General features: G+C 66.0%; 55 protein-coding genes, 3 tRNA genes and 1 pseudogene (2 of these 59 cut by a window edge). 40 read left to right on the forward strand and 19 right to left on the reverse strand.

Translation table 11 applies throughout. The annotated features are described in order from the left end of the window. Positions 1-205, forward strand: partial view of an anthranilate synthase component I gene (trpE, locus tag ESD82_RS13430; RefSeq protein ID WP_147428335.1) — the end only. It extends 1,298 nt beyond the left edge of the window; 205 of the gene's 1,503 nt are visible here — the last part of the coding sequence; the start codon falls outside the window, past its left edge; its stop codon occupies positions 203-205. A 155-nt stretch (positions 206-360) separates the two neighbouring features. On the opposite strand, the gene ESD82_RS13435 is transcribed toward trpE, so the two are convergent. From ESD82_RS13435 to fabI, 4 genes are all read right to left on the reverse strand, one after another. Next, positions 361-744 carry a hypothetical protein gene (locus ESD82_RS13435; protein ID WP_024844978.1) on the reverse strand — a complete coding sequence of 128 codons (384 nt, stop codon included), beginning with the start codon at positions 742-744 and terminating at the stop codon, positions 361-363. Between the two features lie 114 nt (positions 745-858). Then, complete coding sequence (gpt, locus tag ESD82_RS13440) at positions 859-1,356, reverse strand: xanthine phosphoribosyltransferase (RefSeq protein WP_024844979.1); 498 nt, start codon at positions 1,354-1,356, stop codon at positions 859-861. 9 nt (positions 1,357-1,365) lie between these two features. Continuing rightward, positions 1,366-1,968, reverse strand: a complete 603-nt coding sequence (locus ESD82_RS13445; protein WP_024844980.1) for a LysE family translocator — start codon at positions 1,966-1,968, stop codon at positions 1,366-1,368. 9 nt (positions 1,969-1,977) lie between these two features. Beyond that, the gene (gene fabI, locus ESD82_RS13450; protein WP_147428133.1) at positions 1,978-2,805 is read right to left on the reverse strand and encodes an enoyl-ACP reductase FabI; all 828 of its coding nucleotides are present in this window, start codon (positions 2,803-2,805) and stop codon (positions 1,978-1,980) included. Between the two features lie 83 nt (positions 2,806-2,888). Here fabI and pdxH point away from each other — a divergent pair, with 83 nt between their 5' ends. From pdxH to ESD82_RS13475, 5 genes are all read left to right on the forward strand, one after another. Next, the gene (pdxH, locus tag ESD82_RS13455; protein WP_147428132.1) at positions 2,889-3,551 is read left to right on the forward strand and encodes a pyridoxamine 5'-phosphate oxidase; all 663 of its coding nucleotides are present in this window, start codon (positions 2,889-2,891) and stop codon (positions 3,549-3,551) included. A 131-nt stretch (positions 3,552-3,682) separates the two neighbouring features. After that, complete coding sequence (locus ESD82_RS13460) at positions 3,683-4,276, forward strand: cold-shock protein (RefSeq protein WP_024844983.1); 594 nt, start codon at positions 3,683-3,685, stop codon at positions 4,274-4,276. Between the two features lie 86 nt (positions 4,277-4,362). After that, complete coding sequence (locus tag ESD82_RS13465) at positions 4,363-4,767, forward strand: DUF192 domain-containing protein (RefSeq protein ID WP_231486832.1); 405 nt, start codon at positions 4,363-4,365, stop codon at positions 4,765-4,767. A gap of 67 nt (positions 4,768-4,834) precedes the next feature. After that, a tRNA-Pro gene (locus tag ESD82_RS13470) sits at positions 4,835-4,911 on the forward strand. 249 nt (positions 4,912-5,160) lie between these two features. After that, on the forward strand, positions 5,161-5,361 hold the full coding sequence (locus ESD82_RS13475) for a hypothetical protein (RefSeq protein ID WP_143091260.1): 201 nt from the start codon (positions 5,161-5,163) through the stop codon (positions 5,359-5,361). Here the strand turns inward: ESD82_RS13475 and ESD82_RS13480 are convergent. Beyond that, a complete protein-coding gene (locus tag ESD82_RS13480; RefSeq protein WP_024844985.1) occupies positions 5,358-5,555 on the reverse strand; it encodes a hypothetical protein in 198 nt (65 codons plus the stop codon). The genes ESD82_RS13475 and ESD82_RS13480 overlap by 4 nt on opposite strands. 172 nt (positions 5,556-5,727) lie before the next feature. Here ESD82_RS13480 and ESD82_RS13485 point away from each other — a divergent pair, with 172 nt between their 5' ends. The 5 genes from ESD82_RS13485 (at position 5,728) to ESD82_RS13505 (ending at position 12,447) form a co-directional block, all read left to right on the forward strand. Then, positions 5,728-6,984 (forward strand): aspartate kinase, encoded by a 1,257-nt coding sequence (locus ESD82_RS13485; protein WP_024844986.1) that lies wholly within the window; start codon positions 5,728-5,730, stop codon positions 6,982-6,984. Between the two features lie 31 nt (positions 6,985-7,015). Continuing rightward, positions 7,016-9,259: a phosphoenolpyruvate--protein phosphotransferase gene (ptsP, locus tag ESD82_RS13490; RefSeq protein WP_024844987.1), complete on the forward strand. Its 2,244-nt coding sequence runs from the start codon at positions 7,016-7,018 to the stop codon at positions 9,257-9,259. Positions 9,260-9,963: 704 nt separating this feature from the next. Continuing rightward, entirely contained in the window at positions 9,964-11,790 is a 1,827-nt protein-coding gene (locus ESD82_RS13495; RefSeq protein ID WP_147428131.1) for an ABC-F family ATP-binding cassette domain-containing protein, read from the forward strand. 181 nt (positions 11,791-11,971) lie between these two features. Next, positions 11,972-12,178, forward strand: a complete 207-nt coding sequence (locus ESD82_RS13500) for a cold-shock protein (protein WP_024844989.1) — start codon at positions 11,972-11,974, stop codon at positions 12,176-12,178. A 65-nt stretch (positions 12,179-12,243) separates the two neighbouring features. Beyond that, positions 12,244-12,447: a hypothetical protein gene (locus ESD82_RS13505; protein ID WP_024844990.1), complete on the forward strand. Its 204-nt coding sequence runs from the start codon at positions 12,244-12,246 to the stop codon at positions 12,445-12,447. A 349-nt stretch (positions 12,448-12,796) separates the two neighbouring features. Here ESD82_RS13505 and ESD82_RS13510 read toward each other — a convergent pair whose 3' ends face one another. Both ESD82_RS13510 and ESD82_RS13515 read right to left on the reverse strand, forming a co-directional pair. Further along, positions 12,797-13,372 carry a retropepsin-like aspartic protease family protein gene (locus ESD82_RS13510; RefSeq protein WP_147428130.1) on the reverse strand — a complete coding sequence of 192 codons (576 nt, stop codon included), beginning with the start codon at positions 13,370-13,372 and terminating at the stop codon, positions 12,797-12,799. After that, positions 13,372-13,983: a MarC family protein gene (locus tag ESD82_RS13515; RefSeq protein WP_024844992.1), complete on the reverse strand. Its 612-nt coding sequence runs from the start codon at positions 13,981-13,983 to the stop codon at positions 13,372-13,374. The genes ESD82_RS13510 and ESD82_RS13515 overlap by 1 nt, the downstream gene beginning before the upstream one ends. Before the next feature lie 165 nt (positions 13,984-14,148). On the opposite strand from ESD82_RS13515, the gene ESD82_RS13520 reads away from it, so the two are divergent. The 9 genes from ESD82_RS13520 to ESD82_RS13560 all read left to right on the forward strand — a co-directional run bounded on the left by ESD82_RS13520 (position 14,149) and on the right by ESD82_RS13560 (position 23,452). Beyond that, entirely contained in the window at positions 14,149-14,427 is a 279-nt protein-coding gene (locus tag ESD82_RS13520; protein WP_024844993.1) for a twin-arginine translocase TatA/TatE family subunit, read from the forward strand. Positions 14,428-14,445: 18 nt separating this feature from the next. After that, positions 14,446-14,973: a Sec-independent protein translocase protein TatB gene (tatB, locus tag ESD82_RS13525; protein WP_147428129.1), complete on the forward strand. Its 528-nt coding sequence runs from the start codon at positions 14,446-14,448 to the stop codon at positions 14,971-14,973. Then, entirely contained in the window at positions 14,974-15,816 is an 843-nt protein-coding gene (gene tatC, locus ESD82_RS13530) for a twin-arginine translocase subunit TatC (protein WP_024844995.1), read from the forward strand. Beyond that, positions 15,809-16,651 carry an ATP-binding protein gene (locus tag ESD82_RS13535; RefSeq protein ID WP_147428128.1) on the forward strand — a complete coding sequence of 281 codons (843 nt, stop codon included), beginning with the start codon at positions 15,809-15,811 and terminating at the stop codon, positions 16,649-16,651. The genes tatC and ESD82_RS13535 overlap by 8 nt, the downstream gene beginning before the upstream one ends. A gap of 166 nt (positions 16,652-16,817) precedes the next feature. Beyond that, positions 16,818-16,894: transfer RNA gene (locus ESD82_RS13540), tRNA-Met, on the forward strand. A gap of 174 nt (positions 16,895-17,068) precedes the next feature. Next, a complete protein-coding gene (locus ESD82_RS13545) occupies positions 17,069-18,277 on the forward strand; it encodes a tyrosine-type recombinase/integrase (RefSeq protein WP_147428127.1) in 1,209 nt (402 codons plus the stop codon). 146 nt (positions 18,278-18,423) lie between these two features. Beyond that, the gene (locus ESD82_RS13550) at positions 18,424-20,901 is read left to right on the forward strand and encodes a phage/plasmid primase, P4 family (protein ID WP_167521762.1); all 2,478 of its coding nucleotides are present in this window, start codon (positions 18,424-18,426) and stop codon (positions 20,899-20,901) included. A gap of 264 nt (positions 20,902-21,165) precedes the next feature. After that, a complete protein-coding gene (locus tag ESD82_RS13555) occupies positions 21,166-21,702 on the forward strand; it encodes a hypothetical protein (protein WP_147428125.1) in 537 nt (178 codons plus the stop codon). Next, complete coding sequence (locus tag ESD82_RS13560; protein WP_167521763.1) at positions 21,689-23,452, forward strand: phage terminase large subunit family protein; 1,764 nt, start codon at positions 21,689-21,691, stop codon at positions 23,450-23,452. Before ESD82_RS13555 ends, ESD82_RS13560 begins: the two co-directional genes overlap by 14 nt. Here the strand turns inward: ESD82_RS13560 and ESD82_RS13565 are convergent. The 3 genes from ESD82_RS13565 to ESD82_RS13570 all read right to left on the reverse strand — a co-directional run bounded on the left by ESD82_RS13565 (position 23,449) and on the right by ESD82_RS13570 (position 24,215). Next, on the reverse strand, positions 23,449-23,634 hold the full coding sequence (locus ESD82_RS13565; protein ID WP_147428123.1) for a hypothetical protein: 186 nt from the start codon (positions 23,632-23,634) through the stop codon (positions 23,449-23,451). The two genes, ESD82_RS13560 and ESD82_RS13565, sit on opposite strands and share 4 nt — an antisense overlap. Beyond that, positions 23,631-23,807 (reverse strand): hypothetical protein, encoded by a 177-nt coding sequence (locus tag ESD82_RS21820; RefSeq protein WP_167521764.1) that lies wholly within the window; start codon positions 23,805-23,807, stop codon positions 23,631-23,633. The genes ESD82_RS13565 and ESD82_RS21820 overlap by 4 nt, the downstream gene beginning before the upstream one ends. Before the next feature lie 93 nt (positions 23,808-23,900). Then, positions 23,901-24,215: a hypothetical protein gene (locus ESD82_RS13570; RefSeq protein ID WP_147428122.1), complete on the reverse strand. Its 315-nt coding sequence runs from the start codon at positions 24,213-24,215 to the stop codon at positions 23,901-23,903. A gap of 192 nt (positions 24,216-24,407) precedes the next feature. On the opposite strand from ESD82_RS13570, the gene ESD82_RS13575 reads away from it, so the two are divergent. From ESD82_RS13575 to ESD82_RS13620, 10 genes are all read left to right on the forward strand, one after another. Then, positions 24,408-24,935, forward strand: coding sequence for a hypothetical protein (locus ESD82_RS13575; protein WP_147428121.1), 528 nt, complete (start codon positions 24,408-24,410; stop codon positions 24,933-24,935). Next, a complete protein-coding gene (locus ESD82_RS13580; protein WP_147428120.1) occupies positions 24,935-26,365 on the forward strand; it encodes a phage portal protein in 1,431 nt (476 codons plus the stop codon). Before ESD82_RS13575 ends, ESD82_RS13580 begins: the two co-directional genes overlap by 1 nt. Continuing rightward, positions 26,304-28,085, forward strand: a complete 1,782-nt coding sequence (locus ESD82_RS13585) for a prohead protease/major capsid protein fusion protein (protein ID WP_147428119.1) — start codon at positions 26,304-26,306, stop codon at positions 28,083-28,085. The genes ESD82_RS13580 and ESD82_RS13585 overlap by 62 nt, the downstream gene beginning before the upstream one ends. Beyond that, positions 28,085-28,300: a phage head-tail joining protein gene (locus tag ESD82_RS13590; protein ID WP_147428118.1), complete on the forward strand. Its 216-nt coding sequence runs from the start codon at positions 28,085-28,087 to the stop codon at positions 28,298-28,300. The genes ESD82_RS13585 and ESD82_RS13590 overlap by 1 nt, the downstream gene beginning before the upstream one ends. Positions 28,301-28,303: 3 nt before the next feature. After that, entirely contained in the window at positions 28,304-28,633 is a 330-nt protein-coding gene (locus ESD82_RS13595) for a DUF2190 family protein (protein WP_147428117.1), read from the forward strand. 440 nt (positions 28,634-29,073) lie between these two features. Beyond that, a complete protein-coding gene (locus ESD82_RS13600; RefSeq protein WP_147428116.1) occupies positions 29,074-30,903 on the forward strand; it encodes a sigma-54-dependent Fis family transcriptional regulator in 1,830 nt (609 codons plus the stop codon). A gap of 157 nt (positions 30,904-31,060) precedes the next feature. Further along, positions 31,061-33,208 carry a hydantoinase/oxoprolinase family protein gene (locus ESD82_RS13605; protein WP_147428333.1) on the forward strand — a complete coding sequence of 716 codons (2,148 nt, stop codon included), beginning with the start codon at positions 31,061-31,063 and terminating at the stop codon, positions 33,206-33,208. A gap of 20 nt (positions 33,209-33,228) precedes the next feature. Continuing rightward, positions 33,229-35,544, forward strand: a complete 2,316-nt coding sequence (locus tag ESD82_RS13610; protein WP_147428115.1) for a hydantoinase B/oxoprolinase family protein — start codon at positions 33,229-33,231, stop codon at positions 35,542-35,544. Positions 35,545-35,611: 67 nt separating this feature from the next. Continuing rightward, complete coding sequence (locus ESD82_RS13615) at positions 35,612-36,112, forward strand: acetone carboxylase subunit gamma (RefSeq protein WP_024845000.1); 501 nt, start codon at positions 35,612-35,614, stop codon at positions 36,110-36,112. Positions 36,113-36,273: 161 nt separating this feature from the next. After that, on the forward strand, positions 36,274-37,926 hold the full coding sequence (locus ESD82_RS13620; RefSeq protein WP_147428114.1) for an acyl-CoA dehydrogenase family protein: 1,653 nt from the start codon (positions 36,274-36,276) through the stop codon (positions 37,924-37,926). Here the strand turns inward: ESD82_RS13620 and ESD82_RS13625 are convergent. From ESD82_RS13625 to ESD82_RS13655, 7 genes are all read right to left on the reverse strand, one after another. Further along, the gene (locus tag ESD82_RS13625) at positions 37,911-38,840 is read right to left on the reverse strand and encodes a DNA/RNA non-specific endonuclease (protein ID WP_167521765.1); all 930 of its coding nucleotides are present in this window, start codon (positions 38,838-38,840) and stop codon (positions 37,911-37,913) included. The two genes, ESD82_RS13620 and ESD82_RS13625, sit on opposite strands and share 16 nt — an antisense overlap. Next, on the reverse strand, positions 38,840-39,100 hold the full coding sequence (locus tag ESD82_RS13630) for a hypothetical protein (RefSeq protein ID WP_024845003.1): 261 nt from the start codon (positions 39,098-39,100) through the stop codon (positions 38,840-38,842). Before ESD82_RS13630 ends, ESD82_RS13625 begins: the two co-directional genes overlap by 1 nt. 12 nt (positions 39,101-39,112) lie before the next feature. Further along, positions 39,113-40,660: a S8 family serine peptidase gene (locus ESD82_RS13635; protein ID WP_231493200.1), complete on the reverse strand. Its 1,548-nt coding sequence runs from the start codon at positions 40,658-40,660 to the stop codon at positions 39,113-39,115. A 314-nt stretch (positions 40,661-40,974) separates the two neighbouring features. Further along, positions 40,975-42,501 (reverse strand): xylulokinase, encoded by a 1,527-nt coding sequence (locus ESD82_RS13640; protein ID WP_147428112.1) that lies wholly within the window; start codon positions 42,499-42,501, stop codon positions 40,975-40,977. Positions 42,502-42,539: 38 nt separating this feature from the next. After that, positions 42,540-42,866 carry a cupin domain-containing protein gene (locus ESD82_RS21825; RefSeq protein ID WP_167521766.1) on the reverse strand — a complete coding sequence of 109 codons (327 nt, stop codon included), beginning with the start codon at positions 42,864-42,866 and terminating at the stop codon, positions 42,540-42,542. Between the two features lie 79 nt (positions 42,867-42,945). Continuing rightward, positions 42,946-43,902 (reverse strand): IS5 family transposase, encoded by a 957-nt coding sequence (locus tag ESD82_RS13650; RefSeq protein WP_147427392.1) that lies wholly within the window; start codon positions 43,900-43,902, stop codon positions 42,946-42,948. A gap of 167 nt (positions 43,903-44,069) precedes the next feature. Continuing rightward, the gene (locus ESD82_RS13655) at positions 44,070-44,558 is read right to left on the reverse strand and encodes a beta/alpha barrel domain-containing protein (RefSeq protein WP_147428110.1); all 489 of its coding nucleotides are present in this window, start codon (positions 44,556-44,558) and stop codon (positions 44,070-44,072) included. Between the two features lie 74 nt (positions 44,559-44,632). Here ESD82_RS13655 and ESD82_RS13660 point away from each other — a divergent pair. Beyond that, a pseudogene (locus ESD82_RS13660) lies at positions 44,633-45,393 on the forward strand (IS5 family transposase). Positions 45,394-45,416: 23 nt separating this feature from the next. Here the strand turns inward: ESD82_RS13660 and ESD82_RS13665 are convergent. Both ESD82_RS13665 and ESD82_RS13670 read right to left on the reverse strand, forming a co-directional pair. Next, a tRNA-Arg gene (locus ESD82_RS13665) sits at positions 45,417-45,493 on the reverse strand. 93 nt (positions 45,494-45,586) lie between these two features. After that, a complete protein-coding gene (locus ESD82_RS13670) occupies positions 45,587-47,017 on the reverse strand; it encodes an ATP-binding protein (protein ID WP_024845329.1) in 1,431 nt (476 codons plus the stop codon). Between the two features lie 239 nt (positions 47,018-47,256). Here ESD82_RS13670 and rpmH point away from each other — a divergent pair, with 239 nt between their 5' ends. From rpmH to argB, 9 genes are all read left to right on the forward strand, one after another. Next, entirely contained in the window at positions 47,257-47,394 is a 138-nt protein-coding gene (gene rpmH, locus ESD82_RS13675) for a 50S ribosomal protein L34 (protein ID WP_011747211.1), read from the forward strand. Between the two features lie 30 nt (positions 47,395-47,424). Beyond that, the gene (gene rnpA, locus ESD82_RS13680; protein WP_147428109.1) at positions 47,425-47,868 is read left to right on the forward strand and encodes a ribonuclease P protein component; all 444 of its coding nucleotides are present in this window, start codon (positions 47,425-47,427) and stop codon (positions 47,866-47,868) included. Beyond that, positions 47,865-48,107 carry a membrane protein insertion efficiency factor YidD gene (yidD, locus tag ESD82_RS13685; protein ID WP_024845327.1) on the forward strand — a complete coding sequence of 81 codons (243 nt, stop codon included), beginning with the start codon at positions 47,865-47,867 and terminating at the stop codon, positions 48,105-48,107. Before rnpA ends, yidD begins: the two co-directional genes overlap by 4 nt. A 63-nt stretch (positions 48,108-48,170) precedes the next feature. Then, positions 48,171-49,064, forward strand: a complete 894-nt coding sequence (gene ttcA / locus ESD82_RS13690; RefSeq protein ID WP_024845326.1) for a tRNA 2-thiocytidine(32) synthetase TtcA — start codon at positions 48,171-48,173, stop codon at positions 49,062-49,064. A 60-nt stretch (positions 49,065-49,124) separates the two neighbouring features. After that, positions 49,125-50,405, forward strand: a complete 1,281-nt coding sequence (locus ESD82_RS13695) for an EAL domain-containing protein (protein WP_147428108.1) — start codon at positions 49,125-49,127, stop codon at positions 50,403-50,405. A gap of 437 nt (positions 50,406-50,842) precedes the next feature. Continuing rightward, a complete protein-coding gene (gene yidC, locus ESD82_RS13700) occupies positions 50,843-52,762 on the forward strand; it encodes a membrane protein insertase YidC (protein ID WP_024845324.1) in 1,920 nt (639 codons plus the stop codon). Further along, the gene (locus ESD82_RS13705; RefSeq protein WP_024845323.1) at positions 52,759-53,517 is read left to right on the forward strand and encodes an MOSC domain-containing protein; all 759 of its coding nucleotides are present in this window, start codon (positions 52,759-52,761) and stop codon (positions 53,515-53,517) included. The genes yidC and ESD82_RS13705 overlap by 4 nt, the downstream gene beginning before the upstream one ends. Next, entirely contained in the window at positions 53,514-54,164 is a 651-nt protein-coding gene (gene yihA / locus ESD82_RS13710; RefSeq protein ID WP_024845322.1) for a ribosome biogenesis GTP-binding protein YihA/YsxC, read from the forward strand. The genes ESD82_RS13705 and yihA overlap by 4 nt, the downstream gene beginning before the upstream one ends. A gap of 61 nt (positions 54,165-54,225) precedes the next feature. Beyond that, positions 54,226-54,848, forward strand: partial view of an acetylglutamate kinase gene (gene argB / locus ESD82_RS13715; RefSeq protein WP_024845321.1) — the 5' portion only. 277 nt of this gene lie beyond the right edge of the window; only the first 623 of its 900 coding nucleotides appear in the window; it begins with the start codon at positions 54,226-54,228; the stop codon falls past the right edge of the window.

The raw sequence follows: 54,848 nt of genomic DNA on the forward strand, positions 1-54,848 counted from the left end.
CTATTTCGCCGCCAATGGCGAGATGGACATGTGCATCGCCCTGCGCACCGGGGTGATCAAGGACGGCACGCTTTACATCCAGGCCGGCGGCGGCGTGGTCTATGACAGTGACCCCGAGGCCGAGTTCATGGAGACGGTGAACAAGAGCCGCGCCCTGCGCCGCGCGGCCGAGGAAGCGGCGCGTTTCGTGCGCGGAAACGGATAGGAGAGGGCCGGGCCGGCCCCGGCGATTATGCGTAGCGCGCCCTGGGCCGGCCCGGCGATCCCCGGCCCGGCAAGGCGGCTAGCGGATTGGCGGGGGGCGGTGGTTCCGGCCGGGCAAGTTGCCAGCATCGCTGCGCCCGAATGCGGCAGCAGAAGTCAGTCCCGCCAAAAGGGAATGTCTCTGCGACAGTAATTTCCCACCGCCATCCCCAGCGGCAGCGAGCCGTCGCGCGGTCCCGAACCGAATTCGGACAACCCGGCCCCTTCGGCCTTGCGTGCGGGATCGAGCGTGAAGACGATCCCTTGGCCCGCCTTGCGCGGCTTGGGCGTGGCGCGCCAGATCCGGGCCTTGCCAGGCTGGCCCAGGGCGCGCTGCGCAAAATCGCCCGCGGCGCACCAATAATCGGTGTCCTCGCGCCGAGCCTGGTAGGCGACCGCGATCTCGGTCGGGCCGGCCTGGGTGACGGTCATGCCGTTGCGGGCCATGAAGGCGGCCGCCGGCATCGGCAGCAACAGCGCAACAATGAGGATCGGACGCATCACCGTTTTCCCTCGCAGGACAGGGGCCGCTTCCGGCCCGCCATCCGATGATGCGCCACGACGATCTGCGGGGCAATCCTGAAGCGCCGCGCGCCCGCGACATGCCGCGCGGGATCAATCCTCGCCGCGATAGGGCTGGACGTATTGCAGCGCCATGTCCCAGGGGAAGAATATCCAGGTGTCCTGGCTGACTTCGGTCACATAGGTCTCGACCATGGGCCGGCCCTTGGGCTTGGCATAGACGGTGGCGAAATGCGCCTTGGGATACATGGTGCGCACATGTTCCAGCGTGCGCCCCGAATCGACCAGGTCGTCGACCACCAGGATGCCGTCGCCGTCCTGCATCACCGCCGGGTCCGGAGCCTTCAGCACCGTGACCTCGCCGCGCTCCTGCCCGCCCTTGCCGCGATAGGACTTGACGGAAATCGTGTCGATCACCCGCACGTCAAGTTCGCGCGCGACGATCATCGCCGGTACCAGCCCGCCGCGGGTGATGGCCAGGATCGCGCGCCAGGGGCGATCCTCGAGCCGCCAGGCCAGGGCACGGGCGTCGCGGTGCAGCTGGTCCCAGCTGATATGGAATCCGCGTTCATGGGGCAGGCGATCGTTCATGCTGGCTCCTTAGTGGTTGACGATCAGAAGCAGGCCCAGCAGCGCGATGGCGATGCCGGCGGCCCGGTCGATCCAGAACTTTGCCGCAAAATAGCGCGCGCGCATGAGGGCTGTCGACATCAGAACGGCGACCAGCGCATACCAGAACAGCTCGGTCCCCAGGCAGATGCCATAGATCAGCGCCTGCCGCGCGATCCCCATCGGCTCGGGAAAGACCGACAGGATCAACGCGGCATAGAACAGCGCCGGCTTGGGATTGGAGAGGTTCAGCGCGATCCCGCCCCAGAACCCCTTGCTGGCGCCGCCGGCCGCCGGCGGCAGGGGCAGGGTCGAGGCGCGCCACAGCGTCCAGGCGAACCACAGCAGGTAGAAGCCGCCAAAGACCTTGAGCGCGACGAACAGCGCCGGGTGCAGCCGGAACAGCACCGCCAGCCCGGCCAGCGCGAACAGGCACCACAGCGAGGCGCCCGTGGCCAGTCCAAGCGCATAGGGCAGGGCGCGGGCGCGACCATGCAGGAAGGCGGTCTGCACCGTGGCGATGATCGCCGGCCCCGGCGTCAGGATCGCCAGCGTCAGCGCCGAGACAAGCGCGATGACCTGTTCGGCGCTCATCGCGGAGGATCAGTCCTTTTTCGTCGTGGCGATGTCGGGGGCGTCCACGGCCTTCATGCCGACGATGTGATAGCCGGAATCGACGTGATGGGTTTCGCCCGTCACGCCCGAGCCCAGGTCGGACAAGAGATAGACCGCCGACTTGCCGACATCGTCGATGGTGACGTTGCGGCGCAGCGGCGAGTTCAGCTCGTTCCATTTCAGGATATAGCGGAAATCACCGATGCCGCTGGCCGCCAGCGTCTTGATCGGCCCGGCCGAGATGGCGTTGACGCGGATGCCGTCCTTGCCGAAATCCTCGGCCAGGTAGCGCACCGACGCCTCCAGCGCGGCCTTGGCGACGCCCATGACGTTGTAATGCGGCATCACCCGCTCGGCGCCGTAATAGGTCAGGGTCAGCATCGAGCCGCCGTTCGGCATCATCGCGGCGGCGCGGCGCGCCACGGCGGTAAAGGAATAGACCGAGATGTCCATGGTCATCAGGAAATTGTCGCGCGTGGTGTCGGCATAGCGGCCGCGCAGCTGCTCCTTGTCGGAAAAGCCGATGGCATGGACGATGAAGTCCAGGCTGTCCCAGCGTTCCGCAATGGTCGCGAACAGCCCGTCGACCGAGGCCTCGTCGGCCACGTCGCATTCGGCCAGCAGGTCCGAGCCGATCTGCGCGGCCAGCGGCTCGACCCGGCGCTTGAGCGCCTCGCCCTGATAGGAAAAGGCCAGCTCGGCACCCTGTTCGGCCAGCGCCCTGGCGATGCCCCAGGCGATGGACTTGTCGTTCGCCAGGCCCATGATGAGGCCGCGGCGACCCTTCATCAGCCCATTCCCGCCGTCACTTGACATGATGCTGCCCCTCGCGCTTCTTCGGTTTGCAGCAGGATTAGGCGAACTGCATGGAGGCATCAAGTGTCGGTAAGCAGGCAGACATGAGCGACCGCAGCGGAATTTTCGCCGGCGACGACCCCTTTGCCATCGCCCGCAGCTGGCTGGCCGAGGCCGAAAGGACCGAGCCGAACGACCCCAGCGCCATGGCGCTGGCCACCGTCGATGCCGCGGGCATGCCCGACGTGCGCATGGTGCTTTTGAAGGGGATCGAGGGGGCGGGGGCCGAGGGCTCCTTCGTCTTCTATACCAATTACGAAAGCGCCAAGGGCAGCCAGATCGAGGCGACCGGGGTCGCGGCCTTCGTCATGCACTGGAAGTCGCTGCGCCGGCAACTGCGCGTACGCGGCCATGTCACCCGTGTCGAATCCGACCTGGCCGATGCCTATTACGCCTCGCGTCCCTTGCAGTCGCGGATCGGCGCCTGGGCCTCGCGCCAAAGCCGGCCGCTGGCCAGCCGCGGTGCGCTGATGGGTGATGTGGCGCGGCTTGGGATCAATCTTGGGTTGAATCCCCCGCGCCCGCCGCATTGGGGCGGCTATCGAATCCGCCCGGTCCAGATCGAATTCTGGGCCGATGGCGCCTTCCGCCTGCATGACCGTTTTCGCTGGACAAAACGAGGTTTTCCCGACGAAAGCGGCGACGGACAGGACAATAGTCAAGAAATAATTCAAAGTTTATGGCAAGTCTGCCGTCTTAGCCCTTGATGCGGGTTCGCGATTTATCCATGGTATGGAAAACCTGACCAATCCGGCTCCACCTTCGTTCAGCCTAGACCGAAGGGCGCGGGACCGGAGTTTCGGGTTGTTTCTGGTTTTCTAACGGGTGACAGGACGACATGGAAGAAGACGACGAGCAACAGCGCAAGATCGCGGGCGTCGTGAAATGGTTCGATGGCAGCAAGGGCTTCGGTTTCCTGACCGATCCCGAGGGTGGCGCCGACATTCTTCTGCACGCCAACGTACTGAGGAATTTCGGCCAGAGCTCGGTTGCCGAGGGCTCTCATGTGGTTGCCATCATCCAGAAGACGCCGCGCGGCATGCAGGCGGTCGAGGTGCTGGAGATCACGCCGCCTGCCAGCGAGCCGATGCCCGCCATCGCCGATCTGTGTTCGGCCACACCGGAAGAGATCGCGCAGCTGCCGCTGCTGCCGGCGCGGGTGAAATGGTTCGACAAGGCCAAGGGCTTCGGCTTTGCCAATATCTTCGCCGAAAAAGCCGACGTGTTCCTGCATGTCGAGGTGTTGCGCCATTCCGGCTTTGCCGATCTGGCCGTGGGCGAGGCGATCGCGCTGCGCGTGGTCGATGGCCGGCGGGGGATGATGGCCGCGCAAATCCTGTCCTGGGAGAAAGCCGCGATCGAGGCGCGGCAGACACAGCCGGGGGGAGCGGCCGCGCTCGCTAAATTGCGGCTGGTCGCGGGCGCGGTATGAAGTTGAGGGCCGTTACGGTTGTTCTTGCTTTTCTTGTCATAAATCAATCCTCGGCCCTTGCGGCCCCGTGTCATCCCGACCGGGCGTTGTTCCAGGGTCGGGGCAAGCCGGTCGAGGTGGCGGTCGAGATCGCGGACAGCGACGAGGAACGCGCGCGGGGCCTGATGTTCCGCCGCGACCTGCCGGCGGGGCAGGGCATGCTGTTCATCTACGAATCGCCGCAGCCGGTCAGCTTCTGGATGCGCAACACGCTGATTGCGCTGGACATGATTTTCATCGACGCACGGGGCGAGGTGCGCCACGTTCATCCGATGGCCAAGCCGCTGGACGAGACGGCGATCGCGGGCGCGGCGCCCGGCGATCCCGCGCCCGAGCGGCTGATGGTGCTGGAGGTGCCGGGCGGCGACGCGGCGCGGCTGGGCATCCATCCCGGCATGGTGCTGTCGCATCCGCGCCTGCCGCAGCAGGATGCGCTGGCGCCCTGCGACTGAAGGTGCTGCGGCCTCTCAGTTTTCCCTTTCCCCCAGCGCGGTCAGCCGCTAGACAGCGCGACAGGTCCGGGGCGTAGCGCAGCCTGGTAGCGCGACGGTTTTGGGTACCGTAGGCCGGAGGTTCGAATCCTCTCGCCCCGACCACCACTCAGTCACCACTCAGTTCCTTCCGACCCTCACCGGTTTGCAGCGCGGTTTGCGGCCTTGTTCCGGATGCCGCCCGCGCCGCTTTCCCGCAGGGATCCGGCGGCGAGCCCGGCGGTTTCCTGCCGAAAAAGCCAGCGTGACTTTGCTGCATCAGCGCCGCTTCATGAAGCTGGGGGCGCCCCCGGTTGTTTTCGGGGTGTCACATTCGTCTGATCGAAGGTGTTTTGATGAGTATGCGAGGTTCTCATGAACGCTTGGTGGAGCGCGTCCGTCTGCATCAACCGGACCCTTGGGGGACAGCAATCAGAGCCGCTTTGCTCGCGCGTCTATCGTCAGCCGCCGTCGCCCTGGCGCAGCGCCTTCATGGCGCTGATGGACCGCGTCTTTGCCGAGACGGCCCATTGCGAGAATATCCATAGCCGCTGGCGCGACCGCAGCGACGCCTAGCGTTTCGCGGCCAGGCTCCGCTCCAGCTGCTCCAGCGCGGCGATGGTGGCGTCATAGCTGTTGCCGGCCTTGGGAAAGCGTGCCTTGCGGCCGCGATAGAAGGCCAGCCATTTCGGCAGCTCCTCCAGGGGATAGGTCGCCGACCAGATCTTGCCGGTCAGGGTGAAGGTGGATTCGTCATGCGTCACTTTCATGCCCGCCCTTTTGCGGTCCTGCGCCGGCGGCATCAAGATGCCGAGCGCGTCGGCGGCCGGGCTGGCAAAATAATGCACCGGAAGGTTCGGGAAATGCCTGCCGCCCCTTGTTCTTTTCCCGTCCCGACCCTAGAAGGCCCCCCTGAAAACTGGTGATGCTGGGGGCAAGGGAATGCCGCTTCTGGTGATGAAATTCGGCGGCACCTCGGTTGCCGACCTGGACCGCATCAAGAACGCCGCGCTGAAGGTTCAGCGCGAGGTCGAGCGCGGCTATGACGTGATCGTCATCGTCAGCGCCATGTCGGGCAAGACCAACGAACTGGTCGGCTGGGTCGAGGCGACCTCGCCGCTGTTCGATGCGCGCGAATACGACGCCGTGGTCGCCTCGGGCGAGAACGTCACCGCCGGGCTGATGGCGCTGACCCTGCAGGAACTGGGCGTGCCCGCGCGCAGCTGGCAGGGCTGGCAGGTGCCGATCAACACCACCTCGCAGCACTCCTCGGCGCGCTTCGTCTCCATCCCTCGCGACAATATCGACCAGAAATTCGCCGAGGGCATGCGGGTCGCCGTGGTCGCGGGTTTCCAGGGGCTCGGCTCGGACAACCGCATCACCACGCTGGGCCGCGGCGGCTCGGATACCACGGCGGTCGCCTTTGCCGCCGCCTTCGGGGCCGAGCGTTGCGACATCTATACCGATGTGGACGGGGTCTATACCACCGATCCGCGCATCACCTCGAAAGCGCGCAAGCTCAAGAAGATCGCCTTCGAGGAGATGCTGGAACTGGCCAGCCTGGGGGCCAAGGTTCTGCAAACCCGCTCGGTCGAGCTGGCGATGCGCTACAAGGTCCGCCTGCGGGTACTGTCCTCGTTCGAGGAAACCGACGAGAACAGCGGCACCCTGGTCTGCGATGAGGATGAAATCATGGAATCGAAAGTCGTCAACGGCGTCGCCTATTCCCGCGAAGAGGCCAAGATCACCTTGGTCACGGTCGAGGACCGCCCCGGCATCTCGGCCGCGATCTTTGCGCCCCTGGCCGAGGCCGGCGTGAACGTGGACATGATTGTCCAGAACATCTCGGAAAAGGATTACGAGGATCACCCCGGTTCGGTGACCGACATGACTTTCTCCTGCCCGGTGAATCAGGTCGCCCGCGCCCGCAAGGCCATGGAGGATGCCAAGGCCGCCGGCCATATCGCCTATGACGACCTGGTCGTGGATACCGAGGTCGCCAAGGTCTCGGTCGTGGGCATCGGCATGCGCAGCCATGCCGGCGTCGCCGCGCGCATGTTCAAGGCGCTGGCCGATGAAAACATCAACATCAAGGTGATCTCCACCAGCGAGATCAAGATTTCGGTGCTTATCGACCGCAAGTATATGGAACTGGCGGTTCAGGCGCTGCATGATGCCTTCGAACTGGAAAAGCCCTGAATCCGGGCCGATAGGCTGAAGCGGGAGGATTATGCCCGAACGCAAGGACAGCGACTCGCGCAAGCTGCTGCGGCGGCTGCGCGAAACCTTGGCCGCCCCTGGGGGCGGCCAGGACCGTCTCGATCAGATCACCCATCACATCGCCGATTCGATGGGAACCGAGGTCTGTTCGATCTATCTTTTCCGCGATCCCGCCACGCTGGAGCTGTGCGCCACCGAGGGGCTGAAGCCCGAATCGGTGCATAAGACCCGGCTGCGCCTGGGCGAGGGGCTGGTCGGCCGCGTCGCCCGCTCGGGCCGGCACGTGAACACCGCCAATGCCCCGGCCGAGCCCGGTTTCCGCTACATGCCCGAGACCGGCGAAGAGGTCTATTCCAGCTTCCTGGGCGTGCCGATCCAGCGCGTCGGCGAAAAGCTGGGCGTGCTGGTGGTGCAGTCCCGCGATGCCCGCCAGTTCAACGAGGACGAGGTCTATGGGCTGGAGGTGGTCGCCATGGTCCTGGCCGAGATGGCCGAGCTGGGCGCCTTCCTGGGCTCGCAGGCGGACAGCCTGCCGCTCCAGCACCGCTTTCCGGTCATGTTCCGCGGCTCGACCGCGCAGGAGGGCGCGGCCGAGGGCCGGGTCTGGCTGCACGAGCCCCGCGTGGTGGTCACCAATCCGGTCGCCGACGATCCGCTGAAGGAAAAGGCCCGGCTGACCGAGGCCGTGGCCATGCTGCGCACCACGGTCGATTCCATGCTGGCCGCCACCGACATGGGTTCGGGCGATTCGGCCGAGGTCATGGAGACCTATCGCATGTTCGCCCATTCCCGCAGCTGGCTGCGCCGGATGGAAGAGGCGATCGACCTGGGCCTTTCGGCCGAGGCCGCGGTCGAGAAAGAACAAAGCCAGGCCCGCGCCCGGCTGGAAAGCGCCGCCGATCCCTATCTGCGCGACCGGCTGCACGATCTGGACGACCTGTCGAACCGGCTCTTGCGCATCCTGACCGGGCAGGGGCGCGACACCGGCGCCGAGATGCCCGACGACCCGATCCTGGTCGCACGCAACATCGGCCCGGCCGAGTTGCTGGATTATGGCCGGCGCCTCAGGGGCGTGGTGCTGGAGGAGGGCTCGGTCGGCAGCCATGCCGCCATCGTCGCCCGCGCGCTGGCCATCCCGCTGGTGATCCATGCCGAGCGCGTCACCTCCGAGGCGCTGAACGGCGACCTGATCCTGGTGGATGGCGACATGGGCACCGTGCATCTGCGCCCCGAGGAATCGGTCGCCAAGGCCTTTCGCGACAAGATGGCGATGCAGGCCGAGGCGCAAAAGCGTTATGCCGGGTTGCGCGACCTGCCCGCCACCGCGAAATGCGGCACGACGATCCAGCTTTACATGAATGCCGGGCTGATGGCCGACCTGCCCAGCCTGGAAAGCTCGGGCGCCGAGGGGGTGGGGCTGTTCCGCACCGAGTTGCAGTTCCTGACCCGCACCCGCGTGCCGCGCCGGGGCGAGCTGGCGGCGCTTTACGCGCATGTGCTGGACAATGCCCATGGCAAACCGGTGATGTTCCGCACGCTGGACATCGGCTCGGACAAGGTGCTGCCCTACATGAAGCCGCAGGACGAGCCGAACCCGGCCATGGGCTGGCGGGCGATCCGGGTGGGGCTGGACAAGCGCGGCGTCTTGCGGATGCAGTTGCAGGCGCTGATCCGCGCCGCGGTGGGGCGGCCGCTCTATGTCATGTTCCCCTTCATCACCGAGATGCACGAGTTCGAAGAGGCGCATAAGCTGCTGATGGAGCAACTGGCGCGCGAACAGCGGCTGGGCCATGCCATGCCCTCGGACATTCGCGTCGGCGCCATGCTCGAGACGCCCTCGTTGGCCTTCGCGCCGAAGAAGTTCTTCGAGATGTGCGATTTCATCTCGGTGGGCGGCAATGACCTGAAGCAGTTCTTCTTTGCCGCCGACCGCGAGAACGAGCGCGTGCGGCGGCGCTATGACACGCTGAACACCTCCTTCATCTCGCTGCTCGACCAGATCGTGCGGCGCTGCGACGAGGCGCGGGTGCCGGTGTCGTTCTGCGGCGAGGATGCCGGCCGTCCGATCGAGGCGGTAACGCTGGCGGCGCTGGGGTTCCGGCGGCTGTCGATGCGCCCGGCCTCGATCGGGCCGGTGAAGCACCTGATCCGGCGCGTGGACCTGAGCGAACTGAAGCGGCTGATCGACGACGCGCGCACTCTGGGCGAGACGAATCTGCGCCGCTGCATCACCGACTGGCTGGCGCGGCAGTAGCGGCCCGGCGTGCCGTGCCCTTTGCGCGCCGTATCGCGCGCCGCAGGGCCGGGCCTGCCGTCGATCATGATGTCCCGCGTCGGCGCGCAGGCCGGCCGCCGGGCAGTAGCGCACTTGCAGGCGTCTGTGGCCGCCGCGGTGAATGGGCATCGTTCCGCACCTGTTTTGACCGCAGGCACCAGCCGGCTTTGTGCCGGCTCCGGCGGCCGAAGCGCGGGACGCCGGGCTGCCGCCACGCACCTTGCCTGCGCAGGCCAGGCGTCGAAAGGTAGCGGTCAGACCGGACGGTTACGATCATGGGTTATGAAATCCATGAGGTCGCGGCTGCGGCGATGTTTGACTTTATGCGGCAGATAGAGTTGCAGAGCACTCATCCTGCCCGTCCCCGAGGCTACTTTAAGCGGAGCTGCGAATCTTGGTCTCGCATGGCCGTAGAGGAAGGGATACCCAGTTCAGCCGACGGCCTTGGTCAGCGCACACCATAAACAAAAAGGTTTACGGTGTGCGCGAAGCCGCGCACATATTTTCATCTAACATATTGATTTTTTGGCGATAGAATTTCTGACATTTCGGAAAAATGGCAGGTTTCGAGCTCAAAAGCTCAAACCTTTTGCCACCCGTCATCGCGCCGGGGGCAGCGCCCCCATCCCGCCCGCATGCGTCCCCGGTTGACCGGCAGGCTGGCGCGGCATATCTGCCCCCTCATGGCACGCGCTCCGCTTCTGCAACTCACCGATATTTCCCTGACCTTCGGCGGCAATCCCGTCTTTGAAGGGCTGAACCTGACCGTTCAGCAGGGCGACCGGCTGGCGCTGGTCGGCCGCAACGGCTCGGGCAAGTCCACGCTGATGAAGGTCATGGCCGGGCTGGTCGAGCCCGATGCCGGCCAGGTCATCACCTCCGCCGGCACCCGCGTGGGCTATATGGAGCAGGACCCGGACCTGTCGGCTTTCGCCACCCTGGGCGATTTCGCGCGCGCCGGTCTGGGCGATGCCGAGGGCTACCGCGTCGAGATGGCGGCCGAGGGGCTGAAATTCGACCCCGACCGCCCCACAGCCACCGCCTCGGGCGGCGAGCGGCGGCGGGCGGCGCTGGCGCGGCTGCTGGCCGAGGCGCCGGAACTGATGCTGCTCGACGAGCCGACCAACCATCTCGACATCGAGGCGATCGGCTGGCTCGAGGAGCAGCTTTCCGCGACCAGGGCGGCTTTCGTGCTGATCTCGCACGACCGTGCCTTCCTGCGGGCGCTGACCCGGGCGACGCTGTGGATCGACCGCGGCGAGGTCCGCCGCCAGGACAAGGGCTTCGAACATTTCGAGGATTGGCGCGAAACCGTCTGGACCGCCGAGGACGAGGCGCGCCACAAGCTCGACCGCAAGATCAAGGCCGAAGCCCGCTGGGCGGTCGAGGGCATATCCGCCCGGCGCAAGCGCAACCAGGGCCGCGTCCGTGCGCTGGCCGCGCTGCGCGAGGAGCGCGCCGGCCAGATCCGCCGCCAGGGCACGGCGGCGATGGAACTGGACGCGGGGCCGCAATCGGGCAAGCGGGTGATCGACGCCAAGGGCATTTCCAAGTCCTTCGGCGATCGGGTGATCCTGAAGCCCTTCGACCTGCGGGTGCTGCGCGGCGACCGGGTGGCCTTTGTCGGCCCGAACGGCGCCGGCAAGACCACGCTGATCAAGATGCTGACCGGCGAGATCGCCCCCGATACCGGCACGGTCAGGCACGGCACCAACCTGGAAATCGCGGTCTTCGACCAGGCGCGCTCGGCCATCGACGAGACGGTGACACTGTGGGACGCGCTGGCGGGCGATCCCTCCATGCGGGTCTCGGGGCGCTCGGACCAGGTGATGGTGCGCGGCAACCCGCGCCATGTCGTGGCCTATCTCAAGGATTTCCTGTTCGACGAGGCGCAGGCGCGGGCGCCGGTCGGCAGCCTGTCGGGCGGGGAAAAGGCGCGGCTTTTGCTGGCGCGGATCATGGCCCGGCCCTCGAACCTCTTGGTGCTGGACGAGCCGACCAACGATCTGGACGTCGAGACGCTGGACCTCTTGCAGGACATCCTGGGCGATTACGACGGCACGGTGCTGCTGGTCAGCCACGACCGCGACTTCATCGACCGCGTGGCCACGACCACCGTGGCGATGGAGGGCGACGGTCGGGCCACGATCTATCCCGGCGGCTGGTCCGACTACCGCGCGCAACGCCAACAGGCGGCCCCCGTGCCCGAGCCGACCCGGCCGGCCCCCGCCAGGCCCGCGCCGGCCGCGCCCGCGCCCCAGCCCAAGGCCACGGCACCGCGCACGGGGCTCAATTTCTCGGAACGCAAGCGGCTGGAGGCGCTGCCGGCCGTCATCGAGCGGCTGGAGGCCGAGATCGGCAAGCTGACCGAGTTCCTGGCCCAGCCCGACCTGTTCCAGACCGCCCCGGTCAAGTTCGCCAAGGCCAGCGAGGGCCTGGCCGAGCGCCAGCAGGCGCTGGCCGCCGCCGAAGAGGAATGGCTGCAACTGGCCGAGCGCGACCAGGGCTGAGGCGGCCCTGTCATCCGCCCGGCGCAGACAGCCCTTGCATTCCTGCCCATTGCACCCCATGTTCAGCGGGCTAGGTTATTTCTTCTGCATCCTGTCTCCTTTCCGGCTTCAGACTATGCTTCGATCTGACTGAGCCGGGCCGTCGCATGTCGCGGACGGTATAAATGAAGGAGACATCACGATGGCCACTGGCACCGTGAAATGGTTCAACGCCACCAAAGGCTTCGGCTTCATCGCTCCCGCGGAAGGCGGCAAGGATGTGTTCGTGCATATCTCGGCCCTCGAGCGGGCGAATATCCGTCAACTCGATGACGGCCAGGCCGTGACTTTCGAAATCGAGACCGGCCGCGACGGCCGCCAATCGGCGCGCGACCTGGCCCTGGCCTGATCCTGCACGATGGCAAGACAGATGGTCCGACCGATCCTGGTCGGACCAACATCCCGGAGGCTCGCATGGCACCCAAGGACAGACTGAAGGGGCTTTTCCGCGAGCCGACGCCGCTGACAGCGATGGATCGGACGACCTCGGAAGCCAAGCTGATCATCAGCGAGCAGACCGAACGCCGCCAGGAACTGACCGCAAGCCTGCGCGCGGCGAGGCTGGCCAAGGAAGCGTCCGAGGGCGGCACCCCCGCCAAGAAACGCAAGAAAAAATAGGCGCCTGGCGCCCAGGGCGTTGCGCAGTTCCATCTGCCCGCCCGACGATATTCCCCCTATAGCGGCTGGTTCTGTCGGACCTCTCTCGGCGCAGCCGGGCGGGGCGGCGGAGACTGCCCAATAATTTCAAGAAAACGAGGCAAGAAATGGCAAGAACACCGAACAGGCGCGCCAATCGCCGGAAGACCGCGCAACGACAGCAGGACCGCCGCCGGTTGGCGATCATGTTCCTGAACAAGCAAACCGAGGCCGCAGCCGTTGCCGCGCGCGACTGCAAGGAGGCCTCCGCCTCCTGAACGAGGCGCGGCTGGCCGCTCTTCCCCGGACATCCGGGCGGAAAGGCAGCCGGTCAGCGTTCGAGGATCAGCCGGTTGCCCTCGATGCTGACGCGGGCAAAGCGCGACAGGTAGGACATGCCCATCAGCGATTGCTCGAGTTCGGCGCGCAGCACCACCGCGGGGACGCGGCTGTCGCGGATCTCGCCGATCGCGACTGAATCAAGCAGCACGGCCGCGGTCTGGACGATGCCGTTCGCGGTGCGGGCCTGGCCGGCATAGGCCAGCGTCTCGGGGTCGATGCCGACGCGCGCGGCGTCCCGTGGTCCCAGGGCGATGCTGGTGGCGCCGGTGTCGATGACGAAGCGCACCGGGGTGCCGTTCACCTGCGCGGTCAGGTGGTAATGGCCGTCATTGCCGACCGGCACCTCGATCCGGCCGCCTTCGAGCATCCGGGCCTGGGGCGAGATCGTGCCGCGGATGTCGTCCCAAAGCCCGGCCAGCGCCACCACGCCCAGGAAGATCAGCCCCCAGGCCGCCGCCTGCCGCAGGGCCTGGCCCGGCCGGGCGCGCAGCTCGACCAGCAGAAAGCCGCCGACGGCGATCAGCAGCAGCACCAGATAGGCAAGGCGGCCGAATTCTTCGCCCATCAGACCAGCCCCGATCCCTTGAGCCCGTCGATCACGAACTGGATCGACAGCGCCGCCAGCAGCATGCCGAAAAGCCGCGTGACCACCATGGTCCCGGTGCGGCCCAGCACATGCGCGATGGGCCCGGCCATGGCGAAAAGCGCGGCGGCGATGCCCAGCACCGCCAGCATGACCAGATGGATCATCAGCGTATGGGCGGGGCCGGGGTTCTGCCCGACCAGCAGGATCATCGAGGCCAGCGCCCCAGGACCGGCCAGCAGCGGCGTGGCCAGCGGAAAGACCGAGGGGTCGTCGTCATCGTCCCTGGCCTGGCCCTCGCGCCGCTCGGTGCGGCGTTCGAAAAGCATGTCGAGCGCGGTCAGGAACAACAGCAGCCCGCCGGCGATGCGGAAGGCGGACAGCGAGATGCCGATACCGGCCAGGATCGCCTCGCCCGCCAGGCCGAAAAGCGTCATCAGCGCCGCCGCGATGCCGAGCGCGCGCCAGCCGATTCGCCGCCGCCGCTGCGGTGTCATGCCGCGGGTCAGGGCGATGAACAGCGGCGCAAGCCCCACCGGGTCGATCACGACGAACAGCGTGACGAAGGCGCTGATGATCTGGGTTATCTCCATATCGTTACCTTATTCTCCGGATTGCATGCGATGGAAAGCATGGCGGATTTTCCGCCGCGCTGCCATGGTTGGAAGGAGAGGGCGCGTTTGGGCTTTGCATTGCAATGGTCGAGGACTACATATGACCCGTCAACGCCGGCACGGCCGGCAAGGAGTGGAAACGACATGCTGAACAACATCGGCCTTCCGGGGCTTTTGCTCATCGCGGTGGTGGTGCTGGTGCTTTTCGGGCGCGGCAAGGTTTCGTCCCTGATGGGCGAGGTGGGCAAGGGCATCACCGCATTCAAGAAGGGCGTCAAGGACGGTGCCGAGGAATATGACCGCGCCGCCGAGGACGCCAAGAAACCCATCGGCCAGAGCCCGGCCGAGGACGCAGCCCGTGCCCAGGCCCAGACCAACGAGGCCATGCGCGACGTCACGCCGCACGGCACCGACCGTTCGTAACCGTCGCGGGACATCGCAATGCTGGATATCGGCTGGAGCGAACTGCTGCTGATCGGCATCGTCGCGCTGATCGTGATCGGGCCGAAGGATCTGCCGCATCTGTTTCATTCGCTGGGACGGATCACGGCCCGCGCCCGCTCCATGGCGCGCGAGTTTTCCAGCGCGATGGAGGATGCCGCCAAGAGCACCGGCCTGGACGAGGCCGGCAACGCCTTGCGCGACGTCAAGTCTCTGACCTCGAAGAAGGCGCTGGGTCTGGATGCCCTGGAGCGCGCCGCCGACCGGTTCGAGAAATGGGAGCCCAAGGCCCCCTCGGCCAGCACGCGGGCCGTGCCGGATCCGGGCGCGGCCGGGCTTGCGGCTGGTCCCGCGGCTGGCCCCGCGGCTGGAGACGGCCCGAGCCCGGCCAGCGCCCCTTCCGACAGCCCTGCCGCGGCCGGGTCGGGGCAGGGGGCCGCGCCGGCGGCGCCGGTCACGGCCGCCGACCCTGAACCCGGCCAGCGCCGCCTGCATGCGGTGCGCCGCTCCGATACGAAAGATCGCTGAGTGTCCGCGAAATCCGACAAGAACCCCGATAGCATCGACGACAGCTCGGCGCCGCTGATCGAACACCTGGCCGAGTTGCGGACCCGGCTGATCTGGTCGGTCCTGGCCTTCGTCGTGGCGATGGTGCTGTGCTATACGGTCTGGAACCCGATCTACAACTTCCTGACGCGGCCGATCTGCCATGCGCTTGAGACGCGCGGGCAGGAATGCGGGCTGATCCTGCTGAAGCTTCAGGAAGGCTTCTTCGTCGCCATCCAGATCTCTTTCCTGGGCGGCTTCGTGCTGGCCTTCCCGGTTATCGCCTACCAGCTTTGGCGCTTTGTCGCGCCGGGCCTCTATCGCAGCGAAAAGGCGGCCTTCCTGCCGTTCCTGGTCGCGTCGCCGGTGATGTTCATGATCGGCGCGGCCTTCGCTTATTACATCATCCTGCCCATGGCCTATGATTTCTTCCTGGGCTTCCAGCAGGGGCCGCTGGCCCTGCCCGACGACCCGGCGGCGGCCGAGCAGAACCCGCATCTGGCCGGGATCGTCTTCCAGGGCTCGGTCAGCGAATACCTGGCGCTGACCACCAAGTTCATCCTGGCCTTCGGCCTGTCCTTCCAGCTGCCGGTGGCGCTGACGCTGATGGGCAAGGCCGGGCTGGTGTCCTCCGAGGGGCTGGGCAGCGTGCGCCGCTATGCCATCGTGGTGATCCTGGTGCTGGCCGCCATCGTCACCCCGCCCGATGTCATCAGTCAGGTCGTGCTGTTCACGGTGATCTATGGGCTTTACGAGGTCTCGATCTTCTTGGTGCGGCGGATGGAAAAGAAGCGCGAACTGGAAGAACGGGAAGCCGATGCCTGACGAAGCCTTGCTGCGCATCGCCGCGGCGCTGGAACGCATGTCGCCGCCGCCCGCGCCCGAGCCGAGTTTCACCGAGGCGACCGCCTATGTCTGGCAGCCCGATCCCGACCGGCTGGAGCCGGTGGCCGAGGTCAACCGCGTCGATCTGGTGCAGCTGATCGGCATCGACCGGGCGCGCGACACGCTGCTGGCGAATACGCTGCAATTCGCCCGCGGCCATGCGGCGAACAACGCGCTGCTCTGGGGTTCGCGCGGCATGGGCAAAAGCTCGCTGGTCAAGGCCGTGCATGCCGAGGCCGTGCGCCAGGGCCTGCCGCTGGTGCTGGTCGAGATCGCGCGCGAGGATCTGGGCTCGGTCGGGCGGCTCTTGGCGATCCTGGGCCGGGCGCGCGAGCGCCGCTTCGTGCTGTTTTCCGACGACCTGTCCTTTAGCCATGACGATACGCAATACAAGTCGCTCAAGGCGGTGCTGGACGGCGGCATCTCGGGGCGGCCGGCCAATGTGATCCTTTATGCCACCTCGAACCGGCGCCACCTGATGCCGCGCGACATGATCGACAACGAGCGGTCGACCGCCATCCATCCCGGCGAGGCGGTCGAGGAGAAGGTCTCGCTCTCGGATCGGTTCGGGCTGTGGCTGGGCTTCCACCCCTGTTCGCAGGACGAATACCTGGCCATGGTGCGCGGCTATTGCGGCGCCTATGGCTTGCAGATCCCCGAGGATCGGCTGCGCGCCGAGGCGATCGAGTGGCAGGCGACGCGCGGCTCGCGCTCGGGCCGGGTGGCCTGGCAGTTCTTTACCGACCTGGCGGGGCGCAGCGGGATTTCCGTCTGATGCTTTCCATCGAGGGCGGCGGCGCTGGCGCCGTCGCTTTTTGGGTATTTGGGGAACGAAGAAGCCGGGCGTCGGGCCGGGCTGGCGAGCGGGCCAAAAACTTTGAAAAACCTGCTTTCGGCCCCTTGACGCCCCCAGCTGCTCACCGTAAATCGCACGCACCCGTGGCGGAGTAGCTCAGCTGGTTAGAGCAGAGGAATCATAATCCTTGTGTCGGGGGTTCAAATCCCTCCTCCGCTACCACAGAATAGATTGAGGCGCATTTCCGAAATGGAGATGCGCCTTTTTCATTTTTAAATTCAATGTTTTGCTAGACTCCGTGACGCGGTGCGTCCCCGTGCATCCCCATGCCGCTTGTGGATATTGCAATATTGCTGCAATATTGTGGTAGCTGATTCGCAATATTTTGGTGCTGTCATGGGGAAATTGAACGACGCAACGTGCCGCGGGGCGAAACCGAAGGAATCACTCTACCGGCTGCCCGATGGGCATGGGCTGTCGCTGGAGGTGCGCCCGTCGGGCAGCAAGGCTTGGCTGCTGTATTACCGCCCTCAAGGGGGCAAGCCCTCTTATAAGACGTTGGGCGCTTATCCTGCGATGGGCCTGGCCGCTGCACGGGATGCGGCCATGGCGCTGCGTGTGGGCGTAAAGGCGGGCCACGACCCCCGCGGCCCCCAAGCTGCCGAAGATGGCAGCGACCGCTTCAGCACCGTCGCCAAGCTCTGGTTTGAGGCGAACCGCGACTCATGGGTTCCAGCCCATGCCGCGCGAGTCTGGAATCGTATCGAGGCTGACGCGCTGCCCGATCTGGGCGACAAGGGGATGGGGCAGATCACGCCGCAGGATGTTCTCGCTGTCCTGCGCAAGGTGGAGGCTCGGGGCGCAATCGACGTGACCAAGCGCCTGCGGCAAAGCGTGCAGGCGGTCTTCACCTATGCCGTTGCATCGGGTCTTGCGAATGGCAATCCCGCGGTGGGGCTCAACGCCGCACTTAGGAAGACGCCCAAGGCGCGATCCTTTGGCTTCATCCCGCCCGAGCAGCTGCCTTGGTTCCTCCATCGGCTGCACGCTTCCAAGGTACGGGAAAGCACGAAGCTGGCACTGCTGTTCGTCCTGCATACGGCCTGCCGATCCGAAGAACTGCGAGGGGCGACGTGGGGCGAGATCCAGCGCGACAGGTGGCTGATTCCCGGTGTCCGCATGAAGATGGACCGCGATCACCAGATCCCGCTCACGCCCCAGTCAAAGGCGCTGCTCAAGCGCATGAAGGCTCTGGCGAAGGGGGAGCGACTAGCCGACCTGAGCTATAACGCCATGCACAGCGCGTTGCGGAAGATCACGGGTGAGGCGTGGCGCGATCCTTCCGGGAAGCCCGCCACGGTTCACGGGTTCCGGTCGACGTTCCGCACGGCCGCGACTGATTCCGAACTGTGGCGCGATGAGGCGATCGAGCGGGCGTTGGCCCACGTCGAAAAGAACAAGGTGAAGGCCAGTTATAACCGCAGCTTGTATTGGGATGAGCGAGTCCGAATGGCGCATTGGTGGAGCGATTATCTCGACGCTGCCGAAGCCAAAGGCCGGGCAGATGCGGAAAAACATTCATTGGATGACTTGCTGTCACAGTAAATGTGAAAATACCTAAGTATTGCAAAGGGTTGCTGGTGGGCGCATATTAATGCCCACGGCCGCGGCTCTTTTTATCGGACGCAATAATGCCAAAGAGAAAGGGCCAAGGGATTCGCAGTCCCTCGGCCCTGAATTTTGGTGAACACATGCAAGATAATACACGCCCCGAGTCTGTGCAAGACTATTCCCTTGACGATCTTCTGAATGACCACCTGCCGTCCGCGCAGGTGGTCCCGCTGCATGGCCCCCTGGATCGACCGATCACACTGGCGCGCTTCCCCGATCAGGGGGCGCACAGCAAGGGCGAGCATCGCCTGAGCCTGCGCAAGCTGGCCGAGCGCATCGCCGCCAAGACCGCACCCGCCAAGGACAGGCTGCCGTGGCTGAAGCTGGCCCGGTTTGGCGACGTGAAAACCCCGCAAGGGTGCCTGCGGCACAATGCCAACGTGCTGGCAGTGAGCGGAGTCGAGGCCGACTATGACGCGGGGCAACTCAGCCTGGACGACGCGGCGCGGCTGTTGGAAGCGGCCGGGATTGCAGCGCTGCTTTACACGTCAGCCAGCCACAGCCCCGAGGCGCCGCGGTGGCGAGTGCTGGCGCCACTCAGCCGCGAACGTGAGCCGGGTGTGCGCGAAGCGCTCTGCGCCAGGCTCAACGGCGCGCTGGGCGGGGTGCTGGATGGCGCATCCTTCACGCTTTCGCAGGCGTTTTATTACGGCGCCGTCAAGGGCAGGCACCCTGTCGAAACGCTGCTGGTCGATGGCAATTACCTTGATCTGGTCGAGGGGGTGGCGCCGCTGGGCAAAGACGGCCGCCCCTGGCAGGCGCGCCCCGCCGCCGACCCCCACAGCCTGGACTCGCTGCTTGCCGATCCGCCCCCGCCCGTGGATTGGCATGCGGTTAACGCCGCCCTGCAGGCCATTCCCCCCGACTGCAGTTATGACGACTGGCTCAAGGTCGGCATGGCGCTGCACCATGCGACCGATGGCAGGGACGAGGGGTTCACGGTCTGGGCCGATTGGTCGCAGTCGGTCGAGAATGCCGCCAGTGACCGGGAACTGACCGCGAAATGGCGCAGCTTCGGGACGCGGGAGGGCGGCGGCGTCACCTTGGGCAGCCTGTTCCATCTGGCCGGGCAGCGGCATCAGGGGGTTGCCGTGGAAGCCGACGATTTTGACGACCTGGACGACGATACGCCGAGCGCAAAACCGCAACCGCGAAGGCAGAAAATCCGGCTGCTGGATCCAGCCGACCCGATGCCATCGGCGCGCCATCTGGTGCGGGACAGATACACTTCGCCCGAGAATCTGCGGACGCTGCACCATTATCGCGGCAGCTTCTGGGAATGGAATGGGGCTTGCTACCGCGATCTGGACGAAGCTGCCACTCAGGCCGCCATCTGGACGTATCTGGAGCCGATGCGGAAACTCAGCCTGAAAGGCAAGGAAACGAGCTTCAAGCCTTGCGCGAGTTCGGTTGCCAACGTGCTGGCGGCCACAAAGGCCGTCACGCACCTGCCGACCGATATGCAGAGTCCATCTTGGCTGAGCGGCGCCATGGGTCCGAATCCGATGGAATTGGTCCCTGTCGCCAATGGCCTGCTGCACCTGCCCAGCGGGCGCCTGCTGCCGCCGACACCGGCATTCTTTACCCTGGCCGCATCCGATGTTGCATTTGATCCCGACGCAGCCGAGCCATCCGAATGGTTCCGCTTTCTCGATCAAGTCTGGCCGGGCGATCACGAGTCTATCGACACGCTGCAGGAAATCTTTGGCTACTTGCTTTCTGCCGATACGTCCCAGCAGAAAATCCCGCTAATCGTCGGGCCGAAGCGATCAGGCAAAGGAACAATCGCCCGCGTGCTGACTGCGCTGGTCGGGCAAGGCAATGTGGTATCTCCTACGCTGAATAGCTTGGCCACCAACTTCGGCGCCGAACCGCTGATCGGGAAATCGGTTGCGATCATCGGGGATGCGCGGCTGTCAGGTAAGGTCGACCGGGATGCCATAACGGAGCGGCTGCTGGGCATCTCGGGCGAGGACTCGCAATCAATCGACCGGAAGTATCGGGGGGCTTGGCATGGCCGCTTGGGCGTTCGCTTCCTGGTCATGTCGAATGAACTGCCAGCCCTGAAGGATGCCTCCGGGGCGCTGGCCGGCCGCTTCCTGTTGCTGACCATGAATCAATCGTTTTACGGGCGCGAGGACAGGGGGCTTGCCGCCCGCTTGCTGTCAGAACTGCCCGGCGTCCTGAACTGGGCACGGGAAGGTTATCTGCGTTTGAACCGCCGCGGGCATTTTGTTCCGCCCGCAAGCGCCCGCGAGAGCGTTGAGGCGCTGGAGGCGCTGGGTTCGCCCATTTCAGCTTTTATCAAGGATCGCTGCGAGGTGGCGCCAGGTTTGACGGTTAGCTGCGATGATTTGCATTCGGCATGGCGTGAATGGTGCGCAACGAACCGGCGCGACTATCCCGGTACGATTGCCAGTTTCGGGAAAGACCTGCATGCAGCTGTCCCTGGTCTGACTGTATCGCGCCCGCGGGGCGATGGGCAGCGAACGCGCCACTACAACGGAATTGGCTTGAACGCATCAGGACGCATCGCTTCCGATCCTTTCGACGATTGAAAGGGCCTTGGTCCGCGTGGTCCGCGTTGGTCCGCGGACTTCTTAATACCGCACACGAGGGAAGAAGAAGACGAAAGAATGAGAGGTAGTAAGGGGATGGGCAGTAAAGGATACAATGGGAAAATGCGCGGACCAACGCGGACCACGCGGACCAGAATCCCATGCGTCCTTATGGGTCCTTCCCCTGCCGGGTGCATCGCGGGGGACGCTGACCGCGATTCATCGGGCTGTTCAAAATTTTCAACTTAAGGCTTGCCGATCAAAATGCAGAATTTTCGATCTAACGACCCGGACATCCTGCTTGACGAACTGGGCGGCGATCCGCCCCCGGCGCGTTCCGGCGGGACCATCCACGAATCCGAACTGGCGGCGCTGCTGGGCATCACCCGGCAGGCCGTGGCCGAGAAGGTGCGAAGCGGCATCCTCAAGCGGGTGAGCCGCGCGACGTTCGCCTACCCCGACGCGGTGCGCGATTACTGCGCCCATTTGCGCGAACACGCTGGGCGGGCAGGGCGCCCTTCTGCCGCTGGCGGTGATGAATATAAGGTTGAGCGCACCCGCCTGGCGCGGGAGCAGGCCGACGCAACCGCGCTGAAAAACGCCCAGCTTCGCGGCGAGCTTGTGCCCGTCGCTGACACGCTCAGGGAATGGCAGGCGATCTTGCGGGACATCCGCGCCGCTATGCTGGCCGTGCCGAGTCAATTCGCCTCGACGCAGCCGCATCTGACCGTGCATGACATTGCCGCCCTGACCGATGAAATCAAACGCGCCCTGGAGGGGCTGGCAGATGGGAACGCTTGAGAAACTGCGCCGCGACGCGATGGAGTCGCTACGCCCGCCGCCCTCGATCCCGCTTTCCGAATGGATTGAGTCCAACGTCTTCCTGCCGCAGACAGCCAGCGCCACACCCGGCAAGATGAGGCTTTGGAAATTCCAGGAGGGGATTGCTGACGCCTTCACCGATCCCGGCATCAGCGAAATCATCGTGCGCAAGTCGGCGCGCGTGGGCTTCAGTCAGTTGCTCATGGGCTACATTGCACACACGGTTGCGACAAACCCGTGCCCGATCCTGGCAACGCAGCCAACGCAGGACGACAGCCGGGCTTTTAGCGTGGACATTGAGGCCATGTTTGAGGCCAGCCCGACATTGCGCGGCCTCATCAGCGACGGGGCCGACGATAGCGGGCGCTCTACCCTCATGCGCCGCCTGTTCGGGGGCGGCTCGCTCGAATTCCTCAGCGCGTCCAGCCCGAGGGCGTTCCGCCGCAAGCTGGGCAAGGTGTGCATCGGGGATGAGATTGCCGCTTATGAGGTAAGCGAGGAAGGTTCGATTCTCGATCTTCTGCGGATGCGCTCACAAACTTACCGTGACCGGAAAATCATTTTCGGCGGGACTCCGATCTTCAAGGGCGATGCCGTCGACTCCCTGTATGAGGACTCAGATAAGCGCATTTTCGAAGTCCGCTGTGTTGAATGCCACGACTTCGCGGAAATCGAGTTCAAGCACCTGGAATTCGACCCGCAGGACATCGACAAGGGCGTGAACTGGATTTGCCCATGTTGCGGCAGCGTGGTTCCCGAAAGCCGAAAAGCCGAGATGGTGGCAAATGGCCGATGGCGGGTGACGAATCCCGAGAGCAAGACTCGAGCCGGATTCAAACTAAATAGCTTGGTTTCGCCCCACTATAATGCCCGCTGGCAAGTGATTATCTCGGAGTTCCTGAAAGCCAAGTCCGATCCCGCCGCCCTGCAAGCCTGGACAAACCTTCTGCTGGGTGAAGGCTGGGAACAAACTGGCGAAGGCATTACCGAATCGGCCCTGACTCTTGTTCAGGCGAACCTGGAAGCGATCCCAGGGTCTACCCTTTACCTGACGGGGGGCTGCGACGTGCAGGCGGATCGCCTGGAACTGTCCACCGTCGCCTGGGATGCCGAAGGGCGCGGCACCATCCTGGCGCATGAAACCGTCTGGGGCGATCCGCTGGCAAATGACGTTTGGGTCGCGTTGGCCGATCTAATCGGCAGGCGCTTTCAGCACCCGCGGGGCGGCACTATCGCTTATGACAAGGTGCTTTGCGATGCCGGCGACGGCGTACGGGCTGCTGCGATCTATTCCTTCTGCCGTGGTAGGGCGCCGCTTGTGTTCGCGTCAAAGGGCGTCAGCGGATGGAAACAACCGCCCGTCACGCTTGGCAAGGCTGCTGACAAGACGATCCGCCTGCAACTGCTGGGCGTCGATGGACTCAAAGACCGCGTTCACCGCATGGCGACAGCCGGGACACTCGCGTTCAGCGACAGCTTGCCCCCGACCTATTGGGAACAGCTGGCAGGCGAGGAAATCCGCGTGAAATACAGCCGCGGTTTCGCGGTGCGGCAGTGGCATCAGATAACCGGGCGCCGATCCGAAGCCCTCGATTGCGCTGTTATGGCGCTGGGTGCAAAGCACCTGCTCCACTGGAAGCCTGACCGGCGCGCCGAAGAACTGAGTTCCGCCGCCGCGCCCCGAAAGGCACCCGCGGTTATTCGCTCCAAATGGCTGTCGGGCGGCTAGCCTGGCTGAATATTTTCAGCGCCTGCTATCCAATCGGTGCAATCGCGCCAAGTCCCTTCAAACAGGACCTCGCCCGTGTCTTGCCGCGTGATTTGATAACGAATCGGCTGATCTAGGATATCGTAAGCGTGGTTCCTTATTTCCTGGACGAAATAACCTTTTTCACGGAATGGGTTACTCATTGCGCGGCCCTTTCTGCGAGCGCATAAAGATAACCGACTCCAAAGCCCGTTTCATTGGCTGCCGCGGCGCGGATTTTCTGCACCAGTAGCGGCATATTTCCGGTTTTGCAAATGGCTGCGAGGTCGTGCGCAGCTTCGGCCCTGCCTCTGGCGCATTCCATTGAATAATCCATGGTGATTCCCTTCGTTGCGATGGGATCACCATGGCGAGAAAATTCGACCAATGCTAGAAACGAATAAAGTGGGTTTCACTTTAAAAGTGAAACTTAGCGGCCTGACCGGGTTGCGATGATGGTGGCAATGTTCCCAGCCTTGAAGGCTTCCGCCGCGCGCGCGATGATCATGGCCGCAGCGGCTTCTGTTGCGTCCGCAATGTCGGGGGATGTGCTTACGAAAGGGATGCGGGCAAAATCCCGCCCGACACGCGCAATCGCCATGCTGGGCGTGAGCCAATCGGGAACTTCGTGACCCTCGAAAATCGAAGTCCGTTCCGCTTGGGTTGCCGGTCGCACCCAGGCGCGCCGCTTTGGAAAACGCTGGGCGAAGCGGCTGTCGATTTTTGCGGATGATTCGAGGCTCATTTTTCCTGCTGCTGCTGAAAGGTGGGGCGGCGCCAATCCCTTAACGCCGCCCCCTTCGCCCATCGAAGCCGCACCGGGCAGGGAGGATGATCTGCCCGGTGCGAGACCAACCTACATCCATCTAACGCGCCGCGTCAAGTTATTTGACTCGACGCGTCAAGTGTGCGATAGCCTGGTTGACCAGGAGGCTGCATGAAAACCTTTCTCGATACCGCCCGAGCCATGGCCGCCGTTGACGCGATGCCGCACGAGCTGATTCCGACGCTGCTGCGACGAATCCGCATTTTCGACGCCAAGGGACTCATCCCTGTCCAGCGCGGCGAAACCGGACGACGCGAGGGACGACTCGACATTGCGGGCGCATGTATGGCGCGCGTCATGTCGGAACTGATCGACTTCGGACTCGACGCCGAAACCCTGCGCGGGCTGCGCCAGCGCCTCGACTTCATGGACCCGGAAAAACAACGCAGCGAATTCGCCAGCGCCGTGGAACTGATCCGGGAAGGGACGCCGATCCGGTTGCGTGTCTGGCTGAACCTGCAGCTTGACCCGTGGGCGAAGTTTCACAGTTTCGCGCTCGACGGGCTGCCCGAGACCGACGACACGCTGCGGGCCGAGCGCGCCCGTGCGATGCTGAAGGGACCGGAAAGCCGCGCGCTGCTGTCGCTAGATCTTACGGGCCTGCTGGAGCCGTTTATCGTCGCGTTCGAGGAAGCCTGATGCGCTGGCCCCGCCTGTTCAACCGCACCCTCGCCGCGCCTGCGCAGGTTCACCCTACCGCCGTGCGGATGCTGGAAGGCGCAAGCGGCAAGCGGTGGTCGTCAACCCCGGCTTTCGGGGCGACTGGTAGCGAGGTGCTGGCGGGTGCTGCTCAGGTTCGGGGCCGGGCGCGTCATCTGCGCTTCAACGATCCCACGGCGGGCAATGCCGCTGAAATCCTGAAAACCGCGCTTGTCGGCTATGGTGTGACCGCCGCCAGCCTTGGCGATGATGATGGCGCGCGCGAAGATCACGACGCTGGATTCACCGCATGGGCCGAGCGCAACCAATTCGGCGCACTGCTGGCCGAGGTCGCCGACGCTCTGGTGACGGATGGCGAGGCGCTGCTGATCCTGCGCGCCGATGCGGAAGGCGCGTTGCGGTTGCAGCACGTCCCCGCCGAGCAACTGGACGAGTCCTATAGCGTCGAACTGAGCGAAGGCCGCTACATCGCCGCGGGCATCGAATATGATTCCGACGATCAGCCGATTGCCTATCACTTCCGCCCGGCGCGCCCGACAGATCAATATCAGAGCTTCCGCGCCCCGGTGCGCGTCGATGCTGCAGACGTGATTCACCTGTTCCGGCGCCTTGGCGCGGGGCAAACGCGCGGCCTGTCATGGTTTGCGCCTGTCATTCTGCCGCTCAATGAACTGAGCCAGCTTCAGGACGCGCTCCAGGTCAATGCGAAGATTCAAGCCATGATGGCCGGCTTCATCATTGACCAGAACGGCACCGGGCCGAATCCCTTCGCCCCGGACGGCGCCGACCAACTGAACCTGAGCCTTGAGCCTGGCGTCATGCGCGTTCTTCCGCAGGGCTGGGACGTGAAATTCAGCCAGCCGCAACAGATGGCGCAAGCGGTTGATCTGGTGGCCGTCAGCCTGCGCCAGATCGCGGCGGGCTTGCAGATTCCAGAGTTCCTGCTGTCGGGTGATATGCGCGGCGTCAACTATTCCAGCGCCCGGACGGCTTTGGTGCAGTTCCGCGCCCATATCGAGGCGATCCAGCACACGCTTATCGTCCCTGCGCTGAATCGCATTTGGGCGCGTTGGCAGTTGCTCGAATCCCTGCGGGGCTCAAATACCGCCGATCCCGCTGCGCCGGCAGAATGGCATTTCCCCAAACCGCAATGGGTTGACCCGGAGTCCGACGCCAAGGCCACCCGCGAAATGCTGGATATGGGGCTGATCAGCCGCCGCATGGCCGTGGCGCAGCTTGGCTATGACGTGGCGCAGGTCGACGCGGAAATCGCAGCCGACCGGCAGCGCGAGGCGGCACTGGGGCTGAACTTTTCGGTTCAGTTTAAGAACAAAACGGAATCAAACGATGAACAAACGAATAACGGCGAATCCCAAGATCGCGACCCGAGTCCGGCCGCGCGATCCTGAGCCCGACCGCGCGGCGGGCGACTGGTACACGCGCACCATGCCGCGGGCGGGCGACCTGGATGAGGATGCGCGCACCTTCCGCGCAATCGTCGCGACCAGTGTGCCGGTCCCGCGTCGCGATGCCCGCGGGGCGTTCCTCGAAATCCTCGATCCCGCGGGCCTGGAAAACGAGCCCGACGACGACAGGCCGCTGCTGATCGATCACCGCGCCAGCGCCCGCGAGACGGTGGGCCGTGCGAGCGGATTCACGGTCGACAATTCCGGCGTCCATGCCGTGCTGCGTCTTGGCGCTGCCGACGATGTGGAGCCGATCCTGCAGCGCGTGAAGGACGGCACCCTGCGCCACGTCAGCGCCGGCTACCGCGTCCTGGAATGGCGCGAAGGGCGCGACGAGCAGGGGCAGCGGACCAAGACCGCGACGCGCTGGCGCATCCTGGAAATTTCATTGGTTCCGATCCCGGCTGACCGAAATGCAATCATTAAACGAGGTGCAGAAATGCCTTTTGACATCGAAACCCGCGCGGCGCTGATCGAGACGCTTCGCAGCGCGTGCAACCTGCCCGAGGAATGGGGCGACGATCTGACCGAGGAAGCCGTGACCGACGACGAGGTGCGCGAAGCTGCCCACGAGGCGATGCTGAAGCGCAGCGCCCCGAAGATCCGCATCACCCGCGACCATACCGACCCGGCCGCGATCCAGACCCGCGCCGCCGATGCGCTGGCCTATCGCATGGTGGGCGGTGAACTGCCCGAGGCGAGCCGGGAATATGTCGGCATGTCCATGCGCGAACTGGCGGCCGAAAGCCTGACCCGTTCGGGCGTGTCGACCCGCGGCATGAGCGTCGATGAGGTGTTCGCCCGCAGCCTGGGTGCGAGCGACTTCCCGTTGCTGGTCAGCAACGCCATGGGGAAGGTTGCTGCTCAGGCATATCGGGCTGCGGAGTCCCCCCTGAAGGCTTTGGCCCGGCAACGGACGCTGCCGAACTTCAAGCAGTCGACCTCGATCCGGCTGGGCGAGATGGGCCGGCTTGAGGAAATGTCGGAACACGGCGAATTCACCCATACCAGCCGCGCCGAGTCGGGCGAGACAATGAGTCTCAAAACCTTTGGCCTGGCGATCAACGTCAGCCGCAAGCTGCTGATCGACGACGACTTGGGGTTGTTGGGCGACATGACCAGCACCCTGGGGCAGGCGGCGGCCCAGACCGAAGCGGAAGAACTGGTGGCGCTGCTGACCGGCAACCCGAATCTGTCGGACGGGGTTCCCGTGTTCGACGCCTCGCGCGGCAACACGTCTGCTTGGGATCTGGACGACGGGGCGCTGGGTAGCGTGCGCCAGCACCTGCGCACCGTAAAGGGGGTGGACGGCAAGACCATCATTGCCGCGAAACCGAAATTTCTGGTCGTCGGACCCGAGCTTGAGACCACCGCCGAAAAGCTGCTGGCAGCGATCTACGCGACGACGACCGAGGACGCGAACCCCTTTGCCGGCAAGCTGTCGCTGGTGGTGGAGCCGCGCATTGCGGATGACTCCTGGTTCGTTCTGGCTGATCCGGCTTCGGTTCCGTCGCTGCAATACGCCTATCTGAGCGCGGCGCAGGGCGTCCAGATCCAGCGGCAGGAAGCTTGGGACACGCTGGGCCTGAAATTCCGGGCGTGGCTGGACTTCGGTTGCGGCTGGCTCGACTGGCGCGGCGCCTATCGCTCAACGGGGCTGTGATGCCGGATCTTACCAAGCTGCGCCAGCACCGCGAAGCACTGGAGGGTGTCCGCTACAGCGGCACCCGCAGCATCCGGGACAGCAACGGGCAGGAAGTCGTCTATCGCAGCCAGGGCGAGATCGAGCGGGCGATCGCCGCGCTGGACTCCGAAATCGCGGCGCTGACCCGACGCCGGTCTTCCCTGATCCACCTTCAGACCTCGAAAGGATTCTGAGCCATGGCCAAGAACTATATCCAACGCGGTGACACTCTCACCATTCCCGCCCCGGCGGCCGTCCTGTCGGGCGGCGTGGTGATCGCGGGCGACATCAAGGGCATTGCCCAGGGCGACGCGGCGGCCGGCGTGCCGGTCGACGTGGCCACGCGGGGCGTCTGGGAACTGCCGAAGGTGGCGGCCAACGCTTTCACCCTGGGCGGCAAGGTCTACTGGAACGCAACCGATGGGCTGGCCACCAGCACCGCCAGCGGCAACACGCTGCTGGGTGTCGCGGTGGAGGCTGCGCCGGCCGACACGGCATCGGTCAAGGTGCGGCTGAGCGGCTTCTAAGGCGGCGACGCGGTTCCCGAGGCGGGCCGGTGGGGTTGCACCCTGCCGGCCTTTTTCGTTCCGTTGCGTCAAATGCACTCAGACGCATCGCAGATCATGCGCAATATTCACGCAATACTGAATATCATAACAAACTGTTATTTATAATTAAATTTAGCCCTCCTCCGCTACCATTTCACCCTTGCAGATGAACCGCTCCGCGGCTGCCGGCGCCGCCGGTTTGGCCCATGCGCCGATGCCTGTCCGCAGCGGTCGGTTCGTTGCCGTCGCCCTGGTGCGTGGCGGGAGAGGGGCGCGTCGCGACCGCTGGCGGCCTTTTTTGCGATGATCGACGGGCGGTTGCGGCAGGAAAGCCGCAGGCCGGGCCGGCCGGCTTTTCCTTGACAGCAGCGGGCGCGCGCACCTTACTATCCGTCAGCCTTAACGCGGGGCGCAGAGACATGCCGGAAAGCATCCAGAAGGAGGACTGGGAGCGATTCCGCGCGCTGGGGAGCGTGCCCCCCAGCATACGGGAGGTCGTGCTCAGATCCTGGGTCAGGTCCAGGGGGCGGAAAGAGATCGAGACCCTCAAGCGCGCGCCCAGCGTCGCCCAGGACGAGTTGCGCGTGATCCGCCACCGCAACCAGCGCCTGCGCTCGGCCGCGCAGACGGCGATCCGCCGCGCCGGCTACATGCTGAACGATGCCGGGATGATGCTGCTGCTTTGCGACCGCAGCGGCGTGGTGATGGAGGCCGAGGGCGATGCCCGCATCCTGTCGCGCGGCCAGGAAAACCACCTGCATCCCGGCGGCCATTGGGACGAGGACGCCATCGGCACCAATGCGATCGGAACCGCGCTGCACCTGGCCAAGCCGGTCACCATCTCGGGCGTTGAGCATTTCTGCGAGGCGATCCAGCGCTGGTCCTGCGCCGCCGCGCCGATCCGCGATCCGTTCAACGGCGCGCTTCTGGGCGCCATCGACATCTCGGGGCCCTCGGGGCAGCCCTTTGGCCAGGTCGCGGCCTTTTCCGTGACCCTGGCCATGCAGATCGAGGAGGCGATGCGCAATGCCGGGCTGCAGGAGCATCGCCGCCTGGTCGAGCGGCTGCTGGCCGAGCGCCGCGAGCGCGCCGGCGATGCGATCATGGTGCTGGACCGTTTCGGCCAGCCGGTCTGGTCCAGCGCCGGTTTCGACGCGGCGGCGGGCCGGGCCTGGGACGGCGAGGGCAGGGCGCTGCACCTGCCGGCCGAAGCGCGCGACGGCGATCCGGGCCATCTGGCCGCCCGGCTGCGGCAGGTTCTGCCCCATGCCGACGTGGACGTGCTGGCGGATCGCGGCGACATGCTGGGCGTCATGCTGACCCTGCCGCGGCCCGGCTTGCGCAGCCGATGCCCGGCTGATCCGGCCGTCGGCCTGGCGCAGATCGCCCAGAGCGGCGCCTGCCTGGGCCCGATCTGCGCCGCCGCGGCGAAATATGTCGAGGGTGGCGTGCCCCTGCTGATCGAGGGACCGGTGGGAGCGGGAAAGGAGACCCTGGCCCGCGCGCTGCACGGTGCCGGTCCGCAGGCCGGCCAGCCCTTCGAATTCGTCGATTGCAGCCTCTTGGACGCCGATGCGCTGCGCGACGACCTGGTCGACGCGGGTGCGCTGACACGGCTGGCCGAAAGCGGCGGGACGCTGTGCCTGGACGAGCCGGGCCAGGCGCCGCCGCCGGTGCAGGCGCTGCTGGCGCAGGTGCTGGCCCATCTGCGCCGCGCGGCCGGGGCGCCGCTGCAGTTTCTGTCGCTGTCCTCGGTCGGCCTGGCCGAGCGGATGGCCCAGGGCGAGCTGCGCAGCGACCTGTATTTCCGCCTGGCCGCCGCCACGCTGCGCCTGCCCGCGCTGGCCGAGCGGCGCGACGACCTGCCCGGCCTGATTCGCCGCTTTGCCGCGGCCTATCCGCAGCAGCGCCATGGCCGGGCGCTGCGCTTTACTCCGGCGGCGATGCTGCATCTTCAGGCGCATGACTGGCCGGGCAACCTGCGCGAGTTGCGCAATCTCATGGAATCGCTGGGCGCGACCTCGCTGAGCGGGCTGATCGACGTGGCGGACCTGCCGCGGCACCTGACCCGGCCCGCCGGGCCGCGGGCCGAAAGCACCCTGCGCGACCGCGAGCGGGCCGAGATCGCCGCCGCCCTGGCCGAGGCGGGCGGCAACATGACCGAGGTCGCCCGGCGGCTGGGGATCGCGCGCTCGACGCTGTATCTGAAGCTGGACCAATACGGCATCCCGCGCCCCCGCCGCGACTGACTGACGCCCGCGACTGGCGCCCCGGCATCTGTCCGCCCGCTGTCCGCCTATTGTCCGATGCATCGTCCGAAAACCGGACAACACGGGGCCGCCCCCCGGTTCCATCCTGTCATCACGCCACGGGAGGGTGGCGCAATGGGAGGAGAAAACCGTGCCATTGGACAAATCCAACAATCGCAAGGTGCAGGTGCTGGGCATCGATGCCGGCGGCACCATGACCGATACGTTCTTTGTCGACAGCGAGGGCGATTTCGTCGTCGGCAAGGCGCAATCGACGCCGCAGAACGAGGCGCTCGGCCTGATCGCCAGTTCCAAGGAGGGGCTGGAACATTGGGGCCTGACGCTGGAGGAGGCGCTGTCCGAAATCCAGACCGGCGTCTATTCCGGCACCGCCATGCTGAACCGCGTGGTGCAGCGCAAGGGCTTGCGCTGCGGGCTGATCGTCAATGCGGGGATGGAGGATTTCCACCGCATGGGCCGCGCCATCCAGGCCTATCTGGGCTTCGCCTACGAGGACCGCATCCACCTGAACACGCATTACTACGACGAGCCGCTGGTGCCGCGCCACCTGACGCGCGGCGTGATGGAGCGGGTGGACATGTCCGGCACCGTGGTGATCCCGCTGCGCGAGGACACCGCCCGCCAGGCCGCCCGCGACCTGATCGCCCAGGATGTCGAGGGCATCGTGATCTCGCTGCTGCACAGCTATCGCAATCCCGGCCATGAACGCCGGGTGCGCGACATCGTGCTGGAGGAGATCCAGAAATCCGGCAAGGCGATCCCGGTCTTCGCCTCGACCGACTATTACCCGGTGCGCAAGGAAACCCACCGCACCAATACCACGATTCTGGAAGCCTATGCCGCCGAGCCCTCGCGCCAGACGCTGAACAAGATCACCAGCGCCTTCAAGGAGAACGGCTCGAAATTCGACTTCCGGGTCATGGCGACGCATGGCGGCACCATCAGCTGGAAGGCCAAGGAACTGGCGCGCACCATCGTCTCGGGCCCCATCGGCGGGGTGATCGGGGCGAAATATCTGGGCGAGGTGCTGGGCTATTCCAACATCGCCTGTTCGGATATCGGCGGCACCTCCTTCGACGTGGCGCTGATCACCCAGAACGAACTAACGATCCGCAACGACCCGGACATGGCGCGGCTGGTGCTGTCGCTGCCCTTGGTCGCCATGGATTCGGTCGGCGCGGGGGCGGGCAGCTTCATCCGGCTGGACCCCTATACCAAGGCGATCAAGCTGGGGCCGGACAGCGCCGGCTATCGCGTCGGCGTCTGCTGGGCCGAGTCGGGGATCGAGACCGTGACCATCTCGGACTGCCATGTCATCCTGGGCTATCTGAACCCCGACAACTTCCTGGGCGGGCAGGTCAAGCTGGACCGCGAACGCGCCTGGAACGCCATGAAGGAGCAGATCGCCGACCCGCTGGGCCTGACGGTCGAGGATGCGGCGGCGGGCGTGATCGAGCTTCTGGACAGCGACCTGCGCGACTACCTGCGCTCGATGATCTCGGGCAAGGGCTCGACGCCGGGCAACTTCGTCTGCTTCAGCTATGGCGGCGCCGGTCCGGTCCATACCTACGGCTATACCGAGGGGCTGGGCTTCGAGGACGTGATCGTGCCGGCCTGGGCCGCGGGCTTTTCCGCCTTCGGCTGCGCGGCGGCGGATTTCGAATACCGCTATGACAAGTCGCTGGACATCAACATCGCCAGCGACGCAAGCGCCGATCTGAAGGCCAACCAGGCCAAGACCCTGCAAGCCGCCTGGGAGGAGCTGCGCGAGCGGGTGCTGGAGGAGTTCGAGATCAACGGCTACAGCCCCGACCGGGTCAAGCTGCAACCGGGCTTCCGCATGCAGTATCGCGGCCAGCTGAACGACCTCGAGATCGAAAGCCCGATCATGCAGGCGCATTCCGCCGAGGACTGGGACAAGCTGGTCGAGGCCTTCAACGACACCTATGGCCGGGTCTATGCCGCCTCGGCGCGTTCGCCCGAACTGGGCTATTCGGTGACCGGCGCGATCATGCGCGGCACGGTGCCGATCCCGAAGCCGAAGATTCCGAAAGAGCCCGAGGCCGGCCCGACCCCGCCCGAGGAGGCCAAGCTCGGCACGCGCAAGTTCTACCGGCACAAGCAATGGGTCGATGCCCAGCTTTACCGGATGGAGGCGCTGCAGCCCGGCAACCGCATCACCGGCCCCGCCGTGATCGAATCCGACGCGACGACCTTCGTGGTGCCGGGCGGGTTCGAGACCTGGCTGGACGGTCACCGCCTGTTCCACCTGAAAGAAGTCTGATTTCCCGGGGAGGAAACATCATGAACATGCAATCCAAAGTCGAGACGCGCGGCATCGTCCGCGGCGGCGAGACGCTGAAGCAGCATCGCGACCGGTTGATGGAGGCCACCAAGCGCACGAAACATTACGCCGGCCTCGACCGGCTGGAGCTGCGCGACAGCGACCCGATCAAATACAACAAGCTGTTCTCGCGGCTTCGCGCCGGGGTGGTCGACGCCCGCGAGACCGCCAAGAAGATCGCCGCCTCGCCCATCGTCGAGCAGGAGGGCGAGCTGTGCTTCACCCTCTACAACGCGGCGGGCGATTCGATCCTGACCTCGACCGGCATCATCATCCATGTCGGCACCATGGGCGCGGCGATCAAATACATGATCGAGAACGGCTGGGAGCATAACCCCGGCATCCGCGACAAGGACATCTTCTGCAACAACGACAGCCTGATCGGCAATGTCCATCCCTGCGACATCCACACCATCGTGCCAATCTTTCACGAGGGCGAGCTGATCGGCTGGGTCGGCGGCGTGACCCATGTGATCGACACCGGCTCGGTCGGGCCGGGCTCGATGTCCACGGGGCAGGTGCAGCGTTTCGGCGACGGCTATTCCATCACCTGCCGCAAGATCGGCGAGAATGACGAGCTGAAGCGCGACTGGCTGCATGAAAGCCAGCGCATGGTGCGCACCACCCGCTACTGGATGCTGGACGAGCGCACCCGCGTCGCCGGCTGCCACATGATCCGCGACCTGGTGCAGGAGGTGATCGCCGACGAGGGCATCGAGGCCTATTGGAAATTCGCCTATGAATCGGTCGAACACGGCCGCATCGGCCTGCAGGCCCGCATCAAGGCGATGACCATCCCCGGCAAGTATCGCCAGGTCGGATTCGTGGACGTGCCCTATGCGCATGACGACGTGCGGGTGCCCTCCGACTTCGCCAAGGTCGATACGATCATGCACACGCCCTCCGAGATCACCATCCGCGGCGACGGCACCTGGCGGCTGGATTTCGAGGGATCAAGCCGCTGGGGCTGGCACACCTACAACGCCCATCAGGTCAGCTTCACCAGCGGCATCTGGGTGATGATGACGCAATCGCTGATCCCGACCGAGATGATCAACGACGGCGCCGCCTACGGGACCGAGTTCCGCCTGCCCAAGGGCACCTGGATGAACCCGGACGACCGGCGCGTCGCCTTCAGCTATTCCTGGCACTTCCTGGTCAGCTCCTGGACGGCGCTGTGGCGGGGTCTCAGCCGCGCCTATTTCGGCCGCGGCTATCTGGAAGAAGTGAACGCCGGCAACGCCAATACCTCGAATTGGCTGCAGGGAGGCGGCTTCAACCAGTATGACGAGATCCATGCCGTGAACTCGTTCGAATGCGCCGCGAACGGCGTGGGCGCCAGCGCGCATATGGACGGCATCAGCCATGCCGCCGCGGTCTGGAACCCGGAAGGCGACATGGGCGACATGGAGATCTGGGAACTGGCCGAGCCGCTGGTCTATCTGGGCCGGCAGATCAAGGCCAGCTCCGGCGGCGCCGGCAAGTATCGCGGCGGCTGCGGCTTCGAAAGCCTGCGCATGGTCTGGAACGCCAAGGACTGGACGATGTTCTTCATGGGCAACGGTCATATCAGCTCGGACTGGGGGCTGATGGGCGGCTATCCGGCGGCCTCGGGCTATCGCTTCGAGGCGCATGACACCCGGCTTCAGGAGATCATCGCCCAGGGCGGCGCCATCCCGCATGGCGGCGACACCGACCCCGAGAACCCGAGCTGGGAGGCGATGCTGCCCGATGCGCGGATCAAGCGCGACAAGCAGGCCATCACCACCGAGGCGATGTTCAAGGATTACGACCTCTATCTGAACTACATGCGCGGCGGGCCGGGCTTCGGCGATCCCCTGGACCGCGAGCCGCAGAAGGTGGCCGACGACGTGAACGGCGGCTATCTGCTGCCCCGCTTTGCCGACAGCGTCTATGGCGTGGTGCTGAAGGGTGCCGGCGACGGCATGAAGGGCGTGGACGCCGCCGCGACCGAGGCCCGGCGCCGCGCCATCCGCAAGCAGCGGCTGGAGGAATCGGTGCCGACGCAGGAATGGATGGCGGGCGAGCGCCAGCGCATCCTGGCCAAGGAGGCCGGCGTGCATGTCCAGCAGATGTATGCCGCCTCGTTCAAGCTGGGCCCGCGCTTCGAGCAGCAGTTCCGCAGCTTCTGGAACCTGCCGGCGGACTGGAAGCTGATGGAGGCCGACCTGCCGATCCCGTCCTACGGGCGCGAATACTCGATGGACATCTCGGAACTGCCGGACGTCCGGACCGTGCAATTCGTCGAGGAATGACGCCCGGGGCTGCGCCCGTCCCCCTCGGGCGCAGCCGTTCTTTCAGGCCCATCCAATGGAGGAAAAGATGGCCTATACCAAAGCCAAGATCAAAGACCTGGTGGACGGCAAGATCGACCGCGACACGCTGCACACCATGCTGTCCACGCCCAAGGACCGCGAACGCTTCCAGATCTACCTGGAGATCCTGCAGGAACAGGTGGACTGGGACGACCCGATCATCCTGCCGCTGGGGCCCAAGCTTTACATCGTGCAGCGCCAGTCGGACCGGAAATGGATGATCCGCAGCCAGGCCGGCCATGATTTCTGCGAATGGGACCAGAACTGGAAGCTGCACGCCCGCATCCGCGTGCGCGAGACCGCCGAAAGGATGGAGGAGCTTTATCCCCGCCTGATGGCGCCCTCGCCGGAATGGCAGGTGATCCGCGAATATTTCTGCCCGCTTTCCGGCGATCTGCTGGATGTCGAGGCGCCGACGCCCTGGTATCCGGTGATCCACGACTTCGAGCCGGATATCGAGACCTTCTACAAGGACTGGCTCGACCTGCCCGTCCCCGAACGCGCCTGACCGCCGGCCCGAACCATGCCTGATGCCGCGACTGCCCCGATGCGGGCGGCCGCGGTTTTCCATGCGCTTCGCGCGGGCCGCCTATTTCCCCGTCGGGACTCGCGGCGCGGTGGCCTTCCGGGTTAGGATCGCCCGGCAGGCGGCAGCAGGAGGGCCTGGCCATGCATATCGATCCGACGGCGGATCTGGGCACGCATGAGGTGCTGAACCAGCCGGCCGCGCCCGGCGACCGCGACCTGTGGCGCGACGATCCGGCCCTGCGCGCCATGCTGGAGGCCGGCGGCGGGCAGGCCGAGGGGCCGGCCCGTTACGGCGCGCTTTTGGGCCGGGCCGAGATGGCGGGGGCGGCGCGCGATGCCAACCGCCACCCGCCCGAGCTTGTGCTGTTCGACAGCGGCGGCAGGCGGCTGGACGAGCTGCGCTTTCACCCCGCCTGGCACCGTTTCATGCGCGATTCCATCGCCGCCGGCTATCATTCGGTCGCCTGGGAGGGCCGGCCGGCCGGTCACCTGACCCATGCCGCCATGGTCTATCTGGCCAGCCAGGTCGAGCCGGGGCATTGCTGCCCGCTGACCATGACCTATGCCGCCATCCCGGTCGTTTCGGGCGCCGGCGATCTGCCGGGCGACTGGCGGGCGGCGCTGCTCTCGCGGCGCTACGACCCGGCGGTGCTGCCGCTTTCCGCCAAGCAGGGCGCGACGCTGGGCATGGCGATGACGGAAAAGCAGGGCGGCTCGGACCTGCGCGCCAATACCACGCGGGCCGAGCCGGACGGGGGCGCCTGGCGGCTGACCGGGCATAAATGGTTCTGCTCGGCGCCGATGTCGGACGGGTTCCTGACCCTGGCGCGGACCGGGCGCGGGCTGACCTGCTTTCTGGTGCCGCGCTGGCTGGAGGGCGGGCGCAACGCCATCCGCATCCAGCGGCTCAAGGACAAGCTCGGCAACCGCTCGAACGGCTCGGCCGAGATCGAATATCAGCGCGCCCTGGCCTGGCGGATCGGCGAGGAGGGCGCCGGCATCCGCACCATCCTTGCCATGGTGCATCACACCCGGCTCGACACCGCCATGGCGCCGGCCGGGCTGATGCGGGCGGCGCTGCGCGAGGCGCATCACTGGACCGCCCATCGCAGCGCCTTCCAGCGCCGGCTGATCGACCAGCCGCTGATGCGCTCGGTGCTGGCCGATCTGATGCTGGACTGGCTGGGCTGCCTGGCGCTTGGCCTGCATGTCGCCGCCAGCTTCGACGGCCAGGCGGCCGAGGATCGCGCCTTTGCCCGCATCGGCATGGCGCTGGCGAAATACCTGTCGAACAAGCTGTGTCCCATGGTCGTGGCCGAGGCGATGGAGGTGCTGGGCGGCATGGGCTATGTCGAGGACACGCCCCTGCCGCTGCTGTACCGCGAGGCGCCGCTGAACGGCATCTGGGAAGGATCGGGCAATGTGATCTGCCTCGACGTGCTGCGCACGCTGGCGCGCGAACCCCTGGCGGCCGAGACGCTGGCGGCGCGGCTGGATGGCGCGCGGGGGTTGGACCCGGCCTTTGACGCGGCGCTGGCCGCGCATCGCGAGTGCTGGGGCGGCGGCGTGCCCGAGGCCGAGGCGCGCTGGTTCACCGAGCGCAGCGCCCTGCTGCTGGCCGGTGCCGTGCTGCTGCTCCAGGGCGATGCCGACCTGGCCGGGGCTTTCGTGCGCACCCGCCTGGGCGCCGAGCGCGGCCGCACCCCCGGCGCCATCCCCGCCGTCCTGGCCGAGCGCATCCTGGCCCAGGGCTTTCCGGTCGGGGCGGAAGCGGCGGATCAGCGCGACAGGTAGAAATCGGTGGCGCGGGCGACAGCGATTTCCATCTCGGGCGAAGCACCGGCCATCACGTCCAGCGCGGCATAGGCGGCAAGCTCCAGCCCGCTTTCCTGCGCGATGGCGCGGATCGGCACCTGGCTGTCGCGGAAATCGCCGAAGACGAAGCGCCCGCCCGCCGGCCGGGGCAGGTAGTCCATCTGCGAACGGCGATAGCCGATGGTCGTAAGCTCGCCGGTTTCGGCATGGACGAAGGCCAGGATCTTCCAGAAGGCGGTGGGGATCTGGCGGTTGTAATAGACCGGATCCCCGGCCGAGAGCATGGGGCCGGTGATCACCGTCACCTTCAGGTTGGCGCGGTCGGCATTGTCCAGCACGTAATCCTCGAGTGCCAGCCAGATGCCGCCGTTGAAGCCCTGGCGCTGCGGGGCGGCATTGGTGATGTGGAAGGTGTCGGCATCGGCCTGCCGCGCGATCTCGGGCGCACCCCAGTTCGGATCCTCGCGCCGGGTCAGGTGGCCGCGGCTGAACAGGCCCTGGTGGTCTTGGCCATAGCCTTCGCGCAGGTTCTGCACCTGCGGGTCGATGCGCGGATCGCGCCGCCAGACGTCGCTGCGCGGCAGGCCGCGCCGGGACCGGCTGCCGTCGATGTTGCAGGCGCTGTAAAGCGGCAGGCCGCGCGAACGCGACATGCGGACCGAAAAATGGGTATAGCGGATCTCGGTCCCGTCCCCGCCGGGATCGCGCGCCTCGGGAACCAGGTCCACCAGATCGTCCGCCCAGCGGCCCGGTCCGGGCAGGGGCAGGGGCTGGTCGGGCAGGATGAAGCGGGGGTCATAGCCCTGCCGGTCGCCATAGCTTTCCAGCGGCAGCGGCGTCTCGGCCACCCGCAGCGGGTCCGGCCCGGCGGGCGGGCCGAAGCCGCGCCGCATCAGCGCAGCTGTGCCTTGTGCGGGGGATTGAGCCGGAAGATCCTTTCCTGCGCCAATCGCCAATGCGCAAGATCGCCCAGGCATTTGCGCACGTCCTGCACGCTGCCCTTGACCCGGATCGTGCCCGGCACGACCTCCTCGGCGGGAAACGGCTTCAGCTGGTCCAGCACCTCGGCGGTTTCCTCGCGGCTGGGGTCGCGGTCATCGGAATAGACGAGCATGCAGCTCGGGGTCTTCTTGCGTTCGGCCTTCATGGTCATACCTCTGCGCCGTCATTTCTGGTCGATCAGGCCGGCACCTTCGTAGCGGGGGCCGAAACCGATCGGAACAGCATGGCTGTTCGCCAGCTTGATAATATCGTCAGAGCGCTGCTGGTTGCGCTCTGCCGAAAGGATTTCGGGGGTGCGGGACAGCAATCGCGCCATCAGCCCGGCCACGGCGGGACAGGCCATCGAGGTGCCGTCCATCACCCCTTTCGAGGTCTTGTCGACCCAAGATATAATACCGACCCCCGGTCCGATAAAGTCCACTTCCGGTCCGATATTGCTGAATCGGGCGAAAAAGCGGTCCTGGACGGGGGCCGGGTCGGCTGCGACATTTCGTCCGGTGATCGCGCCCTTTGGCCAGGCGTCCAGCACGCCCCCGGCCGAGACCGCCGCCACCACGCCCGAGCGCGCCGGATACGAGACGGGCGACATGTAGTCGTTGCCCGCCGCCGCGACGCAGACCACGCCCAGGGCGCGGGCGCGGCGAACCTCGCGCGAGATCGCGATGGGCTCCGAGGATTGGCCCAGGCTCAGGTTGACGATGTCGCAGCCGTCCTCGACCGCCTGGCGGATGGCGCGGGCGATGGCAAATTCGCTGGCCCCGCCCGCGCCCTTTTCGAAGACGCGATAGGAATGCAGCACCACGTCGGGCGCGACCCGCGCCACGATGCCGGCGACATGGGTGCCGTGGCCGGTGCCGTTGTCGAACCATTCGTCGGCGGGCTCGGTCCCGGTGGTGTTCAGCCCGCGCTCAAGGTTCAGCCCTCTGGCGGGATCGACGCCGGTGTCCACGATGGCGACGCGGACGCCGCGCCCGTCGGCCTTTTTCGCCGGCGCCAGCATCCGCTCCAGCCCGTCCGGGAAATCCGCCGCGATGGGCACCAGCGGCAGTTCCAACTCCGTCACGCCCTCTGCCTTGACGGGGATGTCCTCGGTACCGCCGGGCCAGTATCCGGCCAGCGGCTGGCAGATCACTGCGTCGATCCGGGTCTGGCCGGCGGGCAGGGGCGTGCGGAACCGCCCGTCCTTGTCCGTCACCGCATCCGAGATGCCGAAGCTACGCCGCCTGTCCAGCACCACCACCACCGAGGCCCCGGCGACCGGCTTGCCGCTGGCCGCATCGACGCAGCGCAGCTCAAGCGCCTTGGCCGAGCGGAAGGCGGCGGGCTTGGCTTCCTTGCGGATGATGTTGAGCCGGCCGTAGCGCAGCGGGTAAAGCCGCAATTCGCGCCGCACGCGCAGGCCGGGATAGGCGCGCTGCAATTCGCGGGCCTGCTCGGGGGTCATGCTGACCAGCGAGGCCTCGTTCTCGCCGATGGAATCGAGCAGCCGGATGCGGCCGACCTCGGTCTCCAGCATCCGCAGGCGTGGCCTTGTCGCCGGCGCCGAGCCTTCGCAGGCGCCCTGCACCATGCTGTCCGCGGGTCTTGCCCCGGAGGCGCGAAACAGCCGCCGGTGCATAGCGCGAAACAGCTGGAAGCTGGTGGTCTCCATGCTGTCGTTGAAGACGTTGTCGTCGGGAACGATCACATAGCGGGCGGTCTTTCGGGACATGCGCATCGGCTCCTTGCTGCAAGAACAAGGCTACACCTTTGACGCGATTTCGCCAGATGCGGTTTTGCGGCCCGGCTGGCAGATGCGCTGTTCTGCGAAGCGTGAAATGACCTTTCCCAACCTGACTGCTCTGGCAGGGCATTGAAAATTATGAGAGATTTTTTCCGGCTCCTGCCGGGTGTTCAGGTCTTTGCCCTTGACCTGCACATTTGGCAGCAGGCCACGCATGCTGCAGCAAGACCGTTTTCAGGCCGGCTGCGCGCGCAATAAGGGACAGGCAAGGGACAGATTCCCTTGCCTGTCGGAACGGTGGATCATGCCGCCGCGAGCTTCCTGAACAACGGTGAGGCTTCCGTCATCAGCAGCTTGTAGTCGGAAAGCATTCTCTCATAGAGCGCCCGATGCGATGTGTCCGGGCTATATTCCAGGTCATATTCAGCCAATCGCATTGCCGTCTCTTCGACGGATCTCCATATTCCGGCACCGACACCCGCCAGAATGGCTGCGCCGAGACAGGCAGCGGCTTCGGTGGTTTTCATGGTGTGAACCGGCAGGCCGGAGGCATTTGCCTTGATCTGGCACCAGGCACGGCTCTTGGCCCCTCCGCTGAGAGAGCGGATTTCCTTCACATCCACACCCAGGATCCGGGTTGACTCGATCATCCGCAGAAGCACCATGGTGACCCCCTCCATGATCCCGCGTGCGAAATGAGATTTGGAGTGCGCAAGAGTCACGTTCAGGAAAACGCCTTTCGCTTCGTCATCGGTATCCGGCGGCCCCGAGCCCTGGAGATGGGGCAGAACCCGCAAACCATCCGCGCCCGGTGGGATGGACTCCACCGCTGCGTCGATTGCCTGATAGGCGTTGATCCCGCCCGCATGTTCAGACGCCAATTCGCCGGCGCAGAAGGTGTCGCGATACCAGCGGATCGCCATGCCACCGGTGGAATAGGAATGCACCATATACATTCCCGGAATTCCGCTGGCAAAACAAGGAATTTCCCCGGCGGGATCAATGACCGGTTCGGTCGCCATGGCGACCGAGGCAAGTGCCGCCCCCGTGCTTTCTGAAAAGATACCGGGTTTGACATTTCCCACGCCGACGGCGCCGCAAGCCTGATCCAGCGCGCCAAGGCAGATCAGTGTATCAGTGGATAAACCGAACTCCGATGCCGCCTCGGGGGTCACATTGCCGATGGGCGTGCCGGGGTGGTGGATCTGCGGCAGCTGCGCTTCCTGAATGCCCAGCAACCTCAGCATATCAGGCCAGTATCCGCGCGTATTGATATCCCAATACATCGTGGAGCAGAGAAGCGAATCCTCCGATGCGTATTGGCCCGTCAGAAGCAGGATGAAGAAATCCTCGATCAGCAGGAACTTCGCAGTCTTCGCAAAGGTCTCGGGTTCGTTGTTCCTGAGCCACAGGATCTTGGAGGCGGGCCAGATGGCGGACATGCCGACCTGACCCGTCGTGCTGTGAATGGTCCTCCTCCCAAGCTGTTCTTCGATCCAGTCGGCTTCCTTGTTGGCGCGATTGTCCATCCAGACGATGGCCGGCCGAAGCGGTTGGTCATTTCCGTCCAGGCAGAACAGCGTCTCACCCTGGGCCGAGATTCCCAGGGAGGCGATCTCCGCCCTGGAAACCCCGGAAACCTCGATCGCCTTCGTGACGGCGCGCTTGAAAGCGTCGATATAGGCCTGTGCGTCAAGCTCGACCCAACCCGAGGCCGGGGTCTGGAGCTTGTACTCGCAAGTATAACTTCCCTTGATCGAGCCGTCCTCGGCGAACAGCGCCGCCTTGATCGCTGTCGTCCCGACGTCTACTCCCATGACGTATTTCATATTACTCTCTCTCCCTGCATCAGAGCGCCGAGCGGCGATCAGTTCTCACTCGGCGCCAGGCTCCAGGTAACCAGCGCAATTTCGGAGCCGATGTTCGTCAGCTGATGAGGTTCGGACGGCGGGACCAGAACCGCATCGCCCTCGTGCATCTCGTAATATTTGTCGCCGCACATCAGCAGGACCGTGCCACGGGCGCAGAAGAATACTTCATGCGAATTCGGATGGCCCTTGTCGACCGCGCCGGTCTGGCCGGGGCTCAGTTGCGACGAGCCGAAGGTCAGCTTGTCGGTCTTGTAGTAAAGGATCGTCTGAACTACCGCTTCGGCTTCGCGGATTTTCGGGCAGAGGCGGTCTGACGAGGGCACGTCGACCGGGTATGCCGACGATTTCCGGGTATCGGCCCGTTCGAAGGGCCGGGATCGGCACCTGTGGGCAGACTCCACCTCATGCCAGCAGCCTTCGTCGGACGAGGAACAGGTTGCCGAGGGCGAACAGGGTGAAGAGCTGAGCACGGTTCTTTGCAAGCCCGCGGTAGCGGGTCTTGAGATACCCGAACTGCTGCTTGATTACCCGGAAGGGATGCTCGACCCGAGCGCGCACCCTGGCGATGACCCGGTTGATGTCCGCGTCGACGGGATGCAGCGCACCGCCCCTTGGCGCCTTGCGCATGACGCCCCAGAACTTGCCCGGCCCGGAGAACGCGGCCTCCCGCGCCGCGCTGACATAGCCCCTGTCCGCCCAGACTGATGTCTCCCCGCCGTGCAGGAGCGCGTCCCAGACCTGGCTGTCATGGACCTTCGCCGTCGTCGTCTCGAGGCTGTGCACGATGCCGCTGTCAGCATCGACGCCCACATGCGCCTTCATGCCGAAGTACCAGGTATTGCCCTTCTTCGTGGATGACATCTCGGGGTCGCGGGCCTTTGCCTCGTTCTTGGTCGACGAGGGCGCGTCGATGATGGTTGCGTCCACCAGTGTCCCGGAGCGCAGCGTGATCCCCTGATCGGCCAAATGGCTGTTCACCTCGGCGAACAGCTGCTCGGTCAGTCGGTGCTTCTCCAGCAGGTGGCGGAAGTTCAGGATCGTGGTCTCGTCGGGGATCCGATCGTCGCCAAGCTCGATGCCCGCGAACTGCCGCATGGCGTCGCTGTCATACAGTATCTCCTCGGCCAGCGGATCGCTCAGGGCGTACCACTGCTGCAGGAAGTAGACCCGCAGCATCGTCTCCAGCGGCATCGGGGGTCGCCCGCCCTTCGGCCCAGCCTTGGGGTAGTGCGGCTCGATCAGTGAAAGGAGGCGGCTCCACGGCACCACAGCCTCCATCTCGGCGAGGAACTTCTCCCGCCGCGTCTGCTTCTTCTTCATCGATTGGCGGAGGCCGGGAAAGGCAGGCTGCTTGGGCATCGGGGCGCATCCTCTGATGTCCCGCCCAGTCTACCTCAAGGCGCGCGAGGCGCGAGGTTTTTCAGACCTTCCTAAAGGCGGCACATTTCGGCGCCTTCCATGAAGATCGTGGTCTCGGATTGCTTCTTGATTTCGCTATTCATGACTCACCTCGTTGGTTTGGGGTTTCAGATCGAAGCCATGACGTCGACAACGGCTTCGAGGTTTTCGCGAAAATCGCCATCGGGCGCGAATTTCCCGTCGAAAAGGGCGCCCCCCATGGTGAAGGCAAAGGGATTGATGTTATCGACAACGCGCAGCCTTTCGACACTCGAAATGCTGCCGGCGATGATCACGTCCGCAGAGGCAGCCGCGACCAGCTTTTTGGCAAGCTCGACCGGGTCGCCATCCGCATAGCGATAGGCAACCAGATCCAGGCCACTCACTCCGGCTTTCTCCAGGCGCTTTGCATCCGCCAGGATTTCTTCGAGCGCTCCTTTCAGGGTTACGGGGCTGCCGCCGACATCACCGACGAACGGATAATATTTGATACCCGTTCCTTTCAGAAGTTCGACCACGGAAGGGTAAAACAGCGTTCCGGTCAGATATTCGAACCCTGCATCGATGGCGAGCTGGGCGCTTTCCAGGCATTCCTCTTCGCTAGGGCGTGTTGACAAAAGGGATTCACCGGGCGCGGTGATCGTGATTCAAGCTGGTATCTGCAATGGAGACCAGCGTGGCACGAAACCTGATGTCGAACGACGAGTGGGCGTTCTTTGAACGCTTCATCCTGGCTGTCCGTTCTCCGAACGGCCGCAAGCCCACGAACCATCGGCTTGTTCTGGATGGGATTTTCTGGATCGCCCGAACGGGGTCGCCCTGGCGCGACCTGCCGGAAGAGTTCGGCAAATGGTCGTCTGTCTATCGGCAGTTCCGGCGCTGGACGTTGGCGGGGCTGTGGGAACAGATCCTGGAGGCGCTGAACGAGAGCCGGATCGTGCCGGATGCGCTGCAGATGATCGACAGCACCGTGGTTCGCGCTCATCATCAGGCAGCGGGCGCAAAAGGGGGACTCCGCGCCAAGGTTTCGGCCGCTCGCGAGGTGGCTTCACGACCAAGATCCATCTGCGGGTCAATGCGGCAGGCCTGCCCATGAGAACCGAGATCACGGCCGGGCAGACATCGGACTACCTCGGCTTCGATCTGGTCATGGCTGACAACCTGCCCGAGCCAAGCGTTCTGCTCGCAGACCGCGGCTACGACTCCGACAACATCCGCAAGACCATGGAGGTGCGCGACGTGGTGCCGGTCATCCCCATGCGCAAAACCCGGAAGCTACGGGTCGCCGTTGACCGCAGGCTCTACCGCCTGCGCAATCTCGTTGAGCGGTGCTTCAACAAGCTCAAGAATGCCCGTCGCGTCGCCACCCGCTACGACAAGACCGCCGAAAGCTTCCTGGGCTTCATCGACATCACGTCGATCCGCCTCTGGCTCCGCCATTTGTCAACATGACCTAGCATCTTCAATGGGAGAAATGGCGGACCCGGAGCGATTCGAACGCCCGACCCCCAGATTCGTAGTCTGGTGCTCTATCCAGCTGAGCTACGGGTCCGCTGTGAGCCGGTGATTTAGAGTGAGCGCCGGGGGGGTGCAAGGCCAAAACGACCTTCATCGCAAACTTTTTCTGAAAATCCGCGCGAACAGCCTAACCCGCCGTGGTCTCGGCCTGCGAGGCCAGCCCGGCCAGCTCGCGCGGCAGGTGCAGGATGAACTGCGTGCCCTCTTCGTCGCTGCGCAAAAGCTCCAGCCGGCCGCCATGGTTGCGCACCAGGTCGGCGGCGATGGCCAGGCCAAGCCCGGTGCCGCCCTTGCGCGATCCGCCCGAGAAGGGCTGGAACAGGAAGTCCCGCGCCTTTTTCGGCAGGCCGGGGCCGGTGTCGCCGATGCGGATCCACCATTCCTGCTCGTCCTCGCCGGCGCCGATCTCGATGGTGCCGGGCCGGCGCGTGGCCTCGATGGCCTGGCGGGCATTGCGCACCAGGTTCGACAGCACCCGGAACAGCTGGTCGCGGTCGGCGCGGATCGTCAGGCTGGCGGGCACGTCGGTCAGGAACTCGATCGGCTCGGCGCCCTCGGGATGGTCCGAGGCCAGCGCCTCGCCCTCGGTCACCTCGCTCACCAGCGCCGAAAGGTTGAAGCGCGACAGCGCCGGTGCCGGCTCCTCGGCCTTGCCGAAGGCCAGCGTCGTCTCGCACAGATTCACTGCCCGGCTGATCGAGTTCACCAGCTTGGGCGCGGCGCGGCGCACCGCCGGGTCGGCGCTGGTCTCCAGCCGGTCGGCGAAGATCTGCGCCGTGGTCAGGATGTTGCGCAGGTCGTGGCTGATGCGGGCCACCGCCTGGCCCAGTTGCGCCAGCCGGTCCTTTTGCTTGAGCGCCGAGGTCACGGTACGCTGCATGGCGGCAAGCGCCGTCTCGGCCTCGTTCAGTTCGGTTAGCCGGGCGTTGGGGGTGATGATCGAGCGCGCGTCCTCGGGGGCGCTGGCATAGGCGGTCATGTGGCTGATGACGCGCCGGATCGGCACCAGCAGCAGCCGCTGCGCCGCCAGGTTCAGAAGCAGTGCGGTCAGGACCGAGAAGGCGGCCGAGATCAGCAAGAGCCGCAGGCCGTAATCGATCATCTCGGTGCGCAGCCGCTGGGTGTCGGTGGTGATCTCGATCAGCTGCCCGGCCTGGTTCACCGGCGCGCCGATGACCCGGATCACCCGGTTCTGCGGGTCGGCCAACTGCGCCAGCCCGTCGCGGATCGAGGTCCAGAACGGCTGGTCGCGCAGGTCGTAGGTGGCCGCGATCGGTCCCGGAATCGGCGAGGACAGCACCAACTGGCGCACGTCGTTGCGCCGCAGCACGACGTTGAAGACGCCGGCATTCTCCAGCAGTTCCGATTCCAGGTCCGCGGCCAGCGATTCGTCGGTCGCCAGCAGCGCCAGGCTGGCGATCTGCGCCCGCTCCAGCCGCGATTCCAGGAAATCCAGCCGGTAATTCGCGATCGAGGGCAGCAGGATCAGCAATTCGGCCAGAAGCACGAAAATGCCGGTGATCACCGCGAATCGGCCCGATAAGCTATTCAGGGACATGGTCGGTTCTGCTATTCCCCTCGTCGCGGCGCCGTTGCATCACATAATGGTTGGTATTGTGCAGTTCAAACCTGCGTGACACGGTCCCGGTTCCCCTCGAACCTGCCGCAGCCGCGAAATCCTTTCAACGTGGTTGACTTGGCCCGCGGGGGCGACTATCCAGCGGGCCTCGAATGACCGGCGCGTCCTGCGTGGGCCGATGGCCCATACCCTGACCCGCCCCGACCCGGAGTTGAAAGATGTCGAAACGCACCTACCAGCCGTCGAACCTGGTTCGCGCCCGCCGCCACGGCTTTCGCGCGCGCATGGCGACCAAGGGCGGCCGCCGCGTGATCAACGCCCGCCGCGCCAAGGGCCGCAAGACCCTCAGCGCGTAAGCCCGCGCCGCAGGGCGTGGGCTTGCCGTGATGGACAGCACCCCCAAAGCCGCCGCCGCTGACCGGACCCGCGCAGATGCGATGCCGGACAGGGCGGCTTCTGCCGTTTCGGGCGTGCGGCTGGAAACCCTGTGCAAGCGGGCGGATTTCCTGCGTGCCGCCTCTGCCCGGCGGCAGGGCACGGCCGGCTTTCTGCTTCAGGCCCGCCGCCGCCCCGAGGACGAGGCGGGGCAGGCGATCCGGGTCGGCTTCACCTGTTCGAAAAAGCTGGGCAATGCCGTGACGCGCAACCGTGCCAAGCGCCGGCTGCGCGCGCTGGCGCGCGAGGTCATGCCGGGCGCGGCGCGGCCGGGTTGGGATTACGTGCTGGTCGGGCGTCCCGGCGCCACGGTCGAGCGCGGCTTTGCCGAATTGCGCGCCGATCTGGCGGCGGCGCTGTCTCGGGTGCATGGCGCGCGGGGCGAGGGGAAGTGACCCCGCTGGCGCAACTTCTGGCGCTGCCGGTACGGGCCTATCGGCTGGTGGCCAGCCCCTGGGTCGGGCATGGCTGCCGCTTCCAGCCGACCTGCTCGGCCTATGCGCTGGAGGCGCTGGAGCGGCATGGCGCGGCCAAGGGCGGCTGGCTGGCGGCGCGGCGGGTCTGTCGCTGCCATCCCTGGGGCGGGCATGGCTTCGACCCCGTGCCGGGCAGCGAGACGCCGCCGCAGGACTGAGGCGCAAGGCGCAGGACCAAGGCGGCGCTTTCATCAGGGCGCAAAGGCGACAAGGATCGACAGATGCGGGACGAGACCGGCGAAACCCAGGACCATGAGGCGGAGGAAATCCATCCGCTGTTTTCCGGCGCGCCCGGCTCGACCGAGTTCCGCAAGCTGCGCAAGCGCCTGGTGCGCGAAACCCGCGCCGCGATCGAGACCTATGACATGGTTCGCCCCGGCGACCGCTGGCTGGTCTGCCTGTCGGGCGGCAAGGACAGCTATACGCTGCTGGCCGTGCTGCACGAGCTGAAATGGCGCGGCCTGCTGCCGGTGGAACTGCTGGCCTGCAATCTCGACCAGGGCCAGCCGGGCTTTCCGGCGACGGTGCTGCCGCAATTCCTGACCGAGCGCGGCGTGCCGCATCGCATCGAATACCAGGACACCTATTCCATCGTGAAGGAAAAGGTGCCCGCGGGCCGGACCTATTGCAGCCTGTGTTCGCGGCTGCGGCGCGGCAATCTCTACCGCATCGCCCGCGAAGAGGGCTGCCAGGCCGTGGTGCTGGGCCATCACCGCGACGACATCCTGGAGACCTTCTTCATGAACCTGTTCCACGGCGGCAGGCTGGCCTCGATGCCGCCCAAGCTGCTGAACGAGGAAGGCGACCTGAACGTGTTGCGCCCGCTGGCTTTCGTGGCCGAGGCCGATTGCGACCGCTTCGCCCGAGCGATGAACTATCCGGTGATTCCCTGCGACCTTTGCGGCAGCCAGGAGGGCTTGCAGCGCATGCAGGTCAAGAAGCTGCTGGACGAATGGGAAACGCGCGCGCCCGGCCGGCGCCAGGTGATGTTCCGGGCGCTGATGAACGTGCGCCCCTCGCATCTGCCGGATCCCAAGCTGTTCGATTTCACCGCGCTGATGCCGGATATGTCGGATTTTAGCGAAAAAGACGTGCCGATCCTGCGCGAACATTAACGGAGCGAAAAGCGTCCTCGGCCTAGGCTGCGATCCGTGGAACAAGATTCGGATCAGGCAATGGCTTACGGAATCGCTGGGGCCGCCTCGGGGCTGGCAAGGCTGGTCAGGGGGCAGGGTGCGGCGCAGGGCAGAACCCGGCTGGCGCTGGTGCTGCGGGTCGAGAATGTCGAGATGCTGCGCGCCAGCATCGGCCCCGCGGTGCTGGAGCGGATGCTGGACAGGCTCATGCTGCGGCTGGTGGGGGAACTGCGGCTTTTGCCGCAGGGCCGCAGCCCTGGCTGTGGCGAAATCCTGGGGCTGATCGCCATCGGGCGCCAGCAGGCGGTGCCGGGCTTGCTGGCGCGATTGCAGGCCATCTGTTCGGAGGGGATCGATCTGCCGGACCTGCGCATCTGCCCGGTGGTGAACGCCGCCATCGTCAGCGACGAAACCGGCCGACAAGAGGCGGCGGCGCTTTACGTCCATGGCCGCATGGCCCTGCAGGGGCTGAGCCCGTTCTCGGCCGCGGGCCAGATCCGCTTCGTCGAGACGGGGCCGCAGGCCGAAACCGGCGGGCTGGCGGGCTCGGCGCTCGACCGGGTGGGGGTACTGTTCCAGCCACAGCTTTGCTGCGACACCGGGCAGGTGCGGGCGCTGCGGGCCTTGCCGCGGATGCGGATGGACGGCGGCGACGATTGCGACCTGGCCGAATTGGCGCCGCGGCTGGACGACGCGGTGCTGGGACAGGTCGTGGCCGAACTGCTGCGCCAGGCTTTCACCGGCCTGCGCGGCTGGGATCGCCTGGGCCGGCCGGTGCCGCTGCTGTCCTTGCCGCTGTCCGACCGCATGCTGGGCGATCCTGTCCTCGCCGACATGATCCTGTGGGAGCTGGAGCGCAACGACCTGGCCCCGCAGCGCCTGGAAATCGAGGTGAGCGAGCCGATCGGCCGCGGCGGCGGGCGCCGGCCGGTCACCGCCAGCTTGCAGCGCCTGACCGCCGCGGGCTGCTCGCTGGCCCTGGGGGAGTTCGGCACCGGCAGCGCCAGCCTTGATGATCTGCGCCGCTTCGGCATCGGGCGGGTGCGGATCGGGCGCGAATTCATCGCCGGCTGCGACCTGCGCGCCGACCAGCGGCGCATGATCCTGGCCATCCTGGCGCTGGCGGAACACCTGGGCCTGGCGACCGTGGCCGACGGGGTCGCCACGCCGGAGGAGAACGCCTTCCTGGCGCAGATCGGATTCGACGCGGTGCAGGGACCGGCGGTGGCCCTGCCGTTGGACGCCGGGGCGGTCGATGAATTCCTGCTGGACCACGACCATGCGCTGCCCGCACCGTTCGACCTGCGCCGCAAGGCGTGACGGCCGGGGCCGGTTGCGACGTCGGGGTAAAGTCTCGCGTCCGCGCCGCATGGGGTTTGGCGGCTGCGCCCGGCCGGGGCCGGTCGCGCCGTGAAACGATGCGCCCGCGGCGCCCGCGCCTTGGTGCCGGGCCGCGCCGCGCGCGGCCCCTGCCGAGGCCGCGACCCGGGCCGGCGGGACGGGGCTGGGCGCAGGAGGGCCGCGCCGCCTGTCCGGCAGGCCCCGGACGATTGGGGGCCCGGCCGAGCGAAGGCCCGGACGGGTGGGGCCAGGATGAGCCGAGGAACCGCGTCGGACGCACCGGGTCGGAGGGCGGGACATCCGATCGGCGCGGAAACTGAGCCGGTTTTCCGGCAAATTCCCTTGACCTTTGCCGGTCGCTTCTGTTGAAGCGGCCCGAACCCTCAGACTGGGTGACGACGAAGGGCTGGTCCGGCATGCAAGACAACAACCGCAACCTCATCCTGGCGATGGTGCTTTCCGCCCTCGTCATGCTCGTCTGGTCGATTTTCTTCGCCCCCGAGCCGGTGCCGCCCGCGCAGGATACGGTGCCGGCCAGCAGCCAGGGCGTCCCCCAGCCCGAAACCGGCGCCCCGGCGACGCCCGGCGCGGTGCCGCAGGGCGCGGCGCCGGAGCTGGAGCCCGCGGCGGCAAGCAACGATCCTTCCGCCAATGCCGGGCGGGTCAGGATCGAATCTCCCTCGCTCGCCGGCACGATCTCGCTGGCCGGCGGCCGCATCGACGACCTGGAGCTGACCGGCTATCACGAGACGCTGGATTCCCGCTCGCCCTATGTCCGCCTGCTGTCGCCGACCGCCCAGACCACCGTGCAGGCCGAAGGCAGCCCGGTCGCGCCGGGCGGCAATGCCGAGGTCGCGGTGCAGAAACCCTATTACGCGGTCTATGGCTGGATGCCGGCCGCCGGCACCGATCCGGCCCTGGTTCCCGGCCCGGCCACCATGTGGGAGGTCGAATCCGGCTCGACCCTCGCGCCCGGCCAGCCGGTCACGCTGCGCTGGGACAACGGCGCCGGCCAGATCTTCCGCCGCACCTATGAGCTGGACGACAAGTTCCTGTTCACCGTGACCCAGTCGCTTGAAAACACCGGGGCCGCGCCCTTCGCGGCGGCGCCCTATGGCATCCTGGCGCGGCACGGCAAGCCCGATACCCAGAATTTCTTCGTCCTGCACGAGGGCGCGGTCGGCATGACCGATGGCAAGCTGCTGGAAGAAAAATACAAGGACATGGCCAAGCTCGACCCGCTGCCGGGCGAGGGGCCGGCCCAGCTGATCGAGGTGCAGGAAAACGGCTGGATCGGCTTTACCGACAAGTACTGGATGACCACGCTGGCGCCCGCGCCCGGCCAGTCCTTTACCGCGGTGGTGAAATACGCCCCCGGCGCCGACATCTACCAGACCGAGGCGCGGATGCCGGTGCAGACCGTCGCCCCCGGCGCGACCGGCACCAGCTCGAGCTATCTCTTCGCCGGCGCCAAGGTCTGGGAGGTCATCAACGGCTACCAGGAAGCCCCCGGCATCGACCGTTTCGTCGATTCCATCGACTGGGGCTGGTTCTATTTCCTGACCAAGCCGATCTTCCGCCTGCTGCACTGGCTGCACGGTATGATCGGCAACATGGGCTGGGCGATCATCGCGCTGACCTTCGTGCTGAAGCTGCTGGTCTTCCCGCTGGCGCGCAAATCCTACATCTCGATGGCCAAGATGAAGGAGCTGCAGCCCGAGATGGAGGCGATCAAGCAGCGCACCGGCGACGACCGGATGAAGTTCCAGAAAGAGGTGATGGAGCTTTACAAGCGCGAGAAGGTGAACCCCGCCGCGGGCTGCCTGCCGGTGCTGCTGCAGATCCCGATCTTCTTCGCGCTCTACAAGGTGATCTTCGTCACCATCGAGCTGCGCCATGCGCCCTGGATCGGCTGGATCCGCGACCTTGCCGCGCCCGACCCGTCCAGCCTGTGGAACCTGTTCGGCCTCTTGCCCTGGGCGGCGCCGGGCCAGGGCAGCTTCCTGCACAGCTTCACCCTGCCGGTGCTGGCGATCCTGCTGGGCATCTCGATGTGGATGCAGCAGAAACTGAACCCGGCCCCGACCGATCCGGCGCAGAAGATGATCTTCGCCTGGATGCCTTGGGTGTTCATGCTGATGCTGGGCGGCTTCGCCTCGGGTCTGGTGCTGTACTGGATCACCAACAACACCATCACCATCATCCAGCAATACACGATCATGTCGATGCACGGCCACCGGCCCGACTTCTTCGGCAATATCCGCTCCAGCCTGCCGTCACGCGCCAAGACCGAGGCCAAGGCGGGCGAAAAGGGCGGGGACAAGGGCGGCAAATGACCGCCCGCATTGCCCGGATCCGCCGGCACCCGATCAAGGCGATCGGCGGCGAGGATCTGCGCCGCACCCGGCTGGATGCGGCGCGGCGCCTGCCGGGCGACCGGCTCTGGGCGCTGCTCACCGCAGCGGGCGAGCGCCACGCCGGCGAGGTGCCGGGGCGCTGGCTGCCGAAATCCTGCTTTCTGCGCGGCGCGGCCTCGGCCGGGCTGCAGGCGGTGCGCGGCGGCTGGGGCGAGGGCGCGGAAGGGGGCCGCATCCGCCTGACCCATCCCGACCTGCCCGAGCTGGAGTTCGACCCCGAGACCGAGGGGTCGCGCCTCGTCGAATGGGTGCGCCCGCTCTGGCCTGCGGACAAGCCGGCGCCGACGCGGCTGGTGCGCGGCCCGACAGGCTGGACCGATGCGAACCAGCCCTGGATCTCGATCCTGTCGCTGTCCAGCCTGGCCGATCTGGAAGGGCGGCTGGGCCAGCCGCTCGGTATCGAACGCTGGCGCGGAAACCTGTGGCTTGAGGGCTGGCAGCCCTATGCCGAGCGCGAACTGATCGGCCATGTCCTGACCCTGGGCGAGGTCGAGTTGCGCGTGACCGAGACCATCGGCCGCTGCCCCGCGACCAGCGCCGATCCGGCCACCGGCCGCATCGACATCGACATGCCCGAGACGCTGGAGGCGCAGTTCGGCCATCGCGATTTCGGCATCTATGCCGAAGTGGTGAGTGGCGGCGAGATCGCGCTGGGTGACGAGGTGCGGGCATGAAGGTCGCCTTTCCCGTCGCCCCCGAGCCGGATGCCGAGACCGCCGAGGCGGCGCGCAAGCTGTTCGCCGGCCCGGTCGATTTCCTCAAGGGCGTGGTCGCCATGGATGGGCTGCCGCCCGCCGACCGGCCCGAGGTCTGTTTTGCCGGCCGCTCGAATGTCGGCAAGTCCAGCCTGATCAACGCGCTGACCGGCCGGAACGGGCTGGCGCGGGCGTCGAACACGCCCGGCCGCACGCAGGAGATCAACTATTTCACCCTGGGCGAGCAGGCCTATCTGGTCGACCTGCCGGGCTATGGCTTTGCCAAGGCGCCGGTGGCGGTGGTGGCGAAATGGCAGGCGCTGCTGAAGAACTACCTGGCTGGCCGGGCGACCTTGCGCCGCGCCTTCACGCTAATCGATTCGCGCCATGGCGTGAAGGATGTCGATCACGAGATCATGAAGCTGCTCGACCGCTCCGCCGTGCCCTTCCAGGTGGTGCTGACCAAGGCCGACAAGATCGGCAGAGAGGCGATGGAGGCCACCGTCGCGCAGGTGCAGGAGGCGCTGCAAAAGCATCCTGCCGCCTATCCCGAGCTTGTGATCACAAGCTCGGACAAGGGGCAGGGCATTGCCACGCTGCGCGCCATCATAGCCGCTCTGGACTGATCGGCGCCCGCGTCCTAGGGTCGGGTGCGACGAACAGGGGCCCCTGATGAGAAAGCAGAACATGAACCGTGACTGGATCGCCACCGCCCGCACTTTGTCCGAAGCGCTGCCCTATATGCAGCGATATTCGGGCGCGGTGGTGGTGGTGAAGTTCGGCGGCAATGCCATGGGCGACGACGAGGCGATGGCCGAATTCGCCCGCGACATCGTGCTGATGCGGCAGGTGGGCATCCATCCGGTCGTCTGCCATGGCGGCGGGCCGATGATCAACGACCTGCTGGGCAAGCTGGGCATTGAAAGCCGCTTCGTGCGCGGCAAGCGCGTCACCACCCGCGAGACCGTCGAGGTGGTCGAGATGGTGCTGTCCGGGCTGGTCAACAAGCGGATCGTGCAGGCGATCAACGATGCCGGCGGCCGCGCTGTCGGCATTTCCGGCAAGGACGACGACCTGATGGTCTGCGCGCCGGACGACCCGGAACTGGGCTTCGTCGGCCGCCCGGTCGAAATGAACGTGCAGATCATCCGCGACCTCTACAATGCCGGGCTGATCCCGGTCATCGCCCCGGTGGCCACGGGGATGGAGGATAACGAGACCTTCAACGTCAACGGCGACACCGCCGCGGGGGCGATCGCCGGTGCGCTCAAGGCTGACCGGCTGCTGCTTCTGACCGATGTCTCGGGGGT

Origin of the sequence: Paracoccus pantotrophus, assembly GCF_008824185.1 — a bacterium.
In the GTDB taxonomy this organism is placed as follows: Bacteria; Pseudomonadota; Alphaproteobacteria; order Rhodobacterales; family Rhodobacteraceae; genus Paracoccus; species Paracoccus pantotrophus.

What these genes read in the sequence shown, in the direction of transcription:
- ESD82_RS13435 (WP_024844978.1), bottom strand. Translation starts at nt 744, where the DNA reads ATGCGTCCGATCCTCATTGTTGCGCTGTTGCTGCCGATGCCGGCGGCC.
- gpt (WP_024844979.1), bottom strand. Translation starts at nt 1,356, where the DNA reads ATGAACGATCGCCTGCCCCATGAACGCGGATTCCATATCAGCTGGGAC.
- ESD82_RS13445 (WP_024844980.1), bottom strand. Translation starts at nt 1,968, where the DNA reads ATGAGCGCCGAACAGGTCATCGCGCTTGTCTCGGCGCTGACGCTGGCG.
- fabI (WP_147428133.1), bottom strand. Translation starts at nt 2,805, where the DNA reads ATGTCAAGTGACGGCGGGAATGGGCTGATGAAGGGTCGCCGCGGCCTC.
- pdxH (WP_147428132.1), top strand. Translation starts at nt 2,889, where the DNA reads ATGAGCGACCGCAGCGGAATTTTCGCCGGCGACGACCCCTTTGCCATC.
- ESD82_RS13460 (WP_024844983.1), top strand. Translation starts at nt 3,683, where the DNA reads ATGGAAGAAGACGACGAGCAACAGCGCAAGATCGCGGGCGTCGTGAAA.
- ESD82_RS13475 (WP_143091260.1), top strand. Translation starts at nt 5,161, where the DNA reads ATGAACGCTTGGTGGAGCGCGTCCGTCTGCATCAACCGGACCCTTGGG.
- ESD82_RS13480 (WP_024844985.1), bottom strand. Translation starts at nt 5,555, where the DNA reads ATGAAAGTGACGCATGACGAATCCACCTTCACCCTGACCGGCAAGATC.
- ESD82_RS13485 (WP_024844986.1), top strand. Translation starts at nt 5,728, where the DNA reads ATGCCGCTTCTGGTGATGAAATTCGGCGGCACCTCGGTTGCCGACCTG.
- ptsP (WP_024844987.1), top strand. Translation starts at nt 7,016, where the DNA reads ATGCCCGAACGCAAGGACAGCGACTCGCGCAAGCTGCTGCGGCGGCTG.
- ESD82_RS13495 (WP_147428131.1), top strand. Translation starts at nt 9,964, where the DNA reads ATGGCACGCGCTCCGCTTCTGCAACTCACCGATATTTCCCTGACCTTC.
- ESD82_RS13500 (WP_024844989.1), top strand. Translation starts at nt 11,972, where the DNA reads ATGGCCACTGGCACCGTGAAATGGTTCAACGCCACCAAAGGCTTCGGC.
- ESD82_RS13505 (WP_024844990.1), top strand. Translation starts at nt 12,244, where the DNA reads ATGGCACCCAAGGACAGACTGAAGGGGCTTTTCCGCGAGCCGACGCCG.
- ESD82_RS13510 (WP_147428130.1), bottom strand. Translation starts at nt 13,372, where the DNA reads ATGGGCGAAGAATTCGGCCGCCTTGCCTATCTGGTGCTGCTGCTGATC.
- ESD82_RS13515 (WP_024844992.1), bottom strand. Translation starts at nt 13,983, where the DNA reads ATGGAGATAACCCAGATCATCAGCGCCTTCGTCACGCTGTTCGTCGTG.
- ESD82_RS13520 (WP_024844993.1), top strand. Translation starts at nt 14,149, where the DNA reads ATGCTGAACAACATCGGCCTTCCGGGGCTTTTGCTCATCGCGGTGGTG.
- tatB (WP_147428129.1), top strand. Translation starts at nt 14,446, where the DNA reads ATGCTGGATATCGGCTGGAGCGAACTGCTGCTGATCGGCATCGTCGCG.
- ESD82_RS13535 (WP_147428128.1), top strand. Translation starts at nt 15,809, where the DNA reads ATGCCTGACGAAGCCTTGCTGCGCATCGCCGCGGCGCTGGAACGCATG.
- ESD82_RS13545 (WP_147428127.1), top strand. Translation starts at nt 17,069, where the DNA reads ATGGGGAAATTGAACGACGCAACGTGCCGCGGGGCGAAACCGAAGGAA.
- ESD82_RS13550 (WP_167521762.1), top strand. Translation starts at nt 18,424, where the DNA reads ATGCAAGATAATACACGCCCCGAGTCTGTGCAAGACTATTCCCTTGAC.
- ESD82_RS13555 (WP_147428125.1), top strand. Translation starts at nt 21,166, where the DNA reads ATGCAGAATTTTCGATCTAACGACCCGGACATCCTGCTTGACGAACTG.
- ESD82_RS13560 (WP_167521763.1), top strand. Translation starts at nt 21,689, where the DNA reads ATGGGAACGCTTGAGAAACTGCGCCGCGACGCGATGGAGTCGCTACGC.
- ESD82_RS13565 (WP_147428123.1), bottom strand. Translation starts at nt 23,634, where the DNA reads ATGAGTAACCCATTCCGTGAAAAAGGTTATTTCGTCCAGGAAATAAGG.
- ESD82_RS21820 (WP_167521764.1), bottom strand. Translation starts at nt 23,807, where the DNA reads ATGGATTATTCAATGGAATGCGCCAGAGGCAGGGCCGAAGCTGCGCAC.
- ESD82_RS13570 (WP_147428122.1), bottom strand. Translation starts at nt 24,215, where the DNA reads ATGAGCCTCGAATCATCCGCAAAAATCGACAGCCGCTTCGCCCAGCGT.
- ESD82_RS13575 (WP_147428121.1), top strand. Translation starts at nt 24,408, where the DNA reads ATGAAAACCTTTCTCGATACCGCCCGAGCCATGGCCGCCGTTGACGCG.
- ESD82_RS13580 (WP_147428120.1), top strand. Translation starts at nt 24,935, where the DNA reads ATGCGCTGGCCCCGCCTGTTCAACCGCACCCTCGCCGCGCCTGCGCAG.
- ESD82_RS13585 (WP_147428119.1), top strand. Translation starts at nt 26,304, where the DNA reads ATGAACAAACGAATAACGGCGAATCCCAAGATCGCGACCCGAGTCCGG.
- ESD82_RS13590 (WP_147428118.1), top strand. Translation starts at nt 28,085, where the DNA reads ATGCCGGATCTTACCAAGCTGCGCCAGCACCGCGAAGCACTGGAGGGT.
- ESD82_RS13595 (WP_147428117.1), top strand. Translation starts at nt 28,304, where the DNA reads ATGGCCAAGAACTATATCCAACGCGGTGACACTCTCACCATTCCCGCC.
- ESD82_RS13600 (WP_147428116.1), top strand. Translation starts at nt 29,074, where the DNA reads ATGCCGGAAAGCATCCAGAAGGAGGACTGGGAGCGATTCCGCGCGCTG.
- ESD82_RS13610 (WP_147428115.1), top strand. Translation starts at nt 33,229, where the DNA reads ATGAACATGCAATCCAAAGTCGAGACGCGCGGCATCGTCCGCGGCGGC.
- ESD82_RS13615 (WP_024845000.1), top strand. Translation starts at nt 35,612, where the DNA reads ATGGCCTATACCAAAGCCAAGATCAAAGACCTGGTGGACGGCAAGATC.
- ESD82_RS13620 (WP_147428114.1), top strand. Translation starts at nt 36,274, where the DNA reads ATGCATATCGATCCGACGGCGGATCTGGGCACGCATGAGGTGCTGAAC.
- ESD82_RS13625 (WP_167521765.1), bottom strand. Translation starts at nt 38,840, where the DNA reads ATGCGGCGCGGCTTCGGCCCGCCCGCCGGGCCGGACCCGCTGCGGGTG.
- ESD82_RS13630 (WP_024845003.1), bottom strand. Translation starts at nt 39,100, where the DNA reads ATGACCATGAAGGCCGAACGCAAGAAGACCCCGAGCTGCATGCTCGTC.
- ESD82_RS13635 (WP_231493200.1), bottom strand. Translation starts at nt 40,660, where the DNA reads ATGTCCCGAAAGACCGCCCGCTATGTGATCGTTCCCGACGACAACGTC.
- ESD82_RS13640 (WP_147428112.1), bottom strand. Translation starts at nt 42,501, where the DNA reads ATGAAATACGTCATGGGAGTAGACGTCGGGACGACAGCGATCAAGGCG.
- ESD82_RS13650 (WP_147427392.1), bottom strand. Translation starts at nt 43,902, where the DNA reads ATGCCCAAGCAGCCTGCCTTTCCCGGCCTCCGCCAATCGATGAAGAAG.
- ESD82_RS13670 (WP_024845329.1), bottom strand. Translation starts at nt 47,017, where the DNA reads ATGTCCCTGAATAGCTTATCGGGCCGATTCGCGGTGATCACCGGCATT.
- rpmH (WP_011747211.1), top strand. Translation starts at nt 47,257, where the DNA reads ATGTCGAAACGCACCTACCAGCCGTCGAACCTGGTTCGCGCCCGCCGC.
- rnpA (WP_147428109.1), top strand. Translation starts at nt 47,425, where the DNA reads ATGGACAGCACCCCCAAAGCCGCCGCCGCTGACCGGACCCGCGCAGAT.
- ttcA (WP_024845326.1), top strand. Translation starts at nt 48,171, where the DNA reads ATGCGGGACGAGACCGGCGAAACCCAGGACCATGAGGCGGAGGAAATC.
- ESD82_RS13695 (WP_147428108.1), top strand. Translation starts at nt 49,125, where the DNA reads ATGGCTTACGGAATCGCTGGGGCCGCCTCGGGGCTGGCAAGGCTGGTC.
- yidC (WP_024845324.1), top strand. Translation starts at nt 50,843, where the DNA reads ATGCAAGACAACAACCGCAACCTCATCCTGGCGATGGTGCTTTCCGCC.
- ESD82_RS13705 (WP_024845323.1), top strand. Translation starts at nt 52,759, where the DNA reads ATGACCGCCCGCATTGCCCGGATCCGCCGGCACCCGATCAAGGCGATC.
- yihA (WP_024845322.1), top strand. Translation starts at nt 53,514, where the DNA reads ATGAAGGTCGCCTTTCCCGTCGCCCCCGAGCCGGATGCCGAGACCGCC.